Below are 56,481 nucleotides of genomic sequence, written 5' to 3' on the forward strand. Positions count from 1 at the left end.
TCCTCGCAAAAACTTTCGGCTGCACCCCGGGAAATCTGTGGTAGCCCTTCGGGCAGGCCATACGGTGGGGGAACCGAAGCCCTTCCCTTGGGCTGGGAGCCCTGCCAAAAACCAAGCCGCCGGTGCGCGGCCGAAAGGGTGGGGCGTGGCGGGAGGACGGGTCGGGGCCGTCTCCCGCCACGCCTTACCGCGCGATCACCCCGTTACCGGCAGGTGGCCCTCGACGGGAGTCGGACGCGGCGCCTTGCCCGGGGCGGACGGGGCCGGGGTGGTCGTGGAGGGCTTCGTCGGGGTCGCGGAGGACGTGGTGGTCGGCGCCGGCTTCTGGGCCTGCGCGCAGGTGGCCGAGGCGATGTCGATCTTCTGGAGCCCGGCGACCTCGACCGACACCGCGACCACCGTGAGGCTGCCGTCGGCGGCGCGGGTCTGCTTGTTCAGGACCACCGACACCACCCCCGGCACCTGGACGCGGGTGTTCGGGGCGGGGTGCAGGTCGAGGGCGGTCGGGCCGGCCTTCGCGGCGGCCAGGGTGACGGCGCCGGCGCCGTCCACGCAGGTCGCGCTGATGACCTCGGCGGTCAGCGAGGTCAGGTCGGACAGCTTGAGCAGGCCCAGTTGCGCCTTCAGGTCCGCCACGCTCGCCTTGGCGGACGTCGCATCCACCTCGGTGTTGAGCACACCGGCCGTGATGACCGGGGCCTTGGCGTCCGGCAGCGCGACCGACGCGACCGACGTCTGCCGGTAGCCCTTGGACCCGTCCAGCGCGGCCAGGGGCTCGACGGTGAGCAGGCCGGACGCGGACAGGGCGAACGCGGAACCCGGGGTGCCGCCGGCCGCCTGCCGCTTGGCGACCTGGGCGTGCGCGGTGCCGGCGGTGGCGACGAGGAGGGCGGCGGTGACCAGTGCCGCGGTTCTCTTCATGGGGGGTGCGCCTTTCACTTGACGATCACCACGGTCCCCAGCGGGAGGGTGAGGAGGAGGTCGAGCGCGTCGTCGGGGACGCGGATGCAGCCGTCGCTGCTCGCCGTGCCGAACGGGGAGGTGTCCGGCCAGCCGTGCAGGGCCACCGTGCCGGGGCCGCCGCCGAAGGTCTCGTGGCTGTCGGAGTGCGAGCCGAGCGGCAGAACGTACGGGCTGAAGGTGGCCACGGTCTCCTTGATGGAGGCCATGACGTAGGTCCGGCCGGTGGGCGTCGGGTGCTGGGCGCTGCCCGTGCCGACGGTCCACGTGCCGATCGAGCGGCCCCTCTCGGTGACCTCCAGGCGGAACGCGGCCAGGTCGACGGTGACCAGGTAGTCGTTCTCGGCGCGCTCGAAGTCGTCGGAGCCGGTGAACACCCAGCCGGCGGACCGGTTGGGCCGGGACGGCAGCAGGACCTTCGACCAGCCGTCCTCCCGGTCGACCTCGGGCACCCACGTCGGCGAACCGAGCTGGGTGGCGGGCAGCTTGGCGACGGCCCGCCCGTTCACGGCGTCGTAAACGGGCACGTCCTTCTTGGCGCGCAGGACCTGGCCGGCCGTGGGTGACGTGTCGTCGTCCCGCGGCAGGGCTTCGATCTTGGCGAACGTGGTGGCCTCGGGCAGCACGGCGAACGACTGCACGTCGACGGCCTGCGGCCGGGGCCGGGGTGTGGGTGGTGGTTCGGAGCCGGCGCACGAGGAGACGGCGAAGGCCGTCACCAGCGCGACCAGCAGCACACGAAACATCGTGGTTCCTGATCGGTCGAGGGTCCGATGGCGGCGGAGGTACCTCGAGGTTCGGCCGGATCACGGCCTGTCGGACGCAAGATCGCGTCCGATCGGAAAGCTATCTACTGAAGAGTAGGTTGGGCAAGGGGCCTAGGCAGCCGTCACCCGAATGCCGCAATGTTCTTTACGACACCCAGCGGGCCGGCCACACCCACGACCAGCGCCTCGGCGACCGCTCCACGCACCTCGACCTCCGCCCCGAGCGCCCGCAGCGGCCCCTCGACGGCCGCCGGGTCGGGGTGCTCGACGTGCAGGGACACCAGCGTCAACCCAGCGGGCGCGGACAGCGCGGGGTGCGGTGTGGCACCCCAGTCGATCAGGAACGGGATCACCCCCGCGGTGCGCGCGTTGGCCGTCAACCGCCACCGCAGCAGCTCCCCCTCGGGCGTGCGCCGCTGCCCCTCGATCACGTCTCCGGGGTCGAAGCCCTGTGAACGGGCGCGGGCCACCGCCGCGTCGATGTCGTCCACGGTGAGCGCCCACCCCACCACCCGGCCGGAGGTCACGCCGTCGACGCCGTACGGGCGCGGGAATGGCGGCTCGGGCTGGGCCGGATCGGGCGCGATGACCTCCAGGTACGTGTCCGAACCCAGGCCCATCAGGCGGTTGTGCGTGCCGACGCCGGGGTGCTGCCCGCCGCCGGCCGCCCGCACGCCGAGCCGCGCTTCGAGGTCGGCCACGGCCGCCTCCAGCTCGGGAGCGGCGTAGAGGACGTGATCGATCCGCACGGACCCACTATGCCCCGGCACCCCGCGCGGTGCCCGGAAAGGGGACAGCCCCGGAAGCGGGAGGCTTCCGGGGCTGTCCTGGTGACTCGCGTCAGCGGTAGTCGCGACCGAAGTCGTAGTCGTCGAGCGGGACCGCCGCGCCCGTGCCGGTGCCGAAGACGTCGGGGGTGTAGTACCCGTCGTCGTAGCTCGGGATGGCGTACGCCGCCGCCCGCGCCTCCTCGGTCGGCTGGACCTGGATGTTCCGGTACCGGTTGATGCCGGTGCCGGCCGGGATCAGCTTGCCGATGATCACGTTCTCCTTCAGGCCGATCAGCTTGTCCGACCGGCCGTTGATCGCGGCGTCGGTCAGGACACGCGTGGTCTCCTGGAAGGAGGCCGCCGACAGCCACGAGTCCGTGGCCAGCGACGCCTTCGTGATGCCCATCAGCACCGGGCGGCCGGCCGCCGGCTCGCCGCCCTCGGCCACGACCGCGCGGTTGCCCGACTCGAACTCCGCGCGCTCGACCAGCGAGCCCGGCAGGAACTCGGTGGCGCCCGAGTCGATGATCGTCACCCGGCGCAGCATCTGCCGGACGATGACCTCGATGTGCTTGTCGTGGATCGCCACGCCCTGGGCCCGGTAGACCTTCTGGACCTCCTGCACCAGGTGCAGCTGGGCCTCGCGCGGACCCATGACGCGCAGCACCTCGTGCGGGTCGGGCGTGCCTTCCAGCAGCTGCTGGCCGACGTGCACGTGGTCGCCGTCCTGGAGCGGACCGGTGGCCGTGTTGGCCAGGCGCTGGCGCTTCGAGAGCTTCTCGAAGACGATCTCCTCCGACCCGTCGTCCGGGATGAGGGTGATCTTCCAGAACCGGTCGCCGTCCTCGATGCGCACCCGACCGTCGACGTCCGCGATGGGCGCCTTGCCCTTGGGCACACGAGCCTCGAAGAGCTCCTGCACACGGGGCAGACCGGTCGTGATGTCGTCACCGGCGACACCACCCTGGTGGAAGGTGCGCATGGTCAGCTGCGTGCCGGGCTCACCGATCGACTGGGCGGCGACGATGCCGACGGCCTCGCCGACGTCGACCAGCTTGCCGGTCGCCATCGAGCGGCCGTAGCAGGACGCGCACACGCCGACCGCCGACTCGCAGGTCAGCACGGAGCGGACCTTGACCCGGGTGACACCGTTCTGCACCAGGGTCTGGAGCGCCGGGTCGCCCAGGTCGTCACCGCGGTTGAGGACGACGTTGCCGTCCGCGTCGGTGATGTCCTCGGCGATGGTCCGGGCGTAGACCGAGGTCTGCGCGAACTCGTGCAGGCCGACCTTGTCGCCCAGCCGCTCGCCGACCGTCATGTTCACGCCGCGGGTGGTGCCGCAGTCGATCTCGCGGATGATGACGTCCTGCGAGACGTCCACCAGACGACGGGTCAGGTAGCCCGAGTCGGCGGTGCGCAGCGCGGTGTCGGCCAGACCCTTGCGGGCGCCGTGCGTGGCGATGAAGTACTCCAGCACCGACAGGCCCTCGCGGAACGAGTTCTTGATCGGCCGCGGGATGTACTCGCCCTTCGGGTTGGTCACCAGACCACGCATGCCCGCCAGCGAGCGGACCTGGGTCATGTTGCCCGCCGCGCCGGACTTCACGATCATGCGGATCGAGTTGTCCTCGGGGAAGTTGGCCTCCATGACCTCGGCCACCTCTTCGGTCGCCTTGGTCCACACCTTGACCAGCTCGTTGTTGCGCTCCGCGTAGGAGAGCTGACCGCGCTGGTAGCGCTTCTCCACCGCGTCGGCGAGCTTCTCGTACTCGTCCAGGATGCCCTGCTTGGCCTCCGGCACGAGCACGTCGGAGATCGCGACGGTGACACCGGACCGGGTGGCCCAGTAGAAGCCCGCGTCCTTCAGCTTGTCCAGCGTCCGGGCGACGGTGACCATCGGGTACCGCTCGGCGAGGTCGTTGATGATCGTGGCCTGCCGCTTCTTGGGCATGACCTCGTTGATGAAGGCGTAGTCCTGCGGCAGGACCTCGTTGAACAGCACGCGGCCCAGGGTGGTCTCGGCCAGCCACGGCTGACCGGGCTCCCAGCCCTCCGGCTCGGCGCCCTTCGGCGGGTTCTTGTCCGCGATGCGGATCTTCACCATCGCCTGGAGGCCCAGGACCTTGCGGTCGAACGCCATCAGCGCCTCGGCCGGCGACGAGTACGCCTGGCCCTCGCCGATGTCGCCTTCCTTGTGCCGGGTCAGGTGGTACAGGCCGGTCACCATGTCCAGACGCGGCATGGCCAGCGGCTTGCCCGACGCGGGCGAGAGGATGTTGTTCGACGACAGCATCAGCACGCGCGCCTCGGCCTGCGCCTCGGCGGACAGCGGCAGGTGGACCGCCATCTGGTCACCGTCGAAGTCGGCGTTGAACGCCTCGCAGACCAGCGGGTGCAGCTGGATGGCCTTGCCCTCGACCAGCTGCGGCTCGAAGGCCTGGATGCCCAGGCGGTGCAGCGTGGGCGCGCGGTTGAGCAGCACCGGGTGCTCGGTGATGACCTCTTCCAGCACGTCCCACACGGCCGGGCGGGCGCGCTCGACCATCCGCTTGGCGGACTTGATGTTCTGCGCGTGGTTGAGGTCCACCAGCCGCTTCATCACGAAGGGCTTGAACAGCTCCAGCGCCATCTGCTTGGGCAGGCCGCACTGGTGCAGCTTGAGCTGCGGGCCGACCACGATGACCGAACGGCCGGAGTAGTCGACGCGCTTGCCGAGCAGGTTCTGGCGGAACCGGCCCTGCTTGCCCTTGAGCAGGTCGGACAGCGACTTCAGCGGCCGGTTGCCCGGACCGGTGACCGGACGACCGCGGCGGCCGTTGTCGAACAGCGCGTCGACGGCCTCCTGGAGCATCCGCTTCTCGTTGTTGACGATGATCTCGGGCGCGCCGAGGTCGATCAGCCGCTTGAGGCGGTTGTTCCGGTTGATGACCCGGCGGTACAGGTCGTTCAGGTCGGAGGTCGCGAAGCGGCCACCGTCGAGCTGCACCATCGGGCGCAGGTCCGGCGGGATGACCGGGACGCAGTCCAGGACCATGCCCTGCGGGTTGTTGCGGGTCGCCTGGAACGCGGCGACGACCTTCAACCGCTTGAGGGCGCGCAGCTTCTTCTGGCCCTTGCCGCTGCGGATGGTCTCGCGCAGCACCTCGGCCTCGGCGTCGACGTCGTAGTCACCCAGGAGCTTCTGGATGGCCTCCGCGCCCATCGCGCCGGTGAAGTAGTCGCCGTAGCGGTCGTAGAGCTCGCGGTAGAGCAGCTCGTCCGCGATGAGCTGGCCCTTCTCCAACTTGGTGAAGGTGGACCAGATCTCGTCGAGGCGGTCCAGCTCGCGCTGGGCCCGGTCGCGGAGCTGGCGCATCTCGCGCTCGCCGCCCTCCTTGACCTTGCGGCGCACGTCGGACTTGGCGCCCTCCGCCTCCAGCTCGGCCAGGTCGGCTTCCAGCTTCTGCGCCCGCGCCTCGACGTCCGCGTCGCGGCGGTTCTCGACGCGCTTGCGCTCGACCTGCATCTCGTTCTCGAGCGTCGGCAGGTCGTTGTGGCGCAGCTCGCCGTTGACGCCCACGATCACGTAGGCGGCGAAGTAGATGATCTTCTCGAGGTCCTTGGGGGCCAGGTCGAGCAGGTAGCCCAACCGGCTCGGGACGCCCTTGAAGTACCAGATGTGCGTGACCGGGGCGGCCAGTTCGATGTGGCCCATCCGCTCGCGGCGCACCTTGGCGCGGGTCACCTCGACGCCGCAGCGCTCGCAGATGATGCCCTTGAACCGGACGCGCTTGTACTTGCCGCAGTAGCACTCCCAGTCCCGGGTGGGACCGAAGATCTTCTCGCAGAACAAGCCGTCCTTCTCCGGCTTGAGCGTGCGGTAGTTGATGGTCTCGGGCTTCTTGACCTCGCCGTAGGACCACTGGCGGATGTCGTCCGCGGTCGCGAGACCGATGCGGAGCTCATCGAAGAAGTTGACGTCGAGCACGTCTACTCTCTTCCCCTTTTGAATCGGTTGCCCTGCGAGGGGCTTGGCTCAGGAGCTGGTGGCGGGGTCCCGGGGCGACGCGGGAGGCAGCGCCCCGGGACCGGCGAGGGTCAGTTGACGACGTCGTCCACGGACGGCGACTCGGACCGCGACAGGTTGATGCCGAGGTTCGCCGCCGCGCGTTCGAGGTCTTCGTCGTCGCCGTCGCGCATCTCGATCGCGGCGCCGTCCGAAGACAGCACCTCGACGTTGAGGCACAACGACTGGAGCTCCTTGAGCAGCACCTTGAAGGACTCCGGGATACCCGGCTCCGGGATGTTCTCGCCCTTGACGATGGCCTCGTAGACCTTCACGCGGCCGAGCACGTCGTCGGACTTGATGGTGAGCAGTTCCTGGAGCGTGTAGGCCGCGCCGTAGGCCTGCATCGCCCAGCACTCCATCTCACCGAAGCGCTGACCACCGAACTGGGCCTTACCGCCGAGCGGCTGCTGGGTGATCATCGAGTACGGGCCGGTGGAGCGGGCGTGGATCTTGTCGTCCACCAGGTGCAGCAGCTTCAGGATGTACATGTAGCCGACCGACACCGGGAACGGGTAGGGCTCACCGCTGCGGCCGTCGAACAGCTGCGCCTTGCCGTTCTCCTTGACCATCCGCTCACCGTCGCGGTTCGGGATGGTGGAGCCCAGCAGACCGGTGATCTCGTCCTCGCGGGCGCCGTCGAAGACCGGGGTGGCGGTCTTCGTGCCCGGCTCGACCTCGTACAGCTCGGAGGGCAGGTTCTTCGCCCAGTCCGGGTCGCCGTTGATGCTCCAGCCCTGCTTGGCGATCCACCCGAGGTGGGTCTCCAGCACCTGGCCGATGTTCATACGACGCGGCACGCCGTGCGTGTTCAGCACGATGTCCACCGGGGTGCCGTCCTCCAGGAACGGCATGTCCTCGACGGGGAGGATCTTGCCGATGACGCCCTTGTTGCCGTGGCGGCCGGCGAGCTTGTCGCCGTCCTGGATCTTGCGCTTCTGGGCCACGTAGACGCGGACCAGCTCGTTCACGCCCGGGGGCAGCTCGTCGTCGTCCTCGCGGGAGAACACGCGGATGCCGATGACCTTGCCGTACTCGCCGTGCGGCACCTTCAGGGACGTGTCGCGCACCTCGCGGGCCTTCTCGCCGAAGATCGCGCGCAGCAGGCGCTCCTCCGGGGTCAGCTCGGTCTCGCCCTTGGGCGTGACCTTGCCGACCAGGATGTCGCCCGGCTGGACCTCGGCGCCGATGCGGATGATGCCCCGCTCGTCGAGGTCGGCCAGGACCTCCTCGGAGACGTTCGGGATGTCCCGGGTGATCTCCTCGGCGCCCAGCTTGGTGTCCCGCGCGTCGATCTCGTGCTCCTCGATGTGGATCGAGGTCAGGACGTCGTCCTGCACGAGGCGCTGCGACAGGATGATCGCGTCCTCGTAGTTGTGGCCCTCCCACGGCATGATCGCGACGAGCAGGTTCTTGCCCAGTGCCATCTCGCCGTTCTCGGTGCACGGCCCGTCGGCCAGGACCTGGCCCTCCTGCACCCGGTCGCCCTCGTTGACGATGGGCTTCTGGTTGATGCAGGTGCCCTGGTTCGAGCGGCGGAACTTGTGCAGGCCGTAGGTCTGCCGCGAGCCGTCGTCGGCCATGACCGTGACGTAGTCGGCGGAGATCTCCTCGACCACACCGGTCTTCTTGGCCACCACGACGTCACCGGCGTCGACCGCGGCGCGCAGCTCCATGCCGGTGCCGACCAGCGGCGACTCGGAGCGGAGCAGCGGCACGGCCTGGCGCTGCATGTTCGCGCCCATCAGGGCGCGGTTGGCGTCGTCGTGCTCGAGGAACGGGATCATGGCGGTCGCCGCCGACACCATCTGGCGCGGGGAGACGTCCATGTAGTCGACGTCGCGCGGGTCGATCTGCTCGACCTCGCCGCCCTTCTTGCGGACCAGGACGCGGTCCTCGAGGAAGTTGCCCTCGTCGTCGATCTTGGCGTTGGCCTGCGCCTTGACGTAGCGGTCTTCCTCGTCCGCGGTCAGGTAGTCGATCTGGTCGGTGACCCGGCCGTCGACGACCTTGCGGTACGGCGTCTCGATGAAGCCGAACGGGTTGACCCGCCCGTAGGAGGACAGCGAGCCGATCAGACCGATGTTCGGGCCTTCCGGCGTCTCGATCGGGCACATGCGGCCGTAGTGCGACGGGTGGACGTCGCGGACCTCCATGCCGGCCCGCTCACGGGACAGACCACCGGGGCCCAGCGCCGACAGGCGGCGCTTGTGGGTCAGGCCCGCCAGCGGGTTCGTCTGGTCCATGAACTGCGACAGCTGGGAGGTGCCGAAGAACTCCTTGATCGCCGCCACCACCGGGCGGATGTTGATCAGGGTCTGCGGCGTGATGGCCTCGACGTCCTGGGTCGTCATGCGCTCGCGCACGACGCGCTCCATGCGGGACAGGCCGACCCGGATCTGGTTCTGGATCAGCTCGCCGACGGTGCGCAGGCGGCGGTTGCCGAAGTGGTCGATGTCGTCGACCTCGACCGGCACCTCGGTCTCGCCCGGCTGCATGCTGGTCTCACCGGCGTGCAGGCGGACCAGGTACTCGATCGTCGTGACGATGTCGTCCTCGGTCAGGACGCCCGTGGCGATCGGGGTGGCCAGGCCCAGCTTCTTGTTGACCTTGTAGCGGCCAACCTTCGCCAGGTCGTAGCGCTTGTCCTTGAAGAACAGGTTCTCCAGCAGCGCCTGCGCGGACTCCTTCGTCGGCGGCTCGCCCGGGCGGAGCTTCCGGTAGATGTCGAGCAACGCCTCGTCGGTGCCGGCGGTGTGGTCCTTCTCCAGGGTGGTCAGCAGCGTCTCCGAGAAGGAGAACCGCTCCCGGATCTGCTCGGTGCTCCACCCGAGCGCCTTGAGCAGCACCGTGACGGGCTGCCGGCGCTTGCGGTCGATGCGGACGCCGACGGTGTCGCGCTTGTCGACGTCGAACTCCAGCCAGGCACCCCGCGAAGGGATGATCTTGACGCTGAAGACGTCCTTGTCGGTCGTCTTGTCGATCGCGGTGTCGAAGTAGACACCGGGCGACCGGACGAGCTGGGACACGACGACCCGCTCGGTGCCGTTGATGATGAACGTGCCCTTGTCCGTCATCATCGGGAAGTCACCCATGAACACCGTCTGGCTCTTGATCTCGCCGGTGGTGTGGTTGGTGAACTCCGCCGTGACGAACAGCGGGGCCGCGTACGTCATGTCCTTGTCCTTGCACTCCTCGGTCGAGGCCTTGACCTCGTCGAAGCGCGGGTCGGAGAAGGAGAGCGACATCGAGCCGGAGAAGTCCTCGATGGGCGAGATCTCGTTCAAGACCTCTTCGAGACCACTGGTGGGGGTCTCGTCACCTTCGTCGACGCGGCGCTGGAACCACGCCTCGTCGCCGGTGAGCCATTCGAAGGACTGGATCTGGAGGTCCAGCAGGTTGGGCGTCTGAAGCGGCTCGTGGATCTTCGCGAAAGAGACTCGCTTCGGCGCTCCGGGAATCCCCGACGTGGAGTTGGTCGCAGCAGTGGCCTTGGTCGCGCGAGAGATCGCCAAGATGCGTCCTTCCAGGGACAGGTAGCTGGCTAGCAGCGGACTAGCACGGCTGTCAAGGGTGCGGCGATGCCCGGCAATCCAGCTCTCGGCGAAGGGCAAACGGAAAGAGGGCAGCGCAAAGGGGCAGTCTAGCCACGCGCACGCCAACTGTCGAGAGGCACCTGGAAGGACCTTTCTCGTCGTCACCGACAGAGTGACCCCGCCGACGCCGTCAGTCAAGATGCCACGCGGCGATCACTCGCGTGGCGCAAGCGCCGCTCACGCGCGGTTACCGCGCTGACCTGCGGAATTACACGGGTGTGGCCCGCGGTGAACTGTTGGCTGGTCTTGTTCGCCCTTCGGGAAGGTCCGGCGATTCCGTTGAGTCACCGGTCGGAAAGTGTGGCGCAGATCACTGTATTGCGTGGTTGCAGAACGGGGTTTCGACCTTGGACGAAGCCCTTGGTGATGATCATGAACTTAGCGCACACGGTGTGCGACTGGTCGACTACCCCTTGGGTCCGGCGGGCCGGAATTGTCGGGGGTGCGTGGGATCATGGAGACGGGGGCCGGAGGCCGCGGCTGGGGTGGGCGGGGCGCTCGGGCGGGGTTGCGGCGGGGCGCTCGGGCCGGTGGGCGGGCGAGGTTGCGGCGGGGCGTTCGGGCAGGGGTGCGGCGGGCGGTCGGCGGCGTTTCGGCGAAGGGCGCGGGGGTATCAAGACGCGGGCGGCGGCGCGGCGGGCTGCCGACAGCGGGCGGCGAAGGGCAGCGGGCGGCGAAGGGCAGCGGGGCGGAGACAGCAAGTAGCGGCGCTGCGACAGCGGGTGGCGGCGCGACGGCGGGTAGCGGCGCGACAGCGGGTAGCGGCGCAGTGACAGCGGTGGCGCGCAGTGACAGCGGGCAGCGAAGGGCAGTGGTGGCGGCTCGGCGGACTGCGGCGCGGCAGGCGAAGGCGGGCGGCGGACAGCTGCGCGGCGGCTTGCGGGCGGCGGGCGGGCGGCGGGCGGCGGGCGGCGGGCTGCCGATAGCGGGGCGGCGGCAGCGGGCAGCGGCGGGCGGCGACAGCGGCGGGCGGCGGGGTGGGAGCGGGTCCGGCTGGAGAGGGGCGTGTCGGTTTGGCTGCGCGAAGCGGGGGCTTGGGGGTGCAGGGTCCGGTCTAAAGATCAAAAGCGCCTCGCCGGCGGGCAGGCCGCCAAGGATGGACACAAAGCAAAAGAAAAGGCGGGGGCTTCTTGCTTGTGCCATCCCCGTATGGCCTGGCGGAGCCAACCACATCTTCCCGGGGTTGCCGCTAAAAATTTTGCTCGTCCCTCACAAAATTTTCGGCTGCAACCCCGGGAAGATGCGGTAGCCCTTCGGGCAGGCCATACGGGGATGACACAAGCAAGAAGCCCAGGCAGAGGTGTGCCGTGCGGCAGCCCTGCCGGCGCTGCGCGCCTAGGGGCGTGTGCTGGTCAGTTGCACTTCGCCAGGGCTGCGGACTGGTCTGCTGCCGCGCCGAACATCTCCATGAAGTCGACCTTCCAGCGGCCGTCGACCCGCTGCGCACCCGCCCGCATCATGGCGATGCCGCCGCCGCTCTGGTTGTCCGTCGTGCGGGTCGTGACCTGGTCCAGGAACAGCAGGACCGTGGCCCGGTCGTCTTCCAGGCTGGTCACGCCGGTCGACACGGCCTTCACCGTGACCACCAGCTTCTGCTCCGGCGCGAGGGTCTTCACCGGGCCGAAGATGGCGTTGTACTGGCACTTCGCCTTGCCGATCAGCAGTTCGTTCGCTGCCTTCTCGGTGCCGGAGACGTCCGCGAAGTTGTATGAGAACGACTTCTCCACGGCCTCCCGCACCTGGCCCGCGACCTCGGTGGTGCCGGCACTGTCCACCAGGACCTGGTTGTACTTCACCTGTCCGGCCCGCATCTGGAACCACACGCCCAGGCCCACGAGCACCGCCGCTACCAGCACCAACGCGATCGGCAGCACCAGGCCGCTGCTCGTGGTGGGGCTGGGCTCGGCCTTGGATCGCGAGCGGGGGGAGTCGTCGGTGGTGGTGGGGACCGGTTTTCCGGTGCGCCTGCGGCCGGTCGGGCGAGGGCGAGGGGGTGCGGAAGGGCTGGTGGGGGTGTCGTCGACGGGAGTTGGGGTTTCGGGGACGGCCTCTACGAAAGGTGACGGCTCGGAGTCCTCGACCTGGGGGTCGGGTGAAACAGGCTGGTCCGGGCGTTTGCGGAGGCCGGCTACCTTCGGGCGGCCGGTGGGGGGCGTTGGGACGGGGCGGCGGCGTGACGGGGGCACGAGTCGTTCCTATCCTCAGGCGCCGCCGGCCGCGACCGGGCCCAGCGCGTTGAGCTTCCAGCCGCTGTCCGTGCGGGTCAGGGCGGTTTGGTAGCGGTTGACCTTCTTGACCGGTTGGCCGCCTTCCGGGGTTACCGTCGTTTCGACGACCGCGATCACGCGGGCCTTGCCGGCGTGGCGGTCCAGGTCGGTGACGGCCGCGTCCAGGACCCTGCTCACCGTGACGGTCTTGGCGTCCTCGATCTGCTTCTTGCGGCTCGCGCGGCCGTTCTCGATTTCGGTGCGCAGGTCGCCGGTCGAGGTTTCGACCCAGCGGTTGAGGTCGTCGTCGACCTTCTTGTAGTCCAGGGTCGTGAAGTTCGCTATGCCTACCTGGCCCACCCGCAGCACCTCCTCCCGCTCGCGCGCGAAGGCCGCCGAGTCGTTGGTGGAGGCGTTCCACCAGGACACCCCGGCCCAGGTGGCGTAGCCGGCGGCGAGCACGACCAGCACGGCCGCGATCGGCAGGAAGAAACGTCGCACGTGGAGTCCTCTCCGCTCAGCCCGGGAGCCCGAGCAGCTGTCCCAGGCTGGTCAGGACCACCGGCTCGGCCTGCTGACCGGTCGGCTCCCGCCCGGGCTGGGACGTCTCGCTGCCCTGCGGGGTGCCCGGGGTGCCACCGTACGGCGCGTTCTGCGCGCCGCGCACGCTGGTCACGCTGCCGGGTGCCAGGGCGCAGTACGCCCCGGTGTTGAGGCCCACGGGACTGGTGTCGGTGCCCTGCCGGATCTTGGTGCCCTCGTAGCCCACGGTGCACGGGGGCGGGTCGAAGACGTTCAGCGCGAGGCCGAAGTGGGCGCCGGTGCCGTCGCCCTTGGCCACGCTGAAGCCGCCGCCGACGGCGATCGGGTAGGTCACGGCGATCTGCTCCAGGCCGTCCAGCCTGGTCACCAGGATGTTGCCGGTGGTCAGCAGGTTGGCCATCACCACGCCGAGGTTCGGACCCGACTCGCGCAGCAGCGCCGACAGCTGCTCGGCGGCCTGGGGCGAGATGCCGATCAGGGCGCGCAGGTCGCCGTCGGAGTTCTTGAGGGTCTCGGCCAGTGCCCGCAGGTCGCTGGAGAACGACCGGATCGCGCTGCCCTGGGCCGCCTGGGTGTTCAGCACGACCAGGCCGTCGTTGATCAACGCCTTGGTCTGCGGCAGGTTCTGGGTGGCCGCCTCCGTGAACACGCGGGTGTTGTCCAGCAGCACCTGGAGGTCCGGCCCGGTGCCGTTGAACGCCTGGTCCAGCTCGTCCACGACGGTGCGCAGCGAGTCGGTCGGCACCGACTTGGCGAACGCGTCCAGGTTGGTCAGCAGGCCGTCCACCGGCGGCGGGGTCTTGGTCGCGCTGCGCGGGATGACCGAGCCGTCCGCCAGGTACGGCCCGTCCTCGCCGCGCGGGCGCAGGTCGACGAACTGCTCGCCGACCGCCGACCGGTTCGCGACCACGGCCTCCAGGTCGGCGGAGATGCGCGGGGCGTTCGGGTCGATGTCCAGGTCGACCTCGATGCCGTCGGCGGTCAGCCGCATCTGGCCGACCCGGCCGACCGTCACGCCCCGGTAGGTGACCTCGGCGTTGGTGAACACGCCGCCGGAGTCGGCGAGCTGCATCTTCACCACGTAACCGGTCGCGCCGAACGCCCGGCCGAGGCCGACGTACCGGGCGCCCACGTAGCTCACGCCGACCAGCGCGATGAGCACGAACGCGATGATCTGGAGCCGGGTTCGGGGGGTCGTCACCGCCGACCACCTCCCAGGAGTCCGCCGAGCACGTCACCGAGTCCGGTGTTGCCGCCGATGGTGGGCAGCGGCAGGTTGGGCAGGGGCAGCGGCAACGACGGCGCGTTGCCGTCCAGGCCGGGCAGGGCCGGCAGCGGGCTCTGCCGCGACCGGCCCAGGTTGTCCACGATGGTGCCCAGGTTCAGGTCCAGGTCGGCGTAGAGGTTGGTGTAGTCGCCCTTGATGCCGTCCATCGCCGAGTCCGGGAACGGGTAGGTCAGCAGCAGCTCGAACGCGTTGGGCAGGTTGGTGCCCGCCTCGACCAGCTTCTGCAACGTCGGTTCGAGCGCCTTGAGGTCGGCGACGATGTCCGCCTTGGACTTGTCGATCGTGTCCACGGCGACGTCGGCCAGCGCGTCCAGCGACTGCAACAGGGTCACCAGCTGGGTGCGCTGCTCGCTGAGCACCTTCAGGCCGGGCTCCAACCCCTCCAGCACGCCGCTGATCTGGTCGCGCTGGGCGCTGAGCGTGCCCGCGAGCCGGTTCACGCCGTCCAGCGCGCGGGTGATCTCGGTCTTGTGCCCGTCCAGCTCGCCGACCAGCGCGTTCAGGTTGCTCAACAGGGACTTGACCTCGGGCTCGTTGCCCTCCAGGGCCGCGCTCAGCTCCCGGCTGATGTTCTGGAGCTGGGCGATGCCACCGCCGTTGAGCAGCATGGACAGCGCGCCGAAGACCTCCTCGACCTCCGGGTTGCGGTTGGTCCGGTCCACCGGGATGGTCGCGCCGTCGGCCAGCGTGCCCTCCTCGCGGCCCCGCGCGGGCTTGGCCAGCTCGACGTACTTCTCGCCGAGCAGCGCGGACTGGCGCAGCTTGGCGATGGCGTTGGCGGGCAGCTTGACGTCGCCGTTGACCAGGACGGTCACCTCGGCGGTCCAGCCGTCGGCGGCCAGGTCGATGCGGTCGACACGGCCCACGGGCACGTCGTTGACCTTCACGCCGGCCTGCGGCACGAGGTCCAGGACGTCCTTGAACTGCACCTTCACCGCGTACGGCCGGTCGCCCAGGTCCGCGCCGCCGGGCAGCGGCATGTTGTAGACGCCGTCGAACCCGCCCGACCCGCAACCGGCGAGCAGCAGCGCCCCGTAGGCCAGGACCGCGATGCGCTTGAGGATCACTGGGGCACCCCCGCGAGCGGCAGGGGCAGCGGAACCTTGCCCTGGGACATGTCGCTGAGCACCTCGGCGGGCGTCTTGAGCGGGACCGCGCCGGACAGGATCGGTTCGAGTTGCTTGCACGCCTGCGCCAGCACCAGCGGCACCTTGCCCGGTTCGACGGACTGGATCAGCTTGCAGACCAGCACGATCGGCGGCTGGTTGAGCTCGTTCAGGTCGGCGCGGGTGTCCAGCGTGCCCGACGCCGCGTTGTAGGCGTTCTGGAGGTTGCCCAGGGCCAGCGGGGCGACGTCCAGGGTCTCGGCCAGCGCGGCCCGCTGGTCCACCAGCACCTGGGTGATGCCGGTCAGCTTGTCCACGTTGGTCTTGAGGATCGCCCGGTTGTCCCGGATGAACCCCTGCACCTGGCCCAGCGCGGCGGCCAGCTCGGTCAGGGCCGCGGCCAGGTTCTGGCGCTCGTCGGCGAGGAACCCGGCGACCTCGGCGAGCTGCCGGTTCATGTCCCGCACCTGGCTGTCGTTGGCGGCCAGCATGCCGGTGAACTTCTGGAGGTTCTCGACCGTGCCGAACAGGTCGTCCTTCGAGCCGGACAGGGTGCGGGTGGCGTCGCCGAGCTGCTTGATGGTGTCGCCGAGCGCCTTGCCGTTGCCGTCGAGGTTCGCGGCGGCGGAGTCCAGCAGGTCGGACAGCGCGCCGTCCTTGTTGGCGCCGTTCGGGCCGAGCGCGGTGGTCAGCTTGTCCAGGCTCGCGTACAGCTCGTCCAGCTCGACCGGGGTGGCGGTGCGCTCGCGCGGGATCACGGCGTTGTCGCCCAGCGCCGGCCCGGCCGTGTAGGCGGGGGCGAGCTGGACGTACCGGTCGCTGACCACGCTGGGCGCGACCACGACGGCCTGCGCGGTCGCCGGGACCTTGACCGTCCGGTCGATCGACATGGTGACCTTGACCAGCTTGCCCTGCGGCTCGACCTCGTCGATGACCCCGATCCGCACGCCCAGCACGCGGACGTCCGAGCCCGGGTACACGCCGACCGCCGCGCCGAACATCGCGGTCACCTTCCGGCTGTTCACGCCGGCGAACGCCCACCACATCGCCGCGGCGGCGACGAGTGCGAGCACGCACGCGATCGCGACCGCGCGGCCGAGGTCTCGGCCGACCTTCGTCGTCGTCACGTCAGTTCCCCCTCTGCACGCCGGGGGGCAGGCAGCCCTCTTCGTTGAAGCCGACCACGCCGAGGTTCACCGACGGCGGCAGCAGGCCGCAGATGTAGGTGTCGAACCAGCGGCCGTTGCCCAGGGTGTTGGCGAACACGCGGTAGAACGGGGCCATCAGCGCGAGGCTGCGGCTGAGCGTGTCCTGGTTGCGCTGGAGCATCGTGGACACCCGGTCCAGCTGTTCCAGGGCGGGCTTGAGCTGGGCGTTGTTGTCCGCGACCAGGCCGGTCAGCTCCCGGGACAGCTCGCGGGTGCCGCTGAGCAGCGCACCGATGGCGTCCCGGCGCTTGCGCAGCTCGCCCAGCAGCAGGTTGCCGTCCGCGAGCAGCTTCTCGAACTGCTCGTTGCGGTCGGCCAGGGTCTGCGTGACCTGCCGGGTGTTGGCCAGCAGCTTCGCCAGCTGCTCGTCGCGGGAGGAGATCGTCTTCGACAGGGCGGACAGGCCGTCCAGCGCGCCGCGGACGCTGTCCTTGGTGCCGTCGAGGGTCTCCGACAGCACCTGGAAGCTGTCCGCGAGCTGCTTGGTGTCGATCTGGCCGACCGTGGACGCGAGGCCGTTGAACGCCTCCTGCACGTCGTAGGGCGCCAGGGTGCGCTCCCGCGGGATCGGGCGGCCCGGGTCCATCGGCTCGGACCCCTGCGGGTCCAGGGCCAGGAACTTCTGCCCCAGCAGGGTCTTGATCCGGATGATCGCGGTGGTCCGGTCGCCCACCCACGCGTCCTTGACCTTGAACGTCACCAGCACCTTGTCGCCGGCCAGCTCGACGTCGGTCACCTTGCCGACCTTCACGCCCGCGACCCGCACCTCGTTGCTCGGCACCAGGCCCGCGGCCTCACTGAACTCGGCCTGGTAGGTGGTGCCGCCGCCGATGATCGGCAGGTCGTCGGAGTAGAAGGCGGCGAGCAGCAGCAGCGCGATCACGGTCAGGCTGACCGCGCCGGTGGTCACCGGGTTGCGTTCGGGTTTCACCGGCGGCACCTCGGCTGGGTCACGGGCAGGGCGGTGATCGGGATCGGGTCGTTGATGATCGGCGGGACGGCGATCTGGCCCGTGCCCTCGCACAGGAAGAAGTTGAACCAGGAGCCGTAGGACGCGGTGCGCGCCATCCCCTCGATCTTGGTCGGCAGCCGCTGGATGACGCCCTCGACGACGGCCTCGTTGTCGGCCAGCGTCTGGGACACCACGCCCAGGCGGGCGATGTCGTTCTTCAACGGCTCGCGGGCCTCGTGGAGGAGCCCGGCGGTGGTGCCGGTCAGGTCGCCCAGCGCGGAGATGGCCTCGCCGATGGGCTGCCGGTCCCCCGCCAGGCCCGTGGTCAGCTCCTGGAGGGTCGAGACCAGCGTCGAGACCTGGTCCGTACGGCTGTTCACGGTGTCCAGAACGGTGTTCAGGTTGTCGATGACCTCGCCGATCACCTTGTCCCGGCTGGCCAGGGTGGAGGTGAGGGACGCGGTGTGCCGCAGGAGGCTGTCGATCGTGCCGCCCTCGCCCTGGAGGACCTGGATGATCTCGCCGGACAGCTTGTTGACGTCCTCCGGGTCGAGCGCCTGGAACAGCGGCTTGAAGCCGTTGAACAGCACGGTCAGGTCGAGGGCGGGCTTGGTGCGCTCCAGCGGGATCACGTCGCCGGGCTTGAGCGGGGACGCGTCGCCCACGCCGTGCTCCAGCGCGATGTACCGCTGGCCGACCAGGTTGCGGTACTTGATGGTCGCGGTCGCGGAGGACGGCAGCCGGCGCTCGCCCTCCAGCGAGAACTCGACCTCCGCCAGCCGCCGGTCCACCACCCGGATGTCCTGGACCTGGCCGACCCGCACACCCGCGATGCGGACGTCGTCGCCCTCGTTCAGGGCGGTGACGTCGGTGAACCGGGCCGTGTAGGTGGTGGCGCCGTTGAAGTTGACGTTCGCGATGGTCACGGCCAGCAGCGCCGTCGCGAGGATCGTGACCGCGGCGAAGACCGCCAGCTTGACCAGGGGCGCGGCGAGCGTCCTCACACCGTCACCTCCGCTCCCCGGTACAGCGGCCCCAGCAGCAGGGCCGTGAAGCTGGGCATCTCGGACTTCTCGAACCCGAACTGCGGCGCCAGCAGGGCCGCGAGGAAGTCCATCTCCTCCGGCGAGTTCGCCAGGCTCGGGGCGTCGAACACCGAGGACACCACGGTGCCGTCCGGGTTGATCTGGCCGGTGTTGGGCGGCAGCGTGCCGTCGGTGGCGTTGCGCGCGGGCGGCGGGGACGTCGAGCCGTCCTTGACCGGGCCCTCCGGCGGGTACTGGGGGAACGGGTCGGGCCTGGGCACGATGTCGTAGCAGCGCGGGCCGCGCTTGTCGGCGTACTCCGGGTCGTCCTTGCCCGGCTCGTACTTGCCGCGGTGGGGGACGATCTCCAGCGTGATGTGCAGGCCGGGCTCGTCGGTGCCCTTGCCGAACACCTGGTCCATGATCGGCTTGAACTCGGTCAGGCCCTTGAGCAGGCACGGGTACTCGGGCGAGTACTCGGCCAGCAGCTCCAGCGTCGGCCGGGAGACGTCGGCGAGCTGGATCAGGTTGTTCCGGTTCACCGTGATGAAGCTGTTCAGGTCGACCGACGTGGTGGTCAGCGTGCCGTACATGGCCAGCAGGTTGTCCCGCTGGTCGACCAGCGTGCGGCTGGTGACGGTGGCGTCGGACAGGGCCTGCACCAGGTCCGGCGCGGCGTCGGCGTAGACGTCGGAGACCTCGGCCAGCTTGCTGATGCCCTGCTTGATCGCGGGCAGCTGCGGGTTGAGCTCACCGAGGTAGCCGTCGAGCTGGACCAAGGTCTCGCCGAGCTGCTTGCCCCGGTTGTCCAGGGCCTGCGACATCGCGGTCAGCGTGGTGGCCAGCTTCTCCGGCTGCACCGCCTGGAGCACCGGCAGCAGGTCGTCCAGCACCCGTTCCAGCTCGATGGCGCTGCTGGACCGGTCCTGCTCGATGACGTCGCCCTGGTCGAGGTGGTTGGCGAGGTCGGGCTGCTTGGGCACGACCAGGTTCACGTAGCGCTCGCCGAACAGCGTCTTGGGCAGCAGGCGCGCGGAGACGTTGCCGGGGATGTTGGCGACCTGGTCGGGGTGCAGCGCCAGTTCCAGCACGGCGCCGTCGCCCTCGGTGCGGATGTCCGCGACCTCGCCGACGATCAGCCCGCGCACCTTCACGTCCGAGGCGAGCTGGAGCTGGTTGCCGACCCGGTCGGTCTTCAGCGTCACCTTCACGACCTCGGTGAAGGCGTCCTTGTACAGCGCGACGGTGAGGCTGAGGAAGAGGGCGATCACCGCGAGGAAGACGACGCCCAGGAGCCTGCGGGTGATCATCCGGCGATCCTCACCGTGGTCGTCGTGCCCCAGATCGCGAGGCTGAGGAAGAAGTCCAGCAGGCTCGTCGTGACGATCGCCGTGCGCACCGCGCGGCCGACCGCGACACCCACGCCCGCCGGGCCGCCGGACGCGCGGTAGCCGTAGTAGCAGTGCGTCAGGATGATCACGACCGAGAAGACGAGGACCTTGCCGAACGACCAGAGCACGTCTACTGGGGGTAGGAAGAGGTTGAAGTAATGGTCATATGTGCCTGCTGATTGCCCATATAGCTCGACCGTGATGAGCCGCGCCGCCAGATACGACGTCAGCAGGCCGATCACGTAGAGCGGGATGATCGCGATGAAGCCGGCGATGATCCGGGTGGTCACCAGGAACGGCATGCTCGGGATGCCCATGACCTCCAGCGCGTCGATCTCCTCGGAGATCCGCATCGCGCCGAGCTGGGCGGTGAAGCCGGAGCCGACCGTGGCGCTCAGGGCGAGACCGGCCACCAGCGGCGCGATCTCGCGGGTGTTGAAGTAGGCCGACACGAAGCCCGCGAACGCCGACGTGCCGATCTGGTTCAGGGCGGCGAAGCCCTGGAGGCCGACGACCGTGCCGGTGAACACCGACAGACCGACCATCACGCCGATGGTGCCGCCGATGACCGCCAGCGCGCCCGAGCCGAAGCTGACCTCGGCCAGCAGCCGCAGGGTTTCCCGCAGGTAGCGGTGCAGCGTGCGCGGCGCCCACGCCAGGGCACGCAGGTAGAACCAGAGCTGGTCGCCGAAGGTGTCCAGCATGTTCAGCGGCGCGTTGGCCGCCTTGCGCGCGCGGTTGCCGATCGTGGCCATCTCAGCTCCCCTTCGCCGGGACGACCTGGAGGTAGATCGTGGTGAGGACGAAGTTGACGAAGAACAGCAGCAGGAACGTGATGACCACGGCCTGGTTCACCGCGTCGCCCACGCCCTTCGGGCCACCCGCCGGGTTCAGGCCCCGGTAGGCCGCGACGATGCCCGCGATGAAGCCGAAGATCAACGCCTTGATCTCGGAGATCCACAGGTCCGGCAGCTGCGCCAGGGCGCTGAAGCTCGCCAGGTACGCGCCGGGTGTGCCGTCCTGCATGATCACGTTGAAGAAGTAGCCGCCCATCACGCCGACGACGCTGACCATGCCGTTGAGCAGGACGCTGACCAGCATCGCGGCCAGCACGCGCGGCACCACCAGGCGCTGGATCGGCGAGACGCCCAGCACCTCCATCGCGTCGATCTCCTCGCGGATCTTGCGGGAGCCGAGGTCGGCGCAGATGGCGCTGCCACCCGCGCCCGCGATGAGCAGGGCGGTCACGATCGGGCTGGCCTGCTGGATGATCGCCAGCACGCTGGCCGCGCCGGTGAACGACTGGGCGCCGATCTGGCGGGTCAGCGAGCCCAGCTGGAGCGCGATGACCGCGCCGAACGGGATCGAGACCAGGGCGGTCGGCAGCACGGTCACGCTGACCACGAACCAGCACTGCTGGATGAACTCGCGCAGCTGGAACGGGCGGCGGAACGTGTTGCGGACGACGTCGATGCCGAGCGCGAACAGCCGGCCCGTCTCCCGCAGGGCGCCCGCGCCGGGGAAGGTCGCCGGGGTGCTCACAGGTGGCCTCCCTGCCGGGGCCACGGACTGGGCGTGGGCCGGTCGGCCGGGATGGTGCTCGTCGCGCCGCCGGTCGCGGGGACCGTGCGGTCGTAGGACTGCTGGGTCTGGCTGGAGGTCGCGAGTACGCGGTAGTGGCGCTGCTCCTCGGGCGTGAGGCTGGCGATGATCCCCTGCTGCGCCTCCGGCGGCAGCGTGTGGATGATGCTCATGACCCGGTCCTTGCGCCGGCGCACGGCGGTGCGCGGCGGCAGGCCGGGGGTCGGTTCGAGCTGCGGGACCACGCCGCGCACGTCCTCGTCCGGGGAGCCGTCGTAGTGGCCCGCGTCCCGGTGGGCCAGCTCGGCGGCCATCGTGGCCTGGTCCTTCTCCTCGGACATGCCGATCGGCCCGATGCGGCGGCCGTTGAGGAACTGCTCGACCACGGGTTCGTCGCTGGTCAGGAGCACTTCGCGGGGACCGAACATGACCAGTTCGCGGCGGAACAGCATGCCCAGGTTGTCCGGGACCGTGCGGGCGACGGTGATGTTGTGCGTGACGATCAGGATCGTGGCGTCGATCTGGGAGTTCAGGTCGATGAGCAGCTGGGAGAGGTAGGCGGTGCGGACCGGGTCCAGACCGGAGTCCGGCTCGTCGCACAGGATGATCTCCGGGTCCAGCACGAGGGCTCGGGCGAGGCCGGCGCGCTTGCGCATACCGCCGGAGATCTCGCCGGGCAGCTTCTTCTCCGCGCCGACGAGGCCGACCATCTCCATCTTCTCCAGCACGATCCGCCGGACCTCGGCCTCGGTCTTGCGGGTGTGCTCGCGCAGCGGGAAGGCCACGTTGTCGAACAGGTTCATCGAGCCGAACAGCGCGCCGTCCTGGAACAGGACGCCGAACAGCTTCCGGATCTCGTAGAGCTTGTGCTCGGAACACCGCACGAGGTCGGTGCCGTTGATCATGATCCGGCCCTTTTCCGGCTTCAGCAGGCCCACGAGGGACTTGAGGAAGACGGACTTGCCGGTTCCGGAGGGACCCAGCATCACGCTGACCTCGCCCGGCGGCAGGGTGAGCGTGACGTCCCGCCAGATGGTCTGCTTGCCGAAGGACTTGGTCAGGCCTTCGACGACCACCTCGACGCCCATCGCACCTCCAGGTCACCGGCCACAACGCCTGGGCCGACCCGCGCAGCGGATCGCCATACCCGTGCAACGAGCCCGTCGCGTCGTGGTTACTCCCCAGTTGGGTTAGCGGCGGTCACGGAAACGTAACGTTCGTTGTGATCTCCGTTTCGCCCGATTCGGCCAATCCCGCGGTCACAGGTACATGAAGGACGCACGCGTTCCGGGCATGCGGAAGGGCGGGCACCCCTGTCCGGGATGCCCGCCCTTCCGCGCGTTCAGCTCTCAGGCGCCGACCCGCCGGTGTTCCCGACGGGCCGCTCGGCTCACTTGAGCGAGATCTTGGCGCCCGCGGCCTCGAGCTTCTCCTTGGCGGCGTCGGCGACGTCCTTCGCCACGTTCTCCAGCAGCGGCTTCGGAGCGGACTCGACCAGCTCCTTGGCCTCCTTCAGGCCCAGGCCCGAGACGACCTCGCGGACGACCTTGATGACCTGGATCTTCTTGTCGCCGGCGGACTCGAGGACGACGGTGAACTCGTCCTTCTCCTCCTCCTGCGGCGCGGCGGCGGCGGCCGGGCCGGCGGCGGCAACGGCGACCGGAGCGGCGGCGGTGACCTCGAAGGTCTCCTCGAACTGCTTCACGAAAGCCGACAGCTCCAGGAGGGTCATCTCCTTGAACGCGTCGAGCAGCTCGTCGGTGCTGAGCTTCGCCATGATCGGCGGTCCTTTCTAATTCAACGCCCGAACTGGACGCGATGTGTCGGGTTGATCAGCTTTCGGCCGGAGCGTCGGCCTCGGCGGCGGCAGGCGCCTCCGCGGCCTTCTTCTCCTGTAGGGCAGCGGCCAGGCGAGCGACCTGGGAAGCCGGGGCGTTGAACAGACCCGCGGCCTTGGCCAGGTTGCCCTTCATCGCGCCCGCCAGCTTGGCGAGCAGCACCTCACGGGTCTCGAGGTCCGCGATCGCGGTGACCTCGTCGACCGAGAGGGGGCGGCCGTCCATGAAGCCGCCCTTGATGACCAGGGCCTTGTTGTCCTTCGCGAAGTCGCGCAGCGCCTTGGCCGCGTCGACCGGCTCGCCTTCGACAAAGGCGATGGCGGTCGGACCGACGAGCAGGTCTTCGAGACCCTCGACGCCCGCGTCCTGAGCCGCACGCTTGACCAGCGTGTTCTTCGCAACGGTGTACGTGGTGCCCGCGCCGAGAGCGCGACGCAGCGTGGTGAGCTGCGCCATGGAGAGGCCACGGTACTCGGTCACGACAGCGGCCGAGCTGCCACGGAACTTGTCCGTCAGCTCGGCGACGGCCGAAACCTTGCTGGGCTTCGCCATGATCGCCTCCTCTCTGGGCTTCGGTGAACCGCCGGCCGAAGCGAAGGGGAGGCATGAAAAACGCCCCGGCGCACAGCAGCACGGGGCGGAAGAGACGCGCGAACGCGCCTGAACTTACCTCGTCCTCCTGCGCGGGCCGTTCGCCAAGCGAACCCTTCGTTCCCGTAGCCCGAGGGCGTGGGAAGACCAGCGGTCTTTGGTGGAACCGAGCACCACTGTACGGGACGTGTCCCAACGCCTCCAAATCGGCATGATGTGACCCGTGACCGAAGAGCCACCACGGAACCCGCCGCCCCCGGACATCGACCCGGAACAACTCCGGCAGTTCCAGGAGTTCCAACGGTTCCAGGAGTTCCAACGCTTCCAACAGGCCCAGGGCACCCCCCAGGCCCTCCCGCCGGGCACTCCGACACCCCCGCCCCCACCGCCCGCGCCCCCGCGCAAGCCGCTGTGGCAGGTCGTGTTGAGCAGCAAGCTCGTCCGGCGCCTGATCCTGCTGGCGATCATCCTGCTGGTGGGCATGTACTTCTACGAGCGGTACTTCGGCGGCGAAGACCCGGGCTCGGTGGCGGTGGACAGCGGCGGCGACAAGGGGAACGTCATCGCACCCCAGACCCCGTACGGCCTCCAGGGCACGGTCGCACTGCTCTACAAGCACATCCTGAACGACGACGCCGGCCGTGCGTGCCTGCTCTTCAGCGAGGACAAGGCGAAGAAGGCGTTCACCGAGGCTTTCCGCGCCCCCGACTGCGAAACGGCCGTGCACCAGCTGAGCAAGCAGGTGACCAACGGCGCGCAGTACCGGCAGATCGGCTTCCCGTCCGACATGCGCGCGGTGCCCAACGGCGGTTCGGTCGACGTCAGCTCCTGCAAGCTCCAGGTCGACGGCGGACCCCGGCTGGGCCGGTTCGTCCTGTCCATGCAGGAGAACAAGACCTGGGTGATCACCGGCTACCAGGCCGAGCCGAGCTGCTGAGCGCAAGCGAAAGCCCCTCGGCACCTAGGGTGCCGAGGGGCTTTGGTCGCTACACGCGAGCGGGAGCCGGATCAGGCGGTGGCTTCGTCGCTCAGCAGGTTGCGGGTGCGGTTCGGGTCGACCGGGATGCCCGGGCCCATCGTCGTGGAGACGGTGACCTTCTTCAGGTAGCGGCCCTTCGCGGCGGACGGCTTGGCCCGCAGGATCTCGTCCAGCGCCGCGGCGTAGTTCTCGACCAGCTTCTCCGGGTCGAAGGACGCCTTGCCGATGACGAGGTGCAGGTTGGCCTGCTTGTCCACGCGGAAGTTGATCTTGCCGCCCTTGATCTCCGTCACGGCCTTGGTGACGTCGGGCGTCACGGTGCCGGTCTTCGGGTTCGGCATCAGGCCGCGCGGGCCGAGGATGCGGGCGATGCGGCCGACCTTCGCCATCTGGTCGGGGGTCGCGATCGCGGCGTCGAAGTCGAGCCAGCCACCCTGGATGCGCTCGATCAGGTCCTCGCTGCCGACCGCGTCCGCACCGGCGGCGGTGGCCTCGGCGGCCTTGTCGCCGGTCGCGAAGACGATCACGCGGGCGGTCTTGCCCGTACCGTGCGGCAGGTTCACGGTGCCGCGGACCATCTGGTCGGCCTTGCGGGGGTCGACGCCGAGCCGGATGGCGACCTCGACGGTCGCGTCCAGCTTGACCTTGGACGTCTCCTTGGCGAGCTTCGCGGCCTCGAGCGGCGAGTACAGCCGCTCCCGGTCCACGAGCTCAGCTGCGGCCTTGTACGCCTTGCTGCGCTTCATGCTGCTGTCCTTAACAGTGGATCAGTTGTGGTGCGAGCCAGCGCGTGGCTCTCCCACGGGGAACTAAAAGAGTGGAGGTCAGCCTTCGACCGTGATGCCCATCGAGCGGGCCGTGCCGGCGATGATCTTCGCCGCCTGGTCGATGTCGTTGGCGTTCAGGTCGACCATCTTGGTCTGCGCGATCTCGCGCACCTGGTCCATCGTCACCTTGGCGACCTTGACGCGGTGCGGCTCGCCCGAGCCCTTCTCCACACCGGCGGCCTTGAGGATCAGCTTCGCGGCCGGCGGGGTCTTGAGCTTGAAGTCGAACGAGCGGTCTTCGTACACGGAGATCTCGACCGGCACCACGGTGCCGCGCTGCGACTCGGTCGCGGCGTTGTACTGCTTGCAGAACTCCATGATGTTGACGCCGTGCTGACCCAGCGCGGGGCCGACGGGCGGCGCCGGGTTCGCAGCCCCGGCCTTGATTTGAAGCTTGATGATCGCTGCGAGCTTCTTCTTCTTGGGTGGCATCTCAATGCTTCCTGTTATTGCGGTGTCCGCGCGCGGCCCTGCCAGCCGCAGCGTGGCTGCCGACGCCCCGGAGGGCGGCGGATCAGATCTTGGAGACCTGGCTGAACGACAGCTCGACCGGAGTCTCGCGGCCGAAGATCGACACCAGGACCTTCAGCTTCTGGCCGTCCGCGTTGACCTCGCTGATCGTGGCGGGCAGCGTGGCGAACGGGCCGTCCATGACGGTGACCGACTCGCCGACCTCGAAGTCCACCTCGACCGCGGTCTTGGCGGGCGTGGACGCGGCCTTCTTGCCCGCGGCCGGCTTCTGCTCGACCTGCGGCAGCAGGAACTTCAGCACCTCGTCCAGGGTCAGCGGCGACGGCTTGGAGGTCGCGCCGACGAAGCCGGTCACGCCCGGCGTGTTGCGCACCGCGCTCCACGAGGCGTCGTTGAGCTCCATCCGGACCAGGATGTAGCCGGGCAGCACCTTGCGCTGCACCTGCTTGCGCTGGCCGTTCTTGATCTCGGTGACTTCCTCGGTCGGCACCTCGACCTGGAAGATGTAGTCCTCCATGTCGAGCGTCTGGATGCGCGTCTCGAGGTTCGTCTTGACCTTGTTCTCGTACCCGGCGTACGAGTGCACGACGTACCAGTCGCCGGGCGCGTTGCGCAGGGCCTCGCGCATCTCGGCGGCCGGGTCGGCGGGCTCGGCGTCGATGTCGGCGACCGGCGCGACCGCGGCGGCCTCGGACTCGTCGTCGGCCTCTTCGGACGCAGCGGGCTCGGTGGCGTCGTCAGCGGACTCCGCGGTGTCCTCCGTCGCCTCGTCCTGCTCGACGTCCTCGACATCACCGTCGAAGTCCTGCTCGTCGGTCAGGTCGGTCAGCTCCTGGGCGTCAACGCCGTTCTCGGAGGTCACTGTGGGTCTCGCTTCCTTTCATCCACGTGTTCGCCACCGCCACCCCGGGCGGGGAGGCGTCGGCTCAGCCGAACACCTTGAACACGCCCCAGGCGAAGGCCGAGTCAAGGCCGAACACCAACGCCACCATGAAGGCCACGAAGACCAACACGACCGAGGTGTAGGTGATCATCTGCTTGCGGGTCGGCCAGATGACCTTCCGCAGTTCGCTGACCACCTCACGGACGTAGCGGACGATCCGGGCGAAGAATCCCGTCCGCTTCTCCTGGTCGCCCCGAGCGCGGGTGGGACGGCCCTTGCGGTCCGCGGCGTCCGAGTCGGACTCGGCCGACTTCTTCGCCTCGGACGGCGCGGCGGAGTCCTTGCGGCCCGCCGGGCGCGCGGAACCCCGGCGCTCGCGGCGTGCTGCGGCGGTGACCGGCCGGGCCGCGCTCTCGCGCTCTTCCGGCTGGTCCTGCTCGCGGCCCTCGCTCATGCCGTCCTCCGCTCACCATCGCGCTTCGACGCAGGGGCGACAGGACTTGAACCTGCAACCTGCGGTTTTGGAGACCGCTGCTCTGCCAGTTGAGCTACACCCCTTCGGGGTCCCCCGAGGGGAACCCGCTGGCTGAGGACGTCTTGCAGCCTCCTCACGTGGCCCGTGAGGCAGCGGCTGGACGTTCCCGGTGTCGAAGCATACGGCACAACCGGCCCGTACTCCCAACCGGCCCGGTCAGAGGGGGTGCCGGGCGCCAAGTCGGTTGTGCGGTCTGCCACGATTGGGGTCATGGCCTCACCTGAGACGACCGCCCCGACCGGCACCCCCGACTTCCCCCGGATCTCGAAGCGGATCGGCGGTATCGCCGAGTCCGCCACCCTCGCGGTCGACGCGAAGGCGAAGGCGCTCAAGGCGGCCGGTCGACCGGTGATCGGCTTCGGCGCGGGCGAGCCCGACTTCCCGACCCCGGAGGCGATCGTGGCCGCCGCCGCCGCCGCGTGCGCCGACCCGCGCAACCACCGCTACACCCCCGCCGCCGGCCTGCCGGAGCTGCGGGAAGCCGTAGCCGCGAAGACCAAGCGGGACTCCGGCTACGAGGTGACCGCGGCCCAGGTGCTGATCACCAACGGCGGCAAGCAGGCCGTCTACCAAGCGTTTGCGACCATCGTGGACCCAGGCGACGAGGTCCTGCTGCCCGCCCCGTACTGGACCACCTACCCGGAGGCGATCACGCTCGCCGGCGGCGTCCCGGTGCAGGTCACGGCCGACGAGAGCACCGACTACCTGGTGACCGTCGAGCAACTGGAGGCGGCGCGGACCCCGAAGACCAAGGTCCTGCTGCTGTGCTCGCCGTCCAACCCGACCGGCTCGGTCTACAGCCGCGAGCAGATCACCGCGATCGGCGAGTGGGCGCTGGAGCACGGCCTGTGGGTGATCACCGACGAGATCTACGAGCACCTGCTCTACGACGGCGCGGAGACGGTGTCGCTGCCGGTCGCCGTGCCCGCGATGGCGGACCGGACGATCGTGCTCAACGGCGTGGCCAAGACCTACGCGATGACCGGCTGGCGGGTGGGCTGGCTGATCGGCCCGACCGACGTGGTGAAGGCCGCCGCGAACCTCCAGTCGCACCTGACGTCCAACGTGGCGAACGTCTCGCAGCGCGCGGCGCTGGAGGCGGTGTCCGGCTCGCTGGACGCGGTGGACGAGATGCGCAAGGCCTTCGACCGCCGGCGCCGCACGATCGTGGACATGCTGTCGGCGATCCCGGGCGTGGAGTGCCCGACCCCGAAGGGCGCGTTCTACGTGTACCCGTCGGTGAAGGCGCTGATCGGCAAGACCCTGCGCGGCACGGAGATCACCGACACCGTGCAGCTGGCGGCCCTGATCCTGGAGCACGCCGAGGTCGCCGTGGTGCCGGGCGAGGCGTTCGGCACGCCGGGCTACCTGCGCCTGTCCTACGCGCTGGGTGACGACGACCTCAAGACCGGCGTCGCGCGGATGGCCGACCTGCTGGGCGAGATCACGCTCTAACCCGCACTTTTCGTAGCAAAGGGCACCCATTCGGGTGCCCTTTGCGCTTGTCGGGGACACATTCGGGTTACGCCCAGTAACGAGGCGTCGAGCGCTCCGATGCAGCGGTCATCCGGTTCACCGAACCGGTTCGCACCGCACGCACGAGGAGCGCACCATGTCCTACCCCCAGCCGCCGATGGCCCAGTACCCGCCGCCGATGGCGCCCCGACCGCCCCAGAACGGCCTCGGCACCGCCGGCTTCGTGCTCGGCCTCCTCGGCCTGCTCTTCAGCTTCATCCCGATCATCGGCCTCGTGGCGTGGCCGCTGGTGATCCTCGGCCTCGTCCTGGGCGGCCTGGGCGCGGCGAAGGCCAGTCGCGGCCTGGCGACCAACAAGGGCCTCGCCGTGGCCGGTGTCGTGCTGTCCGCCGTCGGTCTCGTCGTCTGCATCCTGTGGGTGGCCGTCTTCGGCAAGGCCGCGAGCGAGGCCGCCGACGACCTGGAGCAGCTCAAGCAGGAGTCCGAGAAGCAGGTCACCCTGGTCTACGAGGTGACCGGTGACGCGCCGGGCGCGACCGTGACCTACTCGACCTTCGGCGACACCGGCAGCGCGACCAACCAGGAGGAGCTGAAGACCCTGCCGTGGACCAAGCAGGTCACCACCAAGGGGCTCTTCAGCGGCGGCTCGCTGACCGTGACGGCGGGCGCGGACGGCGGCACCGTCACGTGCAAGATCACCGTGGACGGCGTCGAGAAGAAGACCGGCACCGGCACCGGTCCCTTCGCGACGGCGAGTTGCTCGGACTTCTGACCTGCTCGGCCGCAGCCCGGTCGTGAGCGGCGGTTGTGGCGGAAGTCACTCGTCTCGACTGCCACCGGCCCGTTCGCGCCAGCCAACCGCAACCCCAACGGGTGAATGGAGTAACTCACAGTAGAAAGTGGGCGATGATCCGTTCAGAGCAACCGATCTTCCCCCGAGGAGACCAACGATGACGGAGCCGGACCTACCGGAGTCCGACCAGCCCGCCCGGAAGTGGGTCGTGATCGCCGGATCGGCGGTGCTCGTGCTGGGCGCCCTGGTCCTCGCGTTCTGGGTGGCGAGACCGGAGCACCGGTCCGTCGTCGTGTACGAGGTGTCCGGTGAGGCCGCGCGGGCCACGGTCGTGTACTCGACGTTCGCCGAGGAGGGCGCGGGGACCCGGGAGGTGGAGTTGACCGCGTTCCCGTGGCGGGCGGAGCTGTCCGTGACCGGCGAGGTGCGGGACGGGGTGCTCGCGGTGACCGTGGGGCCGGAGGGCGGCTCGGTGGGCTGCAAGGTCAGCGTGGACGGCGTGGAGCGCCGCGCGGCCACCGCCAGCGGCCCGCGCACCACCGCCCTCTGTAGCGGCTTCTGAAACGCCCGTGGGGGAGCCGCCGGCGGCTCCCCCACGGGAAACGCCTACGGCAGGCGGACGCGGGCGGACGCGCCGCCCAGGACGCCCTTGCCCTCGAACGCGGCCGTCACGTTGACCTTGAAGGTGCCGTCCTCCAGCACCTTGGCGACCTTGCCGGTCACCTCGACCACGGCGCCCTCGTCGTCGTCGGGCACCGGCACGGGCCGCCCGAAGCGCACGCCGTACTCGACCACGGCGCCCGGGTCGCCGGCCCAGTCGGTCACGACGCGGATCGCCATGCCCATCGTCAGCATCCCGTGCGCGATGACGCCCGGCAGCCCCACGGACGTCGCGAAGCGCTCGCTCCAGTGGATCGGGTTGAAGTCGCCCGACGCCCCCGCGTACCGGACCAGGTCGGCCCGGGTGATGCGCAGCGTCAGCGGCGGCAGCTCGGTGCCGACGGCGACCTCGGAAGCCTTGAGACTCACGCGTCCTCCCCGCGAACCACGAGCGTGCAGCGGCCGGTGCAGACGTGCTCGCCCTCGTCGGTGCCCACCTCGGCCCGGATCGACAGCATGTCGTTGCCCATGCGGGACGTGATGCCGTCGACGTGCAGCTCCACCACCAGGCGGTCACCGGCGGTGATGGGGCGGGTGTGGGTGAAGGTCTGGTCGCCGTGCACCACGCGGCTGTAGTCCAGGCCCAGCTCGGGGTCCTCGACCAGCACGTCGTTGGCCTTCAGCGACACGATGATCGCGAACGTGGGCGGTGCGATGACGTCCTTGTACCCCGCCGCGCGGGCCGCCTCGGGGTCGCGGTGCACCGGGCTCGTCGCGCCGACCGCGTCGGCGAACTCGCGGATCTTCTCGCGCCCCACCTCGTAGGGGGGTGACGGTGGGTACGCACGTCCGATGAACGACTGGTCGAGAGGCACCGGAGCAGGTTACGCGACGAGGCCCGCCCCCTCGGTGAAGGGACGGGCCTCGTCGGAGTCGTACAGGAACCTCAGCGGGTTTCCTTGTGCGCCCGGTGGGTCTTGCAGTTCGGGCAGAACTTCTTGATCTCCAGGCGATCCGGGTCGTTGCGCCGGTTCTTCCTGGTGATGTAGTTCCGGTGCTTGCACTCCTCGCACGCGAGGGTGATCTTCGGGCGTACGTCGGTTGCAGCCACGGTCCTTGCCTTTCTAGAGCACACCTGCCCCGGCGCCCCAGTGCGGGCTTACCGCCTGGCGGGGATCGGACTAACGAGTAGCGGTGGCCGGACTTGAACCGGCGACACAGCGATTATGAGCCGCTTGCTCTACCAACTGAGCTACACCGCTTAGCACGACTGTTGGCCGCGCATGCGCTTGCACCGCGGCCTAGTCGTGGAGCCCCTTTACGGAATCGAACCGTAGACCTTCTCCTTACCATGGAGACGCTCTGCCGACTGAGCTAAAGGGGCTTGCTCTTTCGTTCTTGCGGAGCGAGGAGAACTCTACACAACCTCGCCCGGTTCACGAAATCGGGGGGTCCCTTCAGTGGACCAAGGTGAGCACCGTCTCATCCCGGGCACCCCTGACCTGCACGGTTCGCGCACGCAACCAGGCCTCGAAGCGCTCCTCGGACAGCGGCCGGGAGATCAGGTAGCCCTGCGCCACGTCGCAGCCCATCGACACCAGCTGGTCCCGCGCGGCGTCGTCCTCGACGCCCTCGGCGACCACGGTGAGGCTCAGCGAGTGGCCCAGCTCGACGATGGACCGGACCACGGCCATGTCGCCCAGGTCGGTGCCCATGCCGAGCACGAAGGACTTGTCGATCTTGACCTCGTCCACCGGCAGCTGCCGCAGGTAGGCCAGCGACGAGTAGCCGGTGCCGAAGTCGTCCACCGCGAGCACGACGCCCATCGTGTGCAGGCGGCGCAGCACGGGCAGCGCCCGCTCCGGGTCGGCCATCACGCCGGACTCGGTCAGCTCGAAGGTCAGCAGCTCGGGCGGCACGGCGTGCTTGAGCAGGGCTGCGGCGACGCGGTCCGGGAACTCCTCGTCGGCCAGCGTCCGCACGGACAGGTTGACCGCGATGGACATCCGCAGCCCGCGGTCGATCCACCGGCGGACCCGGTCCAGCGCCTTGTCCATCACGAAGTCGGTCAGCACGTCCACCAGGCCGGTGGCCTCGACGGCGGGCACGAACTCGTCCGGGTCGACGCGGCCGAACTCGGGGTGCTTCCAGCGCACCAGGGCCTCCGCGCCGACCACCTGTCTGCTCGGCAGCGCGACCTTCGGCTGGTAGTGGATCGACACCTGCCCGCTCTCCAGGGCGGACCGGAACTGGGTCACGAGCTGGAAGCGGCGCAGGAAGATCTGGCCCATCGAGGGCGCGTACGCGCGCAGCGGCTCGGCCTCGCTGGTGGCCCGCACGGCCACGTCGGCCCGCTGGAGCAGGGCGTCGGCGTCGGGGTCCTCGATCTCGCAGTCCGCGGTGGACGCCCACCCGACGACCGCGCCCGCCTCGACGGTGAGCCGGTCCACCGGGTACGGCACGGACAGCGCGGCCCGCAGCCGTTCGGCGATCTCCTGGATGCGCTCGGCCTGCCGGTCCAGCAGCAGCGCGGCGAACGCGCCGCCCTCCAGCCGGGCCAGCGGCACCTCGGGACCCAGTTCGTCGCGCAGTCTGCGGCCGGCCGCGACCACCATCCGGTTGCCCCAGGCCTGGCCCAGCGCGTCGGACACGGTGGACAGCACGTCCAGGTCGATGCGGATCACGGCGGACCGGTCGGCCTGGCGCATCGGTTCGGCGGCGGCCTCGCGCAGGCCGGGCCGGTTGAGCAGGCCGGTCAGCGGGTCGTGGTAGGCGTCGTGGCGCAGCCGGGCGAGCAGGCGGCGGTTGTCCACGGCGGTGGACAGGTGGCTGGCCAGGGTGCGCAGCAGCTGGATGTCGGACTTGCCGAAGCCGCGCCACCGGCTGAGCCGGTCGTGCACCTCGACCGCGCCGAGCAGCTGGGTCGCGCCGCGCAGCGGCACCACCAGCGCCTCCTGCGCGTCGCGGCGGGTCAGGGCCTCGGTGACGTCCTCGCCGGCGTCGACGACGCGGAAGTACCGCACCTGCGAGCCGGGCAGCTGGAGCATGGCGTCCTCGCGCAGCTGGCGCGGGTCGTCGCGGCGCATGCCCTGGGGCAGCGGCTCGCCGGCGACCAGGGTGCGCATCGGCGCCTGCGGGTCGGTGCGCAGCCGCAGCACGACCCGGTTGGCGTTGAGCTGCTCGCGGATGCGCTCCGCGATGAGCTGCCACTCGTCGTCGTCGGCGCGGCCGTCGCCGCCGTCGGGGTTCGGGCCGCGCGGACCGGTGGCGTGCCGGCCGGAGCGGGCCACGCGCAGGGAGACCTCGCTGAGCGTCTCCAGGTCGCGCTGTTCACGCAGCAGGCCGGAGTAGGCGAGGTAGATCGCGGTGATGCCGGCGAAGACCAGGACGATCAGGACGCCGCCCCACGGCGCCTTGTCCGCGATCTCGTAGCCGGCGAGGCCGGCGGAGGTGTTCAGCAGCGCCACGACCAGGGTCTGGAGCACCAGCCGCAGGCTCGGGCCGACCCGCATCCCCTTGCCCATCAGGCGCAGCGCGGTCAGGCCCAGGACGCTCGCCAGCAGCGGCACGGCGATGGTGCCGAGGAACGCGCCCGCCCACTTGGGGCCGTTGCCGTCCAGGAACAGGTCCACGGAGTGGGCGACCGCGAAGGCCACCGAGATCTCCATGAACATCAGGCCCGCGTTGTAGACGGCCCGGTCGAGGACCCGGCGGCCCAGCAGCGTGCCGACGCCCGCGACGACGTGCGCGGCGAGCACGACCTCGAACGGGGCGACCAGCAGACCGAGGACGAGGGGTATCTCGGTGAACGAGATGGTCCAGGCCACTCCGCTGCGCACGTCCACGTTGATGGCGAGCTGCTCGGCGAGCAGGAACCCGACCACGAGCAGCGGTCCGGTCCACAGGAGGTCGGTCGGGTCCCGGTCGGGCAGCCACGAGCCCACCGCGACCGCGGACAGCGTCCCGGCGAGCAGGAGCAGCACCGCGAACACGCTGAACGCGCGGGTCGTGGACCGGGTCGGCGCGTTCGGCGCCGTGGCCGACACGTGGTCGGACATCCACCCTCCTCGTCGGCCGTCGTCGCGGTTGGCCGGGTCGCGGCCTACGAGCTCCTGGCGTGACTGAGGGGTCCCGAACACCCACCGAGACCCCTCCAGGGGTGCCAATGTACCCCGGTTGGGCGACGAAATGGCAGGTCGTTGCACCGATTACCACGAAAGGTAACAGTTCGGATCACACGATCAGCTCCCCTGCCAGCACCGTCACCGCTCGGCCGGCGAGTCGTACCCGATCACCGTTCAAGATCGCCCGGACCTGCCCGCCGCGCGGCGAGGCCTGCTCGGCGAGCAGGTCGGCGCGACCCAGTCGCGGCGCCCACCAGGAGGCGAGCGTGCAGTGCGCGGAACCGGTTACGGGATCCTCCGGGACCCCGTAGGAGGGGTAGAAGCAGCGGCTCACGACGTCGAGGCCGGGTCGGTCGCCGGGGGCGGTGACGATCACGCCGCGTCCGGGCACCTCGGCGAGCGCGGCGAAGTCGGGGCGGAGATCGCGGACCTCCTGGGCGCTCGCCGCCTCCACGAGGACGTCGGAGACGGCTTGGGCGACGGCCTTCACGGTGATGCCGGGGAGGCCGGCCTTGAGCGGCGTTGTGATCTCGATTGGCGTCGCCGGGTCGGCCGGGAAATCCATCTCCACCCAGCCGTCCGGGGTGGTCGTGCAGGTGAGTTCGCCGCTGCGGGTGGTGAAGACCCGGTCGCCGCCGAGGACGTGGGCGGTGGCCAGGGTCGCGTGGCCGCACAGGTCGACCTCGCGGACGGGGGTGAACCAGCGCAGCGGGAGGGGGCCTTCTTCTCTTGTCCGCACGAAGGCGGTCTCGGCGTGCTTCATCTCGGCGGCGACGGACTGCATCCAGCGCTCGTCGTCCGGCCCGTCGTCCTCGGTGAGCAGCACGACGCCCGCGGGGTTGCCCGCGAACGCCCGGTCCGTGAAGGCGTCCACCACGAAAATGCGCACCGCCGCAGGCTACGGCTCCCGTTACGTTCCCGGCATGGACCCGCTACTGCCCGCCACCAAGCCCGTTCCGGAGCCGTACTCGTTCACCGAGCTGACCGCCGACGCGCTGAACGCCAGCTGGGGTGCCCTGCGCACGCACACGCTGACCTGGCACCCCGACGCCGACCTGGACGCCCAGCTGCGCGATTGGCCGCTGACCGGTGCCGGCGACCCCGACACCGCCGCGCTGGTGACCGTGCCCAGTCGTGCGGTCGCGGCGGCGGAGGTGTTGGTGCGGCACGGTTTCGCGCCCCTGCTGGTCACCGCGGCACGGCGGGGCGGGCTCGGCGGGCCGGCGGGTGCGCCGGACGTGCGGATCCGGCGGGTGGAGGCGGCGGACGTCGACGTGGCCGTGTCGGTGAACGTCGAGACGGTCCGGTACGACAGCTGGTTCGGCATGGTCAACGAGCGCCCGTCCACGGCGGCACGGCTGCGCGAGCACATCGAGGCCCGGCTGACGTGGGACGAGCCGGGCCTGTGGCTGGCGGAACGGGACGGCACGCCGCTGGGCGTCCTGTACTACGACATGCCACCGCACTCGGACTGGATCGCCGGCCGGACGTCCGCCGCGCCGGTGGTCTACATCGGACTGTTGGGGGTGCGGGAGGCGGCTCGCGGGTCCGGCGTAGGCAGCGCTTTGGTCGCCCACACCCACCGGCTGTTGGACGAGGCCGGGGTCGCGGTCTCCTTGCTGCACCACGCCTTGCCGAACCCCCGCTCCACCCCGTTTTGGTACTCCCACGGCTACCGCCCGCTGTGGACCACTTGGCAGCGCCGGCCGGCGCTCTAGACGCTTCGCTGCTTCTGGACGCGCTTCGCGCTCTCAAGATCACAAGCGCCTCGCCGGCGGGCTGACCACCGATGGGGTCAGGGCGTCGTGTCCCCCACCGCATGGCCTGGCGGAGCCAACCACACTTCGTCGGGGTTGCCGCTAAAACTTTTGCTCGTTCCTCGCAAAACTTTCGGCTGCAACCCCGACGAAGTGCGGTAGCCCTTCGGGCAGGCCATACGGTGGGGGACACGAGGCCCCTCCTGTGTGCTGGGAGCACCGCCGCGCGAGCGCGGCGAGTGCGCCGCTGCGCGGCGAGAAGGAGTCTCCTAGACGCTCACCAGTTCCTTCATCTCCCGGGGTGCGGCGTCGCGGAGGTCGGCTCGGACGATCTCCAGGCACTCGCGGGCCTTGGCGGCGGCTTGGTGTTGTGCCGCACCGCTGCCGACCGCCTCCCTCAGCACCAGCCAGACCGAGGCCTCGTCCTCGCGGACGGCGGTGAGGAGGTCGCGGGGTTCCGGGTAGGGGTGCAGGGCGATGCGCTGGGTGTGCGTGCGGAGGTCGTGCAGGGTGGTGCGGTCGACGCCGCCGGTGCCGGCCAGGCGCTCCAGCTTCGCGGGCAGGTCCACGGAGAGCAGCTCGGTGGCCGACAGCGGGCCGAAGTTCAGGACGGTGTTGAGGCCGTACTCGAGGTCGTCGGCGGCGTTGAGCACCTCGCGCACGCGGTCGCGCGCGGCGGGGTCGGGTCGCGGGCGCCTGCGGGTGGGGTTGTGCCGGATCACCAGCCCGAGGACGACGCCGAGCGCGAGGGCGGCCAGGGCGATCCAGATTTCGCTCATGGGTTCGAGTCTTGTCGCCCGCACACGCGTTTCGCGCGCCCGCACGACGGCCGGCGGTCTGGCAGCGCCGAGAGGTCGCGCCGACTTCGGTTCGACTGAACAGCCCAACCGGTCGGCGTGGCGACGTGATCCGAACGGCCCAGCGGGGGAAGGTGTGCGCAGCGGTCTCGTCCGCCTGAGTGAACCCCGGTCCGAGGGGTACTCAACTCATGGGTCGAGACCTCCTAACTAGACAAAGGGGATGCACTACGGGCGAGGGGGTCGCCATGACCATCGCGAGAGAGCTGTCGAACCGGGCAAGGGCCATGTTGAGGGCCGTCGCCGCAGGCAGGGCGCAACTGTCGGGCGGCGTCGAGCCGGACCTGTACGTGGACGGCCTGCCCTGCTGCGACCAGACGACCACCCACGACCTGGTCCACGCCGGCCTCCTCCGCGCCCGCCGCGCCGTCGGCCTGTACGAGCGCGCGGACGCCGAGCTGACGGAGGCGGGACGCGCCGCGATCGCGTAACCCTCGAACACACGTTCGAGATGGGTTATGCTGCACACGAGGCCGGCACGCAAGCGAGAGGAAGCGCTTGCGCGTCGGTCTCACCTACGTCCGGGTGGTTCAGGCCTTCTCCGGCCGCGTGTGGTTGAGGAACACCACCACGGGGATCACGATCGCCAGGAACACCGACACCCCGGTGAAGGCGTAGATCACCTGATCCCGCTCCTCCTCCCCGGCCGCGGCCAACCACCGCACCAACCCGGCAAGGACGAGCAACCCCACCACAGGCGCACTGCACAACACCCCACGCCGATAACTGCACCACCACGTACACCGCCCCGGCGCGACGTGCTCACACATGCGCACACCCCGGATGTCATGCGGAAGCTGGACAGCACCCACTCGTCACATCTCCACACCGCAGAACTGACACCTGTCCCGCCCCGGCACCGTGGACCGCGAGTGCTGCCCGTCCGGCGAGGCCGGACAAGGGTCGTTGCTCCTGGCGCTCATGGCAGGAGTGTCCAACACCGACGATCGCGCCCGGTAGTACACGAACGTGCTGACGCCGAAAGCGGGAAAGCCCCCGTGAGCAGTGCTCACGGAGGCTTTCCTGTGGTGTGGCGGGTAGAGGATTCGAACCTCTGTAGCTTTCGCGACGGATTTACAGTCCGCTCCCATTGGCCGCTCGGGCAACCCGCCCCGCCCCCGGTCGCCCGGGTGCGGTGCAGACAATACATAACCCCGTCGCGGCGACTCAAACCGGGGAGGCCCCGGTAGGCTTCCCGGGGTTCGCAGACACGCCTACGCGGAGGTATCGGGCACGTGGCAGACCCGTCGTTCGACGTGGTGAGCAAGGTCGACCGGCAGGAGGTCGACAACGCGCTCAACCAGGCCGCCAAGGAGCTGAGCACCCGGTTCGACTTCCGGGGCACCGGCACGTCGGTGGCCTGGGCGGGCGAGGAGGCGATCGCCTTCGAGTCCGAGACCGAGGAGCGCTGCCGCGCCGCGATCGACGTCTTCCAGGAGAAGCTGGTCAAGCGCGGCATCTCGATGAAGGCGTTCGAGGTGGGTGACCCCGCCATCTCCGGGAAGGTGTTCAAGGTCACAGGAAAGATCGTCCAGGGCATCTCGTCGGAGAAGGCCAAGGAGATCGCCAAGAAGGTCCGCGACGAGGGCCCCAAGGGCGTCCAGGCGCAGATCCAGGGCGACCAGCTGCGCATCTCGGGCAAGAAGAAGGACCACTTGCAGGACGTCATCGCCCTGCTCAAGAGCAACGACTTCGGTATCGCCCTCCAGTTCACGAACTACCGATGAAGGGCATCATCCTGGCGGGCGGGAGCGGCACGCGGCTGCACCCGATCACCCAGGCGGTGTCCAAGCAGCTCCTGCCGGTCTACGACAAGCCGATGGTGTACTACCCGCTGTCGGTGCTGATGCTCGCGGGCATCCGGGAGATCCTGCTCATCTCCACGCCGACCGACCTGCCGCTGTTCCGGCGGCTGCTCGGGGACGGGTCGCAGTTCGGGATCTCCGTGGAGTACGCCGAGCAGGCCCACCCGAACGGGCTGGCGGAGGCGTTCGTCATCGGCGCGGACTTCGTCGGCGACGACTCGGTGTCGCTGGTCCTGGGCGACAACATCTTCTACGGCCAGGGCTTCTCGCGCCTGCTCCAGCACCACGCGGCGACGCTGGACGGCTGCGTGCTGTTCGGCTACCCGGTGCGCGACCCGGAGCGGTACGGCGTGGGCGAGGTCGACGCGGACGGGCGGCTGGTCTCCATCGAGGAGAAGCCCGCGGCGCCGAAGTCGAACAAGGCGATCACCGGGCTCTACTTCTACGACAACGACGTGGTCGAGATCTCCCGGAACCTCAAGCCGTCGGCGCGCGGCGAGCTGGAGATCACCGACGTCAACCTGGAGTATTTGCGGCGCGGCAAGGCGCAGCTGGTCGACCTGGGGCGCGGGTTCGCGTGGCTGGACACCGGGACGCACGACTCCATGCTGGAGGCCGGCCAGTTCGTGCAGGTGCTGGAGCACCGGCAGGGCGTGCGCATCGCGTGCCCGGAGGAGATCGCGCTGCGGATGGGCTTCATCACCGCGGACGAGTGCTACGCGCTGGGCGAGAAGCTCGCGAAGTCCGGCTACGGGCAGTACCTGATGAGCGTGGCCCGCGAGATCGGGTGACCCGGACCGCGTCAGGAGCGGCGGGCGAGTTCTTCCAGCCGGCGGACGCGGTCGGCGATCGGCGGGTGGGTGGAGAACCAGCGCGCGAGCTGCTCGCCCGGCCGGAACGGTGAGGCGATCATCAGGTGGGACTGCGAGACCACCTGGGGTTCGGGGGCCAGAGGCGCGGCCAGCGTGCCGTGCTCCAGCTTGCGCAGGGCCGAGGCGAGGGCGAGCGGGTCGCCGGTGAGTTCCGCGCCGGACGCGTCCGCCTGGTACTCGCGGGACCGGCTCACGGCCATCTGCACGATGGCCGCCGCGATGGGTCCCAGGACGGCGATCAGCAGCACGGCGAACGGGTTGGGGCGGTCCTCGTCGTCGCCGCCGAACAGGCTCGCGAACAGCGCCAGGTTCGCCAATGCGCTCACCACGCTGGCCAGCGCGCCCGCCACGCACGAGATGAGGATGTCCCGGTTGTAGACGTGGGACAGCTCGTGCCCGAGGACGGCGCGCAGTTCACGCTCGTCGAGCAACTCCAGGATGCCCGTGGTGCAGCACACGGCCGCGTTGCGCGGGTTGCGTCCGGTCGCGAAGGCGTTCGGCGCGGCGGTGGGACTGATGTACAGGCGGGGCATGGGTTGGCGGGCGGCCATCGCCAGTTCCCGCACGATCCGGTACATCGCGGGCTGCTCGACCTCCGACACCGGCCGGGCACGCATCGCGCGCAGGGCCAGCTTGTCGGAGTTGAAGTACGCGTAGGCGTTGACGCCCAGAGCCAGCACCACGCCGATGACCAGCGCCGTCCGCCCGAAGAACGAGCTGATCCCGACGATCAGCGCGCTCATGGCGCCGAGCAGCAACGCCGTCTTCACCCCGTTGTAGTGCTTGTGCACGGTTGTTCGCCTCCGGGTGACTACGTCCTCCCTCTCAACGCCCCGGGACGCCCGGGGGTTCCGGAACCGGGTCGTCCGGGGCGTGTGGCACCGGTCTCCGGCGCCGGTTCGGCCCGGGTGTCCAGAACAGGTGGGGGCGGCACGTGTTCGACCCACATGTTCAGAACATCCCGTTCGTGCACGAGTTCGGCGACGGCGCCGTGGCCGTCGAGCGTGCCGGTGCCGGGGTAGGAGAAGTCGGGTGCCCAGTGGAGGGCGTCGAACGGGCACGCCTCCACGCAGATGCCGCAGTAGAGGCACTGGCCGTAGTCGATGGCGAACCGGTCGAGGACGTTGCGGGCGCGGGGGCGGGCGGAGCCGGGCTGCTGCTCGACCTCGGTGTGGGAGTCGATGTGGATGCACCAGTCGGGGCACTCGCGGGCGCAGATCATGCAGACGGTGCAGTTGGCTTCCAGGAGCGCGATCACGCCGCGGGTGCGGGGAGGCAGGTCCGGCGGAGGCAGGGTCGGCTGCGGCAGGGCCGGCGGCGGTGGTGCGGGCCGGGGCTGGGCCTGCTGCGGCTGCGGTGCCTGGCCTTGCTGCGGCGCAGGCGGCGTGGGCTGCTGCGGCTGGGCCTGTTGCGGGGCTGGGGCGGGCGCTGAGGGCTCCGGTGCCGGCGGGGCGGGCTGGTCAGGCATCGGTGTCACCTTCGAGGCGTCGGGGTCCCCAGGACGGGTCGGGCACACCCGGCGGGGCCATGCGGCGGCGGCTGGGGGCGGTGGTGCCGTCCTCGCCAGGCTCCAGGCGGCCCGGCCACGGGCGCACGACGCGGGAGGCCAGCACGAAGTCCTTGCGCAGCGGGTGGCCGGTGAAGGAGTCCGGCAGCAGCAGGTGCGGGGCGGGCTCGGTCAGGGTGATGCCGAACATCTCCACCGCCTCCCGCTCGTGCCACGCCGCCCCCGCCCACACGCCGGCGACGCTGGGCAGTGGCTCGTCGCCGACCTCGGTGCGCAGCAACAGTCCGAGCTTCGTCTCGGGGTTGAGCACGTGCAGGTACACGGCGTGCCTCAGCCCGGCGGCACCGGGACGTCCCGCGTCCTCCACGCCGAGCCAGTCGAACGCGGTGCAGCCGAGCTCGTCGCGGGCCTGACGCGCGGCGGCCGACCACTGCTCCACGGCGACGTGCGCGATCGTCTGCCCGAACGCGGTCTTGACCGTCGCGCCCGTGACGAGGGAGGCCAGTTCGGCCGAGGCGGCGGTCATGACACCAACCTGTGCAGTGCGGCGAGGCCTTCGAGCAGCGCCTCGGGACGGGGTGGGCAGCCGGGGACGGCGACGTGCACGGGCAGCACCTGGTCGATGCCCTTCGTGACGCTGTAGGAGTCCCAGTACGGCCCGCCGGTGTTGCTGCACGCGCCGACGGACAGCACGTAACGGGGTTCCGGCATTTCCTGGAATGTCGCGATCACTGCGGGCAACATGACATCGGTGACGGTCCCGGACACGACCAGCACGTGCGCTTCGCCCGCGGCATGCGCCACGTCCACCCCCAGCGCGGCCAGGTCGTGCGGTCGCCCGCCCTCCAGGGCCGCCATGACCTCGACGCCGCAGCAGGCGAGCCCGAGGTCGAGCACGGTGACCCGGTACGTCGTGCCCCAGTCCAGGGTGGAAACCGTCACGTCGGATGAGGTTAATACGTGGGGGCCCGCCAGGCTCACGCCCGGCGGGCCCCCAACCCCCCAAAACCCCCTTGATTGCTCCCACGTGAACTCGCACCTGGTTGCGGCAGAAGTCTCTTACGAACGGTGTATACGTGTCCAGACAAAGCAACCAAGTTCTTCGGATAATTTGATCCCATACTGCGATCAAGTTCAGTACAACTGATCGGTAGAACAGTTCGACCCGACCCGAGAGGCCCCGATGTCCACGTCGGCACAGCTCCTGCTCCCCGCGGGCAACCGGCTCAGCAGGCTCCTGCACACCTCCCCGCTGCTGTTGGACACCACGTTCGACCAGCTCAGGACGTTGATCGCGGTGTACGAGACGAAGTCGGCGCTGCGCGCGGCGCGGGTGCTGGGGCGGGAGCAGTCCAGCGTCCAGAAGCAGATCGACACGCTGAACCGGAACTTCAAGTCGTTGTGCGGCGAACCGCTGGTCGTCAAGCAGGGTCGCGGAAAAGACGTGCTGATCACACCGACCGGCGAGGCGCTGGTGGAATTGGCGCGGTCCACAATGACCGACTGGCTGGATTCGATTCACGAGTGCCGCCGCAAGCTCGGCACGACGCTGACCGTCGGTACCACCCGGTTCATGCTCGACTCGCTGGCGAAGGCGTGGCACCACGTGGCCGACGACTTCCGGCGGCGGGACGTGGAGCTCAAGGTCGTGCACATCCGCACCCGCGACATCTGGAACAAGTTGGAGAGCAAGGAGGTCGACATCGTCTGCGGCAGCGTCGTCACCGCCGCCGGCGACGGGTCGGACTTCGCGGACTTCGACGTGATCGAGTGGCGGCGCGGCGGGCTGGCGCTGCTGACCAACATCCCGGAGCACCGGTTGGGCACGAGCGTCGGCACCGGGGAGTTGCCGAAGCTGCCGCTGGTGGTGCCCGGCGACGGGCTGATCGCCGAGTTCCTGCGCGGGTGGTTCGGGCCGGACTACCGCAACGAGCTGGACATCGCGGCGGAGATCGACGAGATCCAGTACGGGATGTCGCTGCTGCGGTCGGGCCTGGTGGAGGGCTGCATGATCGTCACGTCCGGACTGGGCGTGGTGGCGGCCAACAACGAGCTGCGCGAGGGCTCGGGCCTGCGGGTGGTCGAGCTGAAGAACGACCGGAAGCCGGTCCTGGAGCGCCTGGTCGGGGTCTTCGCCCGCAAGGAGGAGCGGGCGAAGTTCCCGGCCGACCACCCGTTGAACCTGCTGTGGTCGGCGTTCCAGCGGGAGGTGTCCGACTAACCCTCGCGCTGCCGCTGCACCTGCTTGACCAGCCACTCGAGACCGCTGAGCTGCCGGGGAACCGCAGGCTTCTGCTCGCGTTCGGACCGTTCTTCCTCCGGCGGCTGGGGCAACGGCTCTGGCCGCTGGGCGTCGAGGTCGTTCATGGCGCGCTCCCTACCTGGTCGACAGCGAGGTGCCGTCGATCGGAGCACTCCACCGGGTGTCGTCGCTAGCCCGATCAGCCCTACGGGTGACAGGTGTCCACGGCCGTGCCGCAGCGGTCAGCGCCGGCTGCCCCTCGCTGCGGGGCGCTCTTCGCACCAGGGGGACGTTGCGAAGAAACATCACCGGGCTCATCGCTGCCATTTTTGCGTTTGCCACGCTGGTCACGCCGACCGCACAGGCCGAACGCATGGCGCCACCGCCACCGGGTTGTCCGACCGATGAAGTCCTCGGCGTGGTTTCGACGCCGCCAGCACCTGGACGCCATCCGGTTCGTGCTGAACACACCGAAGTACGTGACCGAAGGACGGTAGTGGAATTGCACGGCGTACGCGTATGAATGGCTGTGCTACAGCAGTGGCTGCGAACTCGTGCAGCAGATCGAGGTGCGTGGGATCTGGGGGCCCGCCGCGGTGAGCACGGGTTCCCGCACGGTGTGGAACGCGTCCCACTAATAGGCACGGTGCTATGTTCACCGATCATGACGAACGGTGAGCCGTGGATCGAGGCGGTCGTGGCACGGGTGCGCGACCGCCTCGACTCGCCGGACAGCGCCGACGACCGGGTTCGTCTCGTTTCCGTCGATTACGACGGGAGTCGGATGAGGATCGTCGTCGAGTACGACTTCATCGACCAGCCGGTGGGGAGAACGCGCGAAATCTCCCATTGGCGGCAAACCCACGCCCACGATCCCGAACTCGTCGGCGACCACTTGGCGTGGGACGTGCGCGAACCGCCGAACCTGGACAACGCGATCACGCACGAAGGCATCCGCTGGACCGGCGAGACGGACACCGACCCCGTGCTGGCCCGACACAGGAACAATTGATCGGCATTCCGCTCGGCGAGTAGAGCGCCCCGGCGGGTTGTGCCGACGAAAAGGCCCCCGGCGGTGATCGCGCCGGGGGCCTTCCTCAAGACGTCGGAACGGAACGGCTCAGTCGCGGAGTTCCATCGTGCAGCACTTGGGGCCGCCGCCGGACTTGCGGAGTTCCGAGATGTCCACGAAGACCGGCTCGAAGCCGCGCTTGGCGACCTCCGCTGCCAGGTGCGTCGCCTCGACCGGCAGGACCACGTGGCGGCCGTCGGAGACTGCGTTCAGGCCCAGGCACTCGGCGTCCTCGGCCGTGGCGATGACGGCGTCCGGGAAGAGGCGGCGCAGGACTCGCTGCGAGCCCGGCGAGAAGGCCTCCGGGTAGTACGCCACCAGGTCATCGGTCAGGACGAACAGGGCCACGTCCAGGTGGTAGTACCTCGGGTCCACCAGTTGCAGGGAGATGACGGGCACGCCCAGGACCTCCTGGGCCTCCGAGTGCGCCAGAGGGTCGGTGCGGAAGCCGGTGCCGGCCAGCAAGTACTTGCCGGTCCAGGTGAAGTCGCCCTCGGCCTCGTTGGTTCGTTCCGGCATCACGACGTTGGTGTAGCCGTTGGACAGGAACCAGCGGCGGAAGTGGTCTGCCTCCGGGACGCGCTGCTCCGCGCGGAAGCGGGAGCCCAGGACCTGGCCGTCGATGACGGTGCCGGAGTTGGCCGAGAAGACCATGTCGGGCAGGCCGGGCTGGGGCTCGATCAGGTCGACCTTGTGGCCCAGGCGCTCGTAGGTGTCCTTCAAGGCCGTCCACTGCTCGACGGCCAGCTCGGTGCTGATCGGCTGGGTCGGGTCCATCCAGGGGTTGATGGCGTACTCCACCGTGAAGTGCTCCGGCGGGCACATGAGGTACCGACGGGTGGTCGGCACGCGCACGGGGGTGGCGGGCGTGGTGACGCCCAGCACGATCGGCTCGTCGCCGGGGCCCAGGAGGGAAACCGAGGTCATGGATCGAAGGGTAAATAACCCTTAGACCAGCGAACAACGCCGCAGTATTGCGTCTTCTAGGGCAGAATGTTGCGTGTGGACTCGATTGACCAGCGGATCATTTCGTGCCTGATGGCCAACGCCCGCTCCAGCTACGCGGACATCGGCAAGGAGGTCGGCCTGTCGGCTCCGGCTGTGAAGCGGCGGGTCGACCGGCTGCTGGACACCGGGGTGCTGCGGGGCTTCACCGCTGTCGTGGACCCCGAGCAGCTCGGGTGGGGTACGGAGGCGTTCGTCGAGGTGCACTGCCGGGGCAACGTGACCCCCGGCGACATCCAGGCCCGGCTGGAGCCGATGGCCGAAGTCATGGCCGCTTACACGGTGTCCGGCGCGGCGGATGCGATAGTGCACCTGCGGGCGGCGAACATCCACCACCTGGAGACCGCGCTGGAACGGCTGCGGGCGGTCGAGATCATCGACCGGACCGTCTCGACTGTTGTGCTCTCCCGACTGCTGGACCGGCCGCCGGCCCCCTAGAGTGCCGCCATGCCAGACAAGCCTGAGGTGTTGCTGGAGCGCGTGGACGGTGTGGCGGTCATCACCGTGCACGACCCGGATCGGCGCAACGCGTTGACGCTCGACCTGTCCGAGCAGCTGGTACAGGCCGTGAAGAGCGCTGAAAAGGACGCCCACGCCGTGGTCGTCACAGGTGCTCCCCCGGCGTTCTGCGCGGGCGCGGACCTGACGGCCTTGGGTGAAGCCCGGGAGGAAGGGCTGCGGCGGATCTACGCCGGGTTCCTCGCGGTCGCCGACTGCTCGCTGCCGACGATCGCGGCCGTGGGCGGGGCGGCGGTGGGTGCGGGGCTCAACCTGGCGCTGGCGTGTGACGTTCGGCTCGCAGGTCCGAAGGCGCGGTTCGACGCGCGGTTCCTCCAGCTCGGCATCCACCCGGGTGGCGGGATGACGTGGATGCTCCAGCGACTCGTCGGCCCGCAGACCGCGACCGCCATGACGCTGTTGGGGCAGGTCCTGGACGCGGACGCGGCCGTGCGGCACGGGCTGGCCTGGGAGAAGGTCGACGGTGGCCACGACGAGTTGGTCGCGGCGGCCGTCGCGTTGGCCCGGCCGGCGGCCGAAGCTCCGCGTGAGCTGGTCCGAACCATCAAGGCCACGATGCGCCGGACGGCCGCGATGGTCGAGCACAGTGATGCCGTGGACACCGAGATCGTTCCCCAGGTCGCGTCCATCGAGACGCCGGAGTTCGCCGCCAAGCTGGCCGCGATGAAGGCCCGCATCAGCGGACGGCCCTAGAAGGGCTGTGGACAGACCCCCGAACATACCTGTAACTTTCGGTAACAGTTACTGGTGGGTATACGGGAAAGTGCGGTGATTACCGCCGGGTTGCCCGGCGGTGCACCACTTGGGACGGTTCGTCCCGCACAGTGGTACGGCGGAAACCAGCCAGAGGACGGGCACGACTACCCTCGATGGAGGGGGAGGGGCGACTTCGCCCCTGCGGGCGTGAAGAGAGGGATCGGCGTAGGACATGACTACCGACGTTGGTAACGGCGCCGCGCCAACCGGCACCGAGGTTCGCAAGCTCGACCGCGTGGTGATCCGGTTCGCCGGTGACTCCGGTGACGGCATGCAGCTCACGGGTGACCGCTTCACCTCGGAAGCCGCCGCGTTCGGCAACGACCTCGCGACGCTGCCGAACTTCCCGGCGGAGATCCGGGCGCCCCAGGGCACGCTCCCGGGCGTGTCCAGCTTCCAGCTGCACTTCGCGGACTACGACATCCTCACGCCCGGCGACCGCCCCGACGTCCTGGTCGCCATGAACCCGGCCGCCCTCAAGGCCAACATCGGCGACCTGCCCCGCGGCGGCACGCTGATCGTCAACACCGACGAGTTCACCAAGCGCAACCTGGTCAAGGTCGGCTACGACAGCGACCCCCTGGAGGACAACTCCCTCGAGGGCTACCAGGTCCACAAGGTGGCGATGGCGACGCTGACCATCGGCGCGCTGGAGAACACCGGGCTGGGCAAGAAGGACGCCGAGCGGGCCAAGAACATGTTCGCCCTGGGCCTGCTGTCCTGGATGTACCACCGGCCCACCGAGGGCACCGAGCGGTTCCTGCGCGAGAAGTTCGCCAAGAAGCCCGACATCGCCGAGGCCAACGTGCTGGCGTTCCGGGCGGGCTGGAACTACGGCGAGACCACCGAGAGCTTCGCGGTCACCTACGAGGTCGCCCCGGCCAAGCTGAACCAGGGCACCTACCGCCAGATCACCGGCAACACCGCCCTGGCCTACGGCGTCGTCGCCGCCGGTCAGCAGGCGAAGCTGCCGGTCGTGCTGGGCACGTACCCGATCACCCCGGCCTCGGACATCCTGCACGAGCTGTCCAAGCACAAGAACTTCGGCATCACCACCCTCCAGGCCGAGGACGAGATCGCCGGCATCGGCGCGGCCCTGGGCGCCTCCTACGGCGGCGCGCTGGGCATCACGTCCACGTCCGGCCCGGGTGTGGCGCTGAAGTCCGAGACCATCGGCCTCGCGGTGATGACCGAGCTGCCGCTGGTGATCATCGACGTGCAGCGCGGCGGCCCGTCGACCGGTCTGCCGACCAAGACCGAGCAGGCCGACCTGTTGCAGGCGATGTTCGGCCGCAACGGCGAGTCGCCGGTGCCGATCGTCGCGCCCCAGTCCCCCGCCGACTGCTTCGACGCGGCCCTGGACGCGGTGCGCATCGCGCTGAAGTACCGCACGCCGGTGCTGCTGCTCTCCGACGGCGCCATCGCCAACGGCTCCGAGCCGTGGCTGATCCCCGACCTGTCCGAGCTGCCGGACCTGTCGGTCGAGTTCGCCACCGCGCCCAACGGCCCGGACGGCGAGTTCTGGCCGTACCTGCGCGACCCGGAGACCCTGGCCCGCCCGTGGGCCGTGCCCGGCACGCCGGGCCTCCAGCACCGCATCGGCGGTCTGGAGAAGTCCGACGGCACCGGCAACATCTCCTACGACCCGGCCAACCACGACAAGATGGTGCGGCTGCGGCAACAGAAGGTGGACGGCATCGAGGTCCCCGACGTGGTCGTGGACGACCCGTCCGGGCAGGCCCGCGTCCTGGTCGTCGGCTGGGGCTCGTCCTACGGCCCGATCGGCGCCGCCGCCCGCCGGGTGCGCAAGCTCGGGATGCCGGTCGCGCACGCCCACCTGCGCCACCTCAACCCGTTCCCGAAGAACCTGGGTGAGGTGCTCGCCCGCTACGACAAGGTCGTGGTGCCGGAGATGAACCTCGGCCAGCTCGCGCTGCTGCTGCGCGCCAAGTACCTGGTCGACGCGATCAGCTACACCAAGGTGCAGGGCCTGCCGTTCAAGGCGGAGGAGTTGCAGGACGTCCTCGCCGACGTGATCAAGGGAGTGTCCGAATGACGGCGATCGACCTGGGTCTGCCGGGCTTGGGGGGTCTCGACGGGGTTCCGACGTCGGACGAGCCGCAGAAGGCCAAGGACTACAAGTCGGACCAGGAGGTCCGCTGGTGCCCGGGCTGCGGCGACTACGTCGTGCTCAACGCCGTGCAGTCCTTCCTGCCCACGCTGGGCCTCAAGCGCGAGAACATCGTGTTCATCTCCGGGATCGGCTGCTCGTCGCGGTTCCCGTACTACATGAACACCTACGGCATGCACTCCATCCACGGCCGTGCGCCCGCCATCGCGACCGGCCTGGCCGTGGCGCGACCGGACCTGTCGGTGTGGGTGGTGACCGGTGACGGCGACGCGCTGTCCATCGGCGGCAACCACCTGATCCACACGCTGCGCCGGAACGTGAACCTGAAGATCCTGCTGTTCAACAACCGGATCTACGGCCTGACCAAGGGCCAGTACTCGCCCACCTCCGAGGAGGGCAAGGTCACCAAGTCGACGCCGTACGGGTCGCTGGACCACCCGTTCAACCCGGTGTCGCTGGCGCTGGGCGCGGAGGCCTCGTTCGTGGGCCGGGCGATCGACTCGGACCGGGCCGGGCTGACCGAGGTGCTGCGGCAGGCCGCCGAGCACCGCGGGTCGGCGCTGGTGGAGATCTACCAGAACTGCCCGATCTTCAACGACGGCGCGTTCGACGTGCTCAAGGACGCCGACGAGGCCTCCCGGCGGATCATCAACGTGGTCGACGGGCAGCCGATCGTGTTCGGCGGCGGCGAGTACGCGGTCGTGCGGGACGGGTTCGGCCTGACCGTGGCCAAGACCGCCGACGTGGCCGAGTCGGAGATCGTCGTGCACGACGCCTCGGACCTGAACCTGTCGTTCGCGCTGTCGCGCCTGTCCACGCAGGACTTGCAGCACACCGTGACCGGCGTGTTCCGCAACACCGCCCGCACCACCTACGACGACGCCGCCCGCGCGCAGGTCGCCGAAGCCCAGGCCGCCAAGGCCCCGGACCTCGCGGCACTGCTGCGCGGCAAGGACACCTGGACCGTCGTCTAGGCGCCTTCAGCACACGGAAAGGCCCCTGCTCCGCCTCCCGGAGCAGGGGCCTTTCTCGCGTTCCCTCCCCAGGGGACGGCTAGGGGGCCGGGCGGAAGCCGGCCTTCTCCGCGTCGGAGGTGGTGCGGAACCACACGTCGGCGCGGGTTTCGCTGAAGTTGGCCGACTCCGCGGTGAAGTAGCGGCGGCCGGTCAGGGTGGCCTTGACCTGGAAGTCCGGGGCCGGGGCCTTGCCGTCGGACTTCGGCAGCACCGAGCCCGGACCGAACGGCGAGCGCGGGTTGAAGCCCTCCGGCTGCTGGTAGCGGGTGGTGGCGCCGCCGGGACGGCCGCCGGTGCTGGGGCTGAAGCCGACCGGGCGCGGGCGGGCCGGGCGGGGCGGGGGCGGCGGGGTGAGCGGCTGCGGGGCCGGGGTCGGCGGCAGGGGCGGCGTGGTGCGCGCGCCCGCCGGGCGGACCGGGCGCTGGGGCAGGCCGCCGCTGTCCTTGGTCTCCAGCAGCTCCGGGGCGAGCTTGGGCACGAACGGCTGGTCGTTGCCGGGGGTGGCGGGCCTGGGCTTCGGCGGGGCCGGGGGCTCGTCCTGCGCCTCGTCGTCCGGGGTCACGACCGGCTCGAACAGGGAACGCGGGCGCGCCGGCTCGGACTGCGGCTGGGGTGCCGGCTGCGGCTGGGCGAAGGGCTGCGGCTCGCGCTGGGCGGCCGGCTCGGCCTCGGTGAACGGCTCGCGCGGGTCGGCCTGAGCACGCGGCTCGCGCTGGGCGAGCGGCTCGGGCTTGGCGTGTGCGGCCGGTTCGGGCTGGTAGGTCGGCACGAAGGGCTGCTCGGGCTCCGAGTGGGCGGCCGGTTCGGGCTGGTAGGTCGGCACGAAGGGCTGGTCGCCGGCCGGTTCGGGCGTGGTGTCCGCCCGGGGCTCGGGGTCCGGCTGGGGCTCCGGCCGGCGCTGGTCGGCGGCCGGGGTGTGGGCGGCGATGGCGCGGGCGTCCAGGACCGTCGTCGACTCGGCCGCGGGCAGGTCCGGTTCCGGGGTCGGGAGTTCGGCGCGGATCACCGGGTACTCGCCGGTCAGGTCGCGGTCGGGCCACAGCTGCCGCGGTTCGTCGCGGCGGGCGGACTCCTGCTGGGCGGATTCCTGCTGGGCGTTCTCCTCGTCGCGGGCGTCCACCTCGGCGATCGCCCGCGCCAGGGCCGTCGCCGGGATCAGCGTGGTCTGCTCGGCGGGGCGCTCGGGCTCGTCCTCCTGCTCGGGCCCCTCGGCCGGGTCCTCGTCCTCGCCGTAGACGACCTGCTCCGGCTCCTCCCGCCACACCTCGCGCGGCTGGAAGGCCTCCACCTCCGGCGGGGCGGTCGGCTCGGGCTCGCGCGACACCGCCACCTCGGCGGCGGGCTGCGCGGGCGGCAGGAGGTGGGCCTCCTCGGCGGGCAGGTCCTCCGGCTCGTCGGAAGGGCCGGAGCCGGCGAACGGCGCGGGACCGGAGCCGGCCGGAGCGGGCTCCGCCCCGGGGGACAGCCGCTCGAACAGGCTGCGCGGCCGGTCGTCCTCGTACTCGGGGAAGTCGTGCTGCTCCTCGAAGTCCGACAGCGGGCGGTGCTCGTCGTCGAGTTCTTCCAGCAGCCGGTCACGCTCGTCGAGCTTCATGTTCGCCACGTCGTACCGCGGCGGGTCGTCGTCGCGCAGCAGGTCGTCGACCGGGGAGGACGACCGGTGCCAGTCGTCGAACTCGTCCCGCACGGGCTCCGCGGGGCGGTGTGCGACGGGTGCGACGGGTGCGGAGGCGGCGACGGCGGGGGCCACCGGGCGCGGGGACGCGCCCAGCAGGCGGTCCTCCACGTCCTGCAACTCCTTCTTCGCGGGCCGGACCAGCACCAGCCAGGTGAGCGCGACGCCTGCCACGAACGACAGCAGGCTCCACAGCCACACCTGTCCGAAGAGCGAACTCACGCCGGAACCCTCCCACTGCACAGTCCTGACATCCCCGACACGCTCCGCTGCCGAGCCTTCACCCGGTAGTGGAAGCGGTGCCAAACTACCCTGACCACGAGGTCCGGCGCGTCCGACCACGCGGCCCTGCGCCCATAGTGGAACAGTAGGCCGTTCGGAGCAACTGACCAGCCAAAACGGCTCGCGTAGAGTGGCCCGTGTGCCGCCGTTGACGAACTCCGCCGCCACTTCGGCAGAGGTTCACCAGAGCAACAAGGGTATCGCTTTCGGAGCTGGCGCCTACGTCATCTGGGGCATGTTCCCCGCCTTCTGGCCGCTGCTCGCGCCGGCCGCGTCGACGGAGATCCTGGCGCACCGGGTCGCCTGGTCGCTGGCGTTCATGCTGCTCGTCACAGCGGTGCTGGGCCGGTGGGCGGGCCTGCGGCGGCTGTCGCGGCGCGGCTGGCTCATGGTGGCCGCCGCGTCCGCGCTGATCGCGGTGAACTGGGGCGTCTACATCTACGCCGTCAACACCGGCCACGTCGTCGAGGCCGCCCTGGGCTACTTCATCAACCCGCTGGTCAGCGTGCTGCTCGGGGTGCTGGTGCTGCGGGAACGGCTGCGCGGCCTCCAGTACGCGGCGCTGGCCATCGCGGTGGCGGCCGTGGTGGTGCTGGCGGTGGACTACGGCCGGCTGCCGTGGATCTCGCTGGTGCTGGCGTGCTCGTTCGGCGTCTACGGGCTGATCAAGAAGACCGTGCCGCTGGACGCCACCTCCAGCCTGACCGCCGAGAGCATGGTGCTCGGCCCGGTCGCCGTCGGCTACCTGGTGTGGCTGGGCGGGGCGGGCACCTTCCACGACCACGGCCTCGGGCACGCCGCGCTGCTGGTGTCCACGGGCCTGGTCACGGCGGTGCCGCTGATGCTGTTCGGCGCGGGCGCCCGCCGGGTGCCGCTGACCACGATGGGCATGCTCCAGTACCTCGCCCCGGTCCTCCAGTTCGCGTGGGGCGTGTTCGTGGTGCACGAGCCGATGCCCGCGTCCCGCTGGTTCGGGTTCGCGATGGTGTGGGCGGCGCTCGCGCTGTTCACCGCCGACGCGGTGCGCTCCCGCCGCCGCACCAGGCTCCTCGCCCCGATCGAGTGACCCTGCCGAGTGACCCGATCGGGCGGCCGGGTTGCGTGCCTCAATGGGTGCGGGTGACCACGTACTCGCTGACCGACTCCAGCGCGTCCCGGGCCACACCCGCCGGCAGGTCGCGCAGGGTCGCCCGCGCCCGAGCCGCGTAGTCGTCCAGCGTCGCCCGCGCCCGCGCCAGTCCCGAGGACGCCCGCAGCAGCTCCAGGGCCTCTTCGACCTCGGCGTCGTCGGTCAGCGGCTGGGCCAGCAGCGACGCCAGACGCGACTCCGGCTCGTCGGCCAGCGCGTACAGCATGGGCAGCGTCTTCACGCCCTCGCGCAGGTCGGTGCCCGGGGTCTTGCCCGACTCCGAGGACGGCGACGCGATGTCGATGACGTCGTCGGAGATCTGGAACGCGGCCCCGATGATCTCCCCGTACGTGCGCAGCGCCTCGACCTGCGCCGGGGTGACGTCGGAGAACATCGCGCCGTACCGGGCGGCGGTCGCGATCAGCGACCCGGTCTTCTCCGCGATGGTGGTCAGGTAGTGCGCGATGGGGTCCTCGCCCTCGCGCGGGCCCATCGTCTCCCGCATCTGGCCCGTGACCAGCTCGGAGAAGGTCTCCGCGATGATCCGCGCGGCCCGCGTGCCCAGGTCCGCGACCAGCGCCGACGCGTGCGCGAACAGGTAGTCGCCGGTGAGGATGGCGATCGAGTTGTCCCACTTCGCGTTGGCCGAGGCCGCGCCGCGGCGCATGGTGGCCTCGTCCATCACGTCGTCGTGGTACAGGGTGGCCAGGTGGGTCAGCTCCACCACGGCCGCCGCCTTGATGACGGCTTCCCGGTCCCACGTCGACCCGAACTGGGCGGACAGGATGGTGAACAGCGGGCGGATGCGCTTCCCGCCCGCGTCCACCAAGTGGAGCGACGTCTCCATCACCGGGTGGAACTCGCTCTGCACGACCTTGCGCAGCAGCTCTTCCACCTCGGTGAGCCCCGCCTGAACCACCTCCGCGAGCACGGGGTCCGCAAAACGGAACCCCGTCCCCGCCCGCTCGCTACTGGTCACGCGTGAAGCCTACGTACCACTAGAAGATGAACCCGCCGGCACCCGCCCATTCGAGCGCGTACTTGGGGTACACCCCCAGCACCAGGGTGATCGCCGCACCCAGCGTGATGGCGATGGTGGTCATGGCGCCGGGCACGCTGACGGTCGGCCCGTCGGCCGCCGGCTCGCTGAAGTACATCAGCACGATGACCCGCAGGTAGAAGAACGCGGCCACCGCCGAGGCCACCAGGGCGACCACGACCAGCGGCGCCATGCCGCTCTCCAGCGCCGCCGCGAACACCACGAACTTGCCGATGAAACCGCTGGTCAGCGGGATGCCGGCCAGGGCGAGCAGCAGGAACGTGAACACCGCCGCGGTCACCGGGGACCGCTTGGCCAGGCCCGCCCACTGGGACAGGTGGGTGGCCTCGCCGTCGGCGTTGCGCACCAGCGACACCACGCCGAACGCGGCGATGGTCGTGAAGCCGTAGGCCATCAGGTAGAACATCGTGCCGGACAGGCCCTCCTCCGACAGCGAGATCGACCCGACCAGCAGGAAGCCCGCGTGCGCCACCGAGGAGTAGGCGATCATGCGCTTGACGTCGGTCTGGGTCAGGCCGAGCACCGCGCCGATCACCATCGAGGCGATGGCCACGCCCCACAGGACGCCGTTCCACTCCCAGCTGGACCGCTCGAAGGCCACGAACAGCACCCGCAGGATCCCGCCGAACGCGGCGACCTTCGTGCACGCCGCCATGAACGCGGTGACCGGCGTCGGCGCGCCCTGGTACACGTCCGGGGTCCACGCGTGGAACGGGCCGACCGAGGCCTTGAACAGCAGGCCCACCACCAGCAGGCCGAAGCCCGCGTACAGCAGCGTGTCGGACCGGTCGGTGCCGGAGGTGGCGGCGGCGATGTCGGCGAGCTTCACCGAGCCCGCGTAGCCGTAGAGCAGGGCCACGCCGTAGAGGAAGAACGCCGAGGCGAACGCGCCGAGCAGGAAGTACTTGACCGCGGCCTCCTGCGACAGCAGGCGGCGACGGCGGGCCAGGCCGCACATCAGGTACAGCGGCAGGGACAGCACTTCCAGCGCGATGAACATCGTCAGCAGGTCGTTCGCCGCGACGAACACCATCATGCCGCCGAGCGCGAACAGCGTCAGCGGGAACACCTCGGTCTGCATGCCGAGCCGGTTGGCCTGCGCGCGGTCCTGCTGCGTGCCGGGCAGGACGGCCGCCTCGGCGACGAACGCGCCGCCGGGCTCCACCGAGCGGTCGGCGATGAGCAGCACCGAGCCGAACCCGAGGACGAGCAGGGTGGCCCACAGGAAGATCACCGGCTTGTCGACGGCGACCGTGCCCGCGAGGGTCACCTTGCCCTGGGGCAGGGCGTCGTTGGCGTAGGCGATGAGCGAGGCCCCCGCCGCGGCCAGCGTGAGCAGGGTCAGCACGACCTGGCTGCTCCACCGCTGCGCCTTCGGCAGGAAGGCCTCCACCAGCACGCTCAGGCACGCCGCGCCGAGCACGATGAGGATCGGCGCGACCGCCAGGTAGTCGATCTCGGGCGCCTGGAGCCGCTGGGCCTGGGCGAGGAGGTCCGTCACCACGTCACTTGCCTTCCTGCGCGACCGGGTCGGTCACGCCGACCTCGCTGAGCGTCGCCCCGACGGACGGGGTGATCACGTCCAACACCGGCTGCGGGTAGAACCCGAGCACCAGGATCAGCGCGACCAGCGGCGCGAGCACCGCCAGTTCCCGCTTGTTCAGGTCCGGCACGTTCGCCCGCTCGGGGTCGAGTGCCGCACCCGGTCCGCCGACCGCGTCCACCAGGGCCGTGCCGCGCACCGGTCCCTGGAACACCCGCTGGTAGAGCCAGAGGACGTACAGGGCGGCGAGCACCATGCCGATGGCGGCCAGGATGGTGAACACCGGCTGGTTCGGGTAGGACCCGATGAGCACCAGGAACTCGCTGACGAACGAGTTGGTGCCCGGCAGCGCCAGCGACGACAGGCCGGCGACGAAGAACAGGCCGCCCAGCACCGGGGTCAGCTTGGCCATGCCGCCGTAGTCCTGGATCAGGCGCGACCCGCCGCGGGCCATCACCATGCCGACGACCAGGAACAGCATGCCGGTCGAGATGCCGTGGTTGACCATGTAGAGCACCGCACCCGCGCCCGCCTGCGAGCTGAACGCGAAGATGCCCAGCGCGATGAAGCCGAAGTGCGCGATGGACGTGTAGGCGACGAACCGCTTCATGTCGGTCTGGCCGACCGCCAGCAGCGAGCCGTAGAGGATGCCCGCGACGGCGAGCACCAGCACCAGCGGCGCGAGTTCCTGGCTGGC

54 protein-coding genes and 4 tRNA genes (1 of these 58 only partly in view) are annotated in these 56,481 nt (G+C 70.0%); 15 read left to right on the plus strand and 43 right to left on the minus strand.

What is annotated here, in order from left to right; genetic code table 11:
* Positions 1-195 precede the first annotated feature (195 nt).
* From WBN91_RS14625 to rplJ, 18 genes are all read right to left on the minus strand, one after another.
* The gene (locus WBN91_RS14625; RefSeq protein WP_337728970.1) at positions 196-921 is read right to left on the minus strand and encodes a choice-of-anchor P family protein; all 726 of its coding nucleotides are present in this window, start codon (positions 919-921) and stop codon (positions 196-198) included.
* 14 nt (positions 922-935) lie between these two features.
* Positions 936-1,706 carry a L,D-transpeptidase gene (locus WBN91_RS14630; RefSeq protein WP_337728971.1) on the minus strand — a complete coding sequence of 257 codons (771 nt, stop codon included), beginning with the start codon at positions 1,704-1,706 and terminating at the stop codon, positions 936-938.
* A 143-nt stretch (positions 1,707-1,849) separates the two neighbouring features.
* A complete protein-coding gene (locus WBN91_RS14635) occupies positions 1,850-2,476 on the minus strand; it encodes a VOC family protein (protein WP_337728972.1) in 627 nt (208 codons plus the stop codon).
* 91 nt (positions 2,477-2,567) lie between these two features.
* Positions 2,568-6,464 carry a DNA-directed RNA polymerase subunit beta' gene (locus WBN91_RS14640; RefSeq protein ID WP_337728973.1) on the minus strand — a complete coding sequence of 1,299 codons (3,897 nt, stop codon included), beginning with the start codon at positions 6,462-6,464 and terminating at the stop codon, positions 2,568-2,570.
* 110 nt (positions 6,465-6,574) lie between these two features.
* Entirely contained in the window at positions 6,575-10,057 is a 3,483-nt protein-coding gene (rpoB, locus tag WBN91_RS14645; protein ID WP_337728974.1) for a DNA-directed RNA polymerase subunit beta, read from the minus strand.
* Between the two features lie 1,433 nt (positions 10,058-11,490).
* Positions 11,491-12,012, minus strand: coding sequence for a hypothetical protein (locus WBN91_RS14650; RefSeq protein WP_337724679.1), 522 nt, complete (start codon positions 12,010-12,012; stop codon positions 11,491-11,493).
* Between the two features lie 327 nt (positions 12,013-12,339).
* Positions 12,340-12,846 (minus strand): hypothetical protein, encoded by a 507-nt coding sequence (locus WBN91_RS14655; RefSeq protein WP_337724678.1) that lies wholly within the window; start codon positions 12,844-12,846, stop codon positions 12,340-12,342.
* 16 nt (positions 12,847-12,862) lie between these two features.
* Complete coding sequence (locus WBN91_RS14660; protein ID WP_337724677.1) at positions 12,863-14,089, minus strand: MlaD family protein; 1,227 nt, start codon at positions 14,087-14,089, stop codon at positions 12,863-12,865.
* On the minus strand, positions 14,086-15,240 hold the full coding sequence (locus WBN91_RS14665; protein WP_337724681.1) for an MCE family protein: 1,155 nt from the start codon (positions 15,238-15,240) through the stop codon (positions 14,086-14,088). Before WBN91_RS14665 ends, WBN91_RS14660 begins: the two co-directional genes overlap by 4 nt.
* Complete coding sequence (locus WBN91_RS14670; RefSeq protein ID WP_337724676.1) at positions 15,240-16,409, minus strand: MCE family protein; 1,170 nt, start codon at positions 16,407-16,409, stop codon at positions 15,240-15,242. The genes WBN91_RS14665 and WBN91_RS14670 overlap by 1 nt, the downstream gene beginning before the upstream one ends.
* Position 16,410: 1 nt before the next feature.
* Positions 16,411-17,421, minus strand: coding sequence for an MCE family protein (locus WBN91_RS14675; RefSeq protein WP_337724675.1), 1,011 nt, complete (start codon positions 17,419-17,421; stop codon positions 16,411-16,413).
* Complete coding sequence (locus WBN91_RS14680; RefSeq protein WP_337724674.1) at positions 17,418-18,446, minus strand: MCE family protein; 1,029 nt, start codon at positions 18,444-18,446, stop codon at positions 17,418-17,420. Before WBN91_RS14680 ends, WBN91_RS14675 begins: the two co-directional genes overlap by 4 nt.
* A complete protein-coding gene (locus WBN91_RS14685; RefSeq protein ID WP_337724673.1) occupies positions 18,443-19,777 on the minus strand; it encodes an MCE family protein in 1,335 nt (444 codons plus the stop codon). The genes WBN91_RS14680 and WBN91_RS14685 overlap by 4 nt, the downstream gene beginning before the upstream one ends.
* Positions 19,774-20,613, minus strand: a complete 840-nt coding sequence (locus WBN91_RS14690; RefSeq protein WP_337724672.1) for an MlaE family ABC transporter permease — start codon at positions 20,611-20,613, stop codon at positions 19,774-19,776. The genes WBN91_RS14685 and WBN91_RS14690 overlap by 4 nt, the downstream gene beginning before the upstream one ends.
* Position 20,614: 1 nt before the next feature.
* Positions 20,615-21,400, minus strand: coding sequence for an MlaE family ABC transporter permease (locus WBN91_RS14695; RefSeq protein WP_337724671.1), 786 nt, complete (start codon positions 21,398-21,400; stop codon positions 20,615-20,617).
* The gene (locus WBN91_RS14700; RefSeq protein ID WP_337724670.1) at positions 21,397-22,527 is read right to left on the minus strand and encodes an ABC transporter ATP-binding protein; all 1,131 of its coding nucleotides are present in this window, start codon (positions 22,525-22,527) and stop codon (positions 21,397-21,399) included. The genes WBN91_RS14695 and WBN91_RS14700 overlap by 4 nt, the downstream gene beginning before the upstream one ends.
* Positions 22,528-22,829: 302 nt before the next feature.
* Entirely contained in the window at positions 22,830-23,216 is a 387-nt protein-coding gene (gene rplL / locus WBN91_RS14705) for a 50S ribosomal protein L7/L12 (RefSeq protein ID WP_337724669.1), read from the minus strand.
* Between the two features lie 55 nt (positions 23,217-23,271).
* Positions 23,272-23,829 (minus strand): 50S ribosomal protein L10, encoded by a 558-nt coding sequence (gene rplJ, locus WBN91_RS14710; RefSeq protein ID WP_337724668.1) that lies wholly within the window; start codon positions 23,827-23,829, stop codon positions 23,272-23,274.
* A 262-nt stretch (positions 23,830-24,091) separates the two neighbouring features.
* Here rplJ and WBN91_RS14715 point away from each other — a divergent pair, with 262 nt between their 5' ends.
* Positions 24,092-24,805 carry a hypothetical protein gene (locus WBN91_RS14715; RefSeq protein WP_337724667.1) on the plus strand — a complete coding sequence of 238 codons (714 nt, stop codon included), beginning with the start codon at positions 24,092-24,094 and terminating at the stop codon, positions 24,803-24,805.
* 71 nt (positions 24,806-24,876) lie between these two features.
* Here the strand turns inward: WBN91_RS14715 and rplA are convergent, their stop codons facing one another.
* From rplA to WBN91_RS14740, 5 genes are all read right to left on the minus strand, one after another.
* A complete protein-coding gene (rplA, locus tag WBN91_RS14720) occupies positions 24,877-25,593 on the minus strand; it encodes a 50S ribosomal protein L1 (protein WP_337724666.1) in 717 nt (238 codons plus the stop codon).
* 78 nt (positions 25,594-25,671) lie between these two features.
* A complete protein-coding gene (rplK, locus tag WBN91_RS14725; RefSeq protein ID WP_337724665.1) occupies positions 25,672-26,106 on the minus strand; it encodes a 50S ribosomal protein L11 in 435 nt (144 codons plus the stop codon).
* A gap of 82 nt (positions 26,107-26,188) precedes the next feature.
* Positions 26,189-27,007, minus strand: coding sequence for a transcription termination/antitermination protein NusG (gene nusG, locus WBN91_RS14730; protein WP_337724663.1), 819 nt, complete (start codon positions 27,005-27,007; stop codon positions 26,189-26,191).
* Between the two features lie 64 nt (positions 27,008-27,071).
* Positions 27,072-27,482: a preprotein translocase subunit SecE gene (gene secE, locus WBN91_RS14735; RefSeq protein WP_337724662.1), complete on the minus strand. Its 411-nt coding sequence runs from the start codon at positions 27,480-27,482 to the stop codon at positions 27,072-27,074.
* A gap of 31 nt (positions 27,483-27,513) precedes the next feature.
* Positions 27,514-27,586: transfer RNA gene (locus WBN91_RS14740), tRNA-Trp, on the minus strand.
* A 187-nt stretch (positions 27,587-27,773) separates the two neighbouring features.
* Between WBN91_RS14740 and WBN91_RS14745 the strand changes: the two genes are divergently transcribed.
* From WBN91_RS14745 to WBN91_RS14755, 3 genes are all read left to right on the plus strand, one after another.
* Positions 27,774-29,018, plus strand: a complete 1,245-nt coding sequence (locus tag WBN91_RS14745; protein ID WP_337724661.1) for a pyridoxal phosphate-dependent aminotransferase — start codon at positions 27,774-27,776, stop codon at positions 29,016-29,018.
* A gap of 157 nt (positions 29,019-29,175) precedes the next feature.
* On the plus strand, positions 29,176-29,811 hold the full coding sequence (locus tag WBN91_RS14750) for an MmpS family transport accessory protein (protein ID WP_337724660.1): 636 nt from the start codon (positions 29,176-29,178) through the stop codon (positions 29,809-29,811).
* A gap of 178 nt (positions 29,812-29,989) precedes the next feature.
* Positions 29,990-30,394, plus strand: a complete 405-nt coding sequence (locus WBN91_RS14755; RefSeq protein ID WP_337724659.1) for an MmpS family transport accessory protein — start codon at positions 29,990-29,992, stop codon at positions 30,392-30,394.
* Between the two features lie 44 nt (positions 30,395-30,438).
* Here the strand turns inward: WBN91_RS14755 and WBN91_RS14760 are convergent, their stop codons facing one another.
* The 7 genes from WBN91_RS14760 to WBN91_RS14790 form a co-directional block, all read right to left on the minus strand.
* The gene (locus WBN91_RS14760; RefSeq protein ID WP_337724658.1) at positions 30,439-30,861 is read right to left on the minus strand and encodes a MaoC family dehydratase; all 423 of its coding nucleotides are present in this window, start codon (positions 30,859-30,861) and stop codon (positions 30,439-30,441) included.
* Positions 30,858-31,307, minus strand: a complete 450-nt coding sequence (locus WBN91_RS14765) for a MaoC family dehydratase N-terminal domain-containing protein (protein ID WP_337724657.1) — start codon at positions 31,305-31,307, stop codon at positions 30,858-30,860. Before WBN91_RS14765 ends, WBN91_RS14760 begins: the two co-directional genes overlap by 4 nt.
* 71 nt (positions 31,308-31,378) lie before the next feature.
* Positions 31,379-31,543, minus strand: a complete 165-nt coding sequence (gene rpmG, locus WBN91_RS14770; protein WP_015105301.1) for a 50S ribosomal protein L33 — start codon at positions 31,541-31,543, stop codon at positions 31,379-31,381.
* Between the two features lie 78 nt (positions 31,544-31,621).
* Positions 31,622-31,694 (minus strand) — tRNA-Met (locus tag WBN91_RS14775).
* A gap of 46 nt (positions 31,695-31,740) precedes the next feature.
* A tRNA-Thr gene (locus tag WBN91_RS14780) sits at positions 31,741-31,816 on the minus strand.
* Between the two features lie 73 nt (positions 31,817-31,889).
* Positions 31,890-34,490: a putative bifunctional diguanylate cyclase/phosphodiesterase gene (locus WBN91_RS14785; protein ID WP_337724656.1), complete on the minus strand. Its 2,601-nt coding sequence runs from the start codon at positions 34,488-34,490 to the stop codon at positions 31,890-31,892.
* Between the two features lie 175 nt (positions 34,491-34,665).
* Positions 34,666-35,445 (minus strand): PhzF family phenazine biosynthesis protein, encoded by a 780-nt coding sequence (locus tag WBN91_RS14790; RefSeq protein ID WP_337724655.1) that lies wholly within the window; start codon positions 35,443-35,445, stop codon positions 34,666-34,668.
* Between the two features lie 34 nt (positions 35,446-35,479).
* Here WBN91_RS14790 and WBN91_RS14795 point away from each other — a divergent pair, with 34 nt between their 5' ends.
* Complete coding sequence (locus WBN91_RS14795) at positions 35,480-36,274, plus strand: GNAT family N-acetyltransferase (RefSeq protein ID WP_337724654.1); 795 nt, start codon at positions 35,480-35,482, stop codon at positions 36,272-36,274.
* Positions 36,275-36,582: 308 nt separating this feature from the next.
* Here WBN91_RS14795 and WBN91_RS14800 read toward each other — a convergent pair whose 3' ends face one another.
* On the minus strand, positions 36,583-37,092 hold the full coding sequence (locus WBN91_RS14800; RefSeq protein WP_337724653.1) for a hypothetical protein: 510 nt from the start codon (positions 37,090-37,092) through the stop codon (positions 36,583-36,585).
* 266 nt (positions 37,093-37,358) lie between these two features.
* On the opposite strand from WBN91_RS14800, the gene WBN91_RS14805 reads away from it, so the two are divergent.
* A complete protein-coding gene (locus tag WBN91_RS14805) occupies positions 37,359-37,601 on the plus strand; it encodes a hypothetical protein (RefSeq protein ID WP_337724652.1) in 243 nt (80 codons plus the stop codon).
* A 99-nt stretch (positions 37,602-37,700) separates the two neighbouring features.
* On the opposite strand, the gene WBN91_RS14810 is transcribed toward WBN91_RS14805, so the two are convergent.
* Together WBN91_RS14810 and WBN91_RS14815 are read right to left on the minus strand one after the other, a co-directional pair.
* Complete coding sequence (locus WBN91_RS14810; protein ID WP_337724651.1) at positions 37,701-37,865, minus strand: hypothetical protein; 165 nt, start codon at positions 37,863-37,865, stop codon at positions 37,701-37,703.
* 336 nt (positions 37,866-38,201) lie between these two features.
* Positions 38,202-38,282 (minus strand) — tRNA-Tyr (locus tag WBN91_RS14815).
* A 123-nt stretch (positions 38,283-38,405) separates the two neighbouring features.
* On the opposite strand from WBN91_RS14815, the gene WBN91_RS14820 reads away from it, so the two are divergent.
* Together WBN91_RS14820 and rfbA are read left to right on the plus strand one after the other, a co-directional pair.
* Positions 38,406-38,897: a YajQ family cyclic di-GMP-binding protein gene (locus tag WBN91_RS14820; RefSeq protein WP_337724650.1), complete on the plus strand. Its 492-nt coding sequence runs from the start codon at positions 38,406-38,408 to the stop codon at positions 38,895-38,897.
* Positions 38,894-39,766, plus strand: coding sequence for a glucose-1-phosphate thymidylyltransferase RfbA (gene rfbA / locus WBN91_RS14825; protein WP_337724649.1), 873 nt, complete (start codon positions 38,894-38,896; stop codon positions 39,764-39,766). Before WBN91_RS14820 ends, rfbA begins: the two co-directional genes overlap by 4 nt.
* Positions 39,767-39,777: 11 nt before the next feature.
* On the opposite strand, the gene htpX is transcribed toward rfbA, so the two are convergent.
* The 4 genes from htpX to WBN91_RS14845 are packed head-to-tail and all read right to left on the minus strand — an operon-like array spanning position 39,778 to position 42,296.
* Positions 39,778-40,638 (minus strand): zinc metalloprotease HtpX, encoded by an 861-nt coding sequence (gene htpX / locus WBN91_RS14830; protein WP_337724648.1) that lies wholly within the window; start codon positions 40,636-40,638, stop codon positions 39,778-39,780.
* A 20-nt stretch (positions 40,639-40,658) separates the two neighbouring features.
* Positions 40,659-41,315 carry a 4Fe-4S binding protein gene (locus tag WBN91_RS14835; protein ID WP_337724647.1) on the minus strand — a complete coding sequence of 219 codons (657 nt, stop codon included), beginning with the start codon at positions 41,313-41,315 and terminating at the stop codon, positions 40,659-40,661.
* Positions 41,308-41,880, minus strand: coding sequence for an NADH-quinone oxidoreductase subunit C (locus WBN91_RS14840; RefSeq protein ID WP_337724646.1), 573 nt, complete (start codon positions 41,878-41,880; stop codon positions 41,308-41,310). Before WBN91_RS14840 ends, WBN91_RS14835 begins: the two co-directional genes overlap by 8 nt.
* Positions 41,877-42,296 carry an NADH-quinone oxidoreductase subunit B gene (locus WBN91_RS14845; protein ID WP_337724645.1) on the minus strand — a complete coding sequence of 140 codons (420 nt, stop codon included), beginning with the start codon at positions 42,294-42,296 and terminating at the stop codon, positions 41,877-41,879. Before WBN91_RS14845 ends, WBN91_RS14840 begins: the two co-directional genes overlap by 4 nt.
* Before the next feature lie 241 nt (positions 42,297-42,537).
* Between WBN91_RS14845 and WBN91_RS14850 the strand changes: the two genes are divergently transcribed.
* Positions 42,538-43,575, plus strand: coding sequence for a LysR family transcriptional regulator (locus WBN91_RS14850; protein ID WP_337724644.1), 1,038 nt, complete (start codon positions 42,538-42,540; stop codon positions 43,573-43,575).
* Here WBN91_RS14850 and WBN91_RS14855 read toward each other — a convergent pair.
* Positions 43,572-43,721 (minus strand): hypothetical protein, encoded by a 150-nt coding sequence (locus tag WBN91_RS14855; RefSeq protein ID WP_337724643.1) that lies wholly within the window; start codon positions 43,719-43,721, stop codon positions 43,572-43,574. The two genes, WBN91_RS14850 and WBN91_RS14855, sit on opposite strands and share 4 nt — an antisense overlap.
* A gap of 539 nt (positions 43,722-44,260) precedes the next feature.
* Here WBN91_RS14855 and WBN91_RS14860 point away from each other — a divergent pair.
* Complete coding sequence (locus WBN91_RS14860; RefSeq protein WP_337724642.1) at positions 44,261-44,608, plus strand: hypothetical protein; 348 nt, start codon at positions 44,261-44,263, stop codon at positions 44,606-44,608.
* A 108-nt stretch (positions 44,609-44,716) separates the two neighbouring features.
* Here WBN91_RS14860 and ddaH read toward each other — a convergent pair whose 3' ends face one another.
* A complete protein-coding gene (ddaH, locus tag WBN91_RS14865; RefSeq protein ID WP_337724641.1) occupies positions 44,717-45,595 on the minus strand; it encodes a dimethylargininase in 879 nt (292 codons plus the stop codon).
* Positions 45,596-45,670: 75 nt separating this feature from the next.
* On the opposite strand from ddaH, the gene WBN91_RS14870 reads away from it, so the two are divergent.
* From WBN91_RS14870 to WBN91_RS14885, 4 genes are all read left to right on the plus strand, one after another.
* The gene (locus WBN91_RS14870) at positions 45,671-46,111 is read left to right on the plus strand and encodes an Lrp/AsnC family transcriptional regulator (RefSeq protein ID WP_121224781.1); all 441 of its coding nucleotides are present in this window, start codon (positions 45,671-45,673) and stop codon (positions 46,109-46,111) included.
* Positions 46,112-46,120: 9 nt separating this feature from the next.
* A complete protein-coding gene (locus WBN91_RS14875) occupies positions 46,121-46,885 on the plus strand; it encodes an enoyl-CoA hydratase (protein WP_337724640.1) in 765 nt (254 codons plus the stop codon).
* A 235-nt stretch (positions 46,886-47,120) separates the two neighbouring features.
* Entirely contained in the window at positions 47,121-49,004 is a 1,884-nt protein-coding gene (locus tag WBN91_RS14880) for a 2-oxoacid:acceptor oxidoreductase subunit alpha (protein ID WP_337724639.1), read from the plus strand.
* On the plus strand, positions 49,001-50,053 hold the full coding sequence (locus WBN91_RS14885; protein ID WP_337724638.1) for a 2-oxoacid:ferredoxin oxidoreductase subunit beta: 1,053 nt from the start codon (positions 49,001-49,003) through the stop codon (positions 50,051-50,053). The genes WBN91_RS14880 and WBN91_RS14885 overlap by 4 nt, the downstream gene beginning before the upstream one ends.
* Before the next feature lie 79 nt (positions 50,054-50,132).
* On the opposite strand, the gene WBN91_RS14890 is transcribed toward WBN91_RS14885, so the two are convergent.
* Positions 50,133-51,992, minus strand: coding sequence for a sunset domain-containing protein (locus WBN91_RS14890; protein ID WP_337724637.1), 1,860 nt, complete (start codon positions 51,990-51,992; stop codon positions 50,133-50,135).
* A 199-nt stretch (positions 51,993-52,191) separates the two neighbouring features.
* Here WBN91_RS14890 and rarD point away from each other — a divergent pair, with 199 nt between their 5' ends.
* Positions 52,192-53,118, plus strand: coding sequence for an EamA family transporter RarD (gene rarD, locus WBN91_RS14895; RefSeq protein WP_337729386.1), 927 nt, complete (start codon positions 52,192-52,194; stop codon positions 53,116-53,118).
* A gap of 40 nt (positions 53,119-53,158) precedes the next feature.
* On the opposite strand, the gene WBN91_RS14900 is transcribed toward rarD, so the two are convergent.
* The 3 genes in view from WBN91_RS14900 to WBN91_RS14910 are tightly spaced (at most 19 nt apart) and all read right to left on the minus strand, a layout consistent with a single transcriptional unit that may run on beyond the window.
* On the minus strand, positions 53,159-54,160 hold the full coding sequence (locus tag WBN91_RS14900) for a polyprenyl synthetase family protein (RefSeq protein ID WP_443217732.1): 1,002 nt from the start codon (positions 54,158-54,160) through the stop codon (positions 53,159-53,161).
* 19 nt (positions 54,161-54,179) lie between these two features.
* Complete coding sequence (nuoN, locus tag WBN91_RS14905) at positions 54,180-55,742, minus strand: NADH-quinone oxidoreductase subunit NuoN (protein WP_337724635.1); 1,563 nt, start codon at positions 55,740-55,742, stop codon at positions 54,180-54,182.
* A gap of 4 nt (positions 55,743-55,746) precedes the next feature.
* Positions 55,747-56,481: the 3' portion of an NADH-quinone oxidoreductase subunit M gene (locus WBN91_RS14910; RefSeq protein WP_337724634.1), read on the minus strand. The gene runs 828 nt beyond the window's last position; the window shows 735 of its 1,563 coding nt (coding positions 829-1,563); the start codon falls outside the window, past its right edge; it ends in the stop codon at positions 55,747-55,749.

Source organism: Saccharothrix sp. CCNWYY140 (assembly GCF_037401995.1).
Classification (GTDB): domain Bacteria; phylum Actinomycetota; class Actinomycetes; order Mycobacteriales; family Pseudonocardiaceae; genus Actinosynnema.

Coding starts and splice junctions, on each gene's coding strand:
- WBN91_RS14625 (WP_337728970.1), bottom strand. CDS start 921: ATGAAGAGAACCGCGGCACTGGTCACCGCCGCCCTCCTCGTCGCCACC.
- WBN91_RS14630 (WP_337728971.1), bottom strand. CDS start 1,706: ATGTTTCGTGTGCTGCTGGTCGCGCTGGTGACGGCCTTCGCCGTCTCC.
- WBN91_RS14685 (WP_337724673.1), bottom strand. CDS start 19,777: ATGATCACCCGCAGGCTCCTGGGCGTCGTCTTCCTCGCGGTGATCGCC.
- WBN91_RS14690 (WP_337724672.1), bottom strand. CDS start 20,613: ATGGCCACGATCGGCAACCGCGCGCGCAAGGCGGCCAACGCGCCGCTG.
- WBN91_RS14700 (WP_337724670.1), bottom strand. CDS start 22,527: ATGGGCGTCGAGGTGGTCGTCGAAGGCCTGACCAAGTCCTTCGGCAAG.
- rplL (WP_337724669.1), bottom strand. CDS start 23,216: ATGGCGAAGCTCAGCACCGACGAGCTGCTCGACGCGTTCAAGGAGATG.
- rplJ (WP_337724668.1), bottom strand. CDS start 23,829: ATGGCGAAGCCCAGCAAGGTTTCGGCCGTCGCCGAGCTGACGGACAAG.
- rplA (WP_337724666.1), bottom strand. CDS start 25,593: ATGAAGCGCAGCAAGGCGTACAAGGCCGCAGCTGAGCTCGTGGACCGG.
- rplK (WP_337724665.1), bottom strand. CDS start 26,106: ATGCCACCCAAGAAGAAGAAGCTCGCAGCGATCATCAAGCTTCAAATC.
- secE (WP_337724662.1), bottom strand. CDS start 27,482: ATGAGCGAGGGCCGCGAGCAGGACCAGCCGGAAGAGCGCGAGAGCGCG.
- WBN91_RS14745 (WP_337724661.1), top strand. CDS start 27,774: ATGGCCTCACCTGAGACGACCGCCCCGACCGGCACCCCCGACTTCCCC.
- WBN91_RS14750 (WP_337724660.1), top strand. CDS start 29,176: ATGTCCTACCCCCAGCCGCCGATGGCCCAGTACCCGCCGCCGATGGCG.
- WBN91_RS14755 (WP_337724659.1), top strand. CDS start 29,990: ATGACGGAGCCGGACCTACCGGAGTCCGACCAGCCCGCCCGGAAGTGG.
- WBN91_RS14785 (WP_337724656.1), bottom strand. CDS start 34,490: ATGTCCGACCACGTGTCGGCCACGGCGCCGAACGCGCCGACCCGGTCC.
- WBN91_RS14795 (WP_337724654.1), top strand. CDS start 35,480: ATGGACCCGCTACTGCCCGCCACCAAGCCCGTTCCGGAGCCGTACTCG.
- WBN91_RS14800 (WP_337724653.1), bottom strand. CDS start 37,092: ATGAGCGAAATCTGGATCGCCCTGGCCGCCCTCGCGCTCGGCGTCGTC.
- WBN91_RS14805 (WP_337724652.1), top strand. CDS start 37,359: ATGACCATCGCGAGAGAGCTGTCGAACCGGGCAAGGGCCATGTTGAGG.
- rfbA (WP_337724649.1), top strand. CDS start 38,894: ATGAAGGGCATCATCCTGGCGGGCGGGAGCGGCACGCGGCTGCACCCG.
- WBN91_RS14835 (WP_337724647.1), bottom strand. CDS start 41,315: ATGCCTGACCAGCCCGCCCCGCCGGCACCGGAGCCCTCAGCGCCCGCC.
- WBN91_RS14840 (WP_337724646.1), bottom strand. CDS start 41,880: ATGACCGCCGCCTCGGCCGAACTGGCCTCCCTCGTCACGGGCGCGACG.
- WBN91_RS14850 (WP_337724644.1), top strand. CDS start 42,538: ATGTCCACGTCGGCACAGCTCCTGCTCCCCGCGGGCAACCGGCTCAGC.
- WBN91_RS14855 (WP_337724643.1), bottom strand. CDS start 43,721: ATGAACGACCTCGACGCCCAGCGGCCAGAGCCGTTGCCCCAGCCGCCG.
- WBN91_RS14860 (WP_337724642.1), top strand. CDS start 44,261: ATGACGAACGGTGAGCCGTGGATCGAGGCGGTCGTGGCACGGGTGCGC.
- ddaH (WP_337724641.1), bottom strand. CDS start 45,595: ATGACCTCGGTTTCCCTCCTGGGCCCCGGCGACGAGCCGATCGTGCTG.
- WBN91_RS14875 (WP_337724640.1), top strand. CDS start 46,121: ATGCCAGACAAGCCTGAGGTGTTGCTGGAGCGCGTGGACGGTGTGGCG.
- WBN91_RS14880 (WP_337724639.1), top strand. CDS start 47,121: ATGACTACCGACGTTGGTAACGGCGCCGCGCCAACCGGCACCGAGGTT.
- WBN91_RS14885 (WP_337724638.1), top strand. CDS start 49,001: ATGACGGCGATCGACCTGGGTCTGCCGGGCTTGGGGGGTCTCGACGGG.